This is a genomic window from Actinomadura latina NBRC 106108 (assembly GCF_001552195.1).
Classification (GTDB): Bacteria; Actinomycetota; Actinomycetes; order Streptosporangiales; family Streptosporangiaceae; genus Spirillospora; species Spirillospora latina.
In genome coordinates this window covers 957,666-1,012,498 of the sequence record NZ_BCQS01000003.1, presented here as the reverse complement: position 1 = coordinate 1,012,498, position 54,833 = coordinate 957,666, and the positions used below count along the sequence as shown (strand labels likewise).

At 70.9% G+C, this 54,833-nt stretch carries 60 protein-coding genes (2 of these 60 cut by a window edge); 28 read left to right on the top strand and 32 right to left on the bottom strand.

The features are described 5' to 3' along the window. From AL2_RS05615 to AL2_RS05595, 5 genes are all read right to left on the bottom strand, one after another. A protein-coding gene (locus AL2_RS05615; RefSeq protein ID WP_067629860.1) for a type II secretion system F family protein crosses the window boundary here: on the bottom strand, positions 1-517 show its 5' portion. The gene continues 461 nt to the left of window position 1, outside the view; the window shows 517 of its 978 coding nt (coding positions 1-517); the start codon lies at positions 515-517; its stop codon lies off the left edge, out of view. Then, positions 517-1,818 carry a TadA family conjugal transfer-associated ATPase gene (locus AL2_RS05610; protein WP_067629857.1) on the bottom strand — a complete coding sequence of 434 codons (1,302 nt, stop codon included), beginning with the start codon at positions 1,816-1,818 and terminating at the stop codon, positions 517-519. The genes AL2_RS05615 and AL2_RS05610 overlap by 1 nt, the downstream gene beginning before the upstream one ends. Further along, positions 1,819-2,694 carry a hypothetical protein gene (locus AL2_RS05605; RefSeq protein ID WP_067629854.1) on the bottom strand — a complete coding sequence of 292 codons (876 nt, stop codon included), beginning with the start codon at positions 2,692-2,694 and terminating at the stop codon, positions 1,819-1,821. Between the two features lie 2 nt (positions 2,695-2,696). Beyond that, the gene (locus tag AL2_RS05600) at positions 2,697-3,575 is read right to left on the bottom strand and encodes a CpaB family protein (RefSeq protein WP_067629851.1); all 879 of its coding nucleotides are present in this window, start codon (positions 3,573-3,575) and stop codon (positions 2,697-2,699) included. Between the two features lie 227 nt (positions 3,576-3,802). Continuing rightward, on the bottom strand, positions 3,803-4,531 hold the full coding sequence (locus tag AL2_RS05595; RefSeq protein WP_067629844.1) for a TetR/AcrR family transcriptional regulator: 729 nt from the start codon (positions 4,529-4,531) through the stop codon (positions 3,803-3,805). A gap of 113 nt (positions 4,532-4,644) precedes the next feature. On the opposite strand from AL2_RS05595, the gene AL2_RS05590 reads away from it, so the two are divergent. The 3 genes from AL2_RS05590 (at position 4,645) to AL2_RS05580 (ending at position 10,700) form a co-directional block, all read left to right on the top strand. Beyond that, entirely contained in the window at positions 4,645-5,118 is a 474-nt protein-coding gene (locus AL2_RS05590) for an SRPBCC family protein (RefSeq protein ID WP_067629837.1), read from the top strand. A gap of 34 nt (positions 5,119-5,152) precedes the next feature. Continuing rightward, positions 5,153-6,094, top strand: coding sequence for an NAD-dependent epimerase/dehydratase family protein (locus AL2_RS05585; RefSeq protein ID WP_067629834.1), 942 nt, complete (start codon positions 5,153-5,155; stop codon positions 6,092-6,094). 85 nt (positions 6,095-6,179) lie between these two features. After that, on the top strand, positions 6,180-10,700 hold the full coding sequence (locus AL2_RS05580; protein ID WP_245666343.1) for a type VII secretion EssC family protein: 4,521 nt from the start codon (positions 6,180-6,182) through the stop codon (positions 10,698-10,700). Here AL2_RS05580 and AL2_RS05575 read toward each other — a convergent pair. Together AL2_RS05575 and AL2_RS05570 are read right to left on the bottom strand one after the other, a co-directional pair. Next, the gene (locus AL2_RS05575; protein ID WP_067629830.1) at positions 10,672-10,866 is read right to left on the bottom strand and encodes a DUF397 domain-containing protein; all 195 of its coding nucleotides are present in this window, start codon (positions 10,864-10,866) and stop codon (positions 10,672-10,674) included. The genes AL2_RS05580 and AL2_RS05575 overlap by 29 nt on opposite strands. After that, positions 10,863-11,675, bottom strand: coding sequence for a helix-turn-helix domain-containing protein (locus AL2_RS05570; protein ID WP_067629827.1), 813 nt, complete (start codon positions 11,673-11,675; stop codon positions 10,863-10,865). Before AL2_RS05570 ends, AL2_RS05575 begins: the two co-directional genes overlap by 4 nt. Positions 11,676-11,778: 103 nt before the next feature. On the opposite strand from AL2_RS05570, the gene AL2_RS05565 reads away from it, so the two are divergent. Further along, the gene (locus AL2_RS05565) at positions 11,779-12,204 is read left to right on the top strand and encodes an ATP-binding protein (protein WP_157438011.1); all 426 of its coding nucleotides are present in this window, start codon (positions 11,779-11,781) and stop codon (positions 12,202-12,204) included. Positions 12,205-12,255: 51 nt separating this feature from the next. On the opposite strand, the gene AL2_RS05560 is transcribed toward AL2_RS05565, so the two are convergent. The 7 genes from AL2_RS05560 to AL2_RS05530 all read right to left on the bottom strand — a co-directional run bounded on the left by AL2_RS05560 (position 12,256) and on the right by AL2_RS05530 (position 18,412). Then, positions 12,256-12,771 carry a hypothetical protein gene (locus tag AL2_RS05560; protein WP_067629820.1) on the bottom strand — a complete coding sequence of 172 codons (516 nt, stop codon included), beginning with the start codon at positions 12,769-12,771 and terminating at the stop codon, positions 12,256-12,258. A gap of 556 nt (positions 12,772-13,327) precedes the next feature. Beyond that, positions 13,328-15,493 (bottom strand): hypothetical protein, encoded by a 2,166-nt coding sequence (locus tag AL2_RS05555; protein ID WP_067629817.1) that lies wholly within the window; start codon positions 15,491-15,493, stop codon positions 13,328-13,330. Between the two features lies 1 nt (position 15,494). After that, a complete protein-coding gene (locus AL2_RS05550; protein WP_067629814.1) occupies positions 15,495-15,743 on the bottom strand; it encodes a hypothetical protein in 249 nt (82 codons plus the stop codon). A 103-nt stretch (positions 15,744-15,846) separates the two neighbouring features. Next, positions 15,847-16,116, bottom strand: coding sequence for a WXG100 family type VII secretion target (locus AL2_RS05545; RefSeq protein WP_067629811.1), 270 nt, complete (start codon positions 16,114-16,116; stop codon positions 15,847-15,849). A gap of 234 nt (positions 16,117-16,350) precedes the next feature. Continuing rightward, positions 16,351-16,887, bottom strand: coding sequence for a hypothetical protein (locus tag AL2_RS05540; protein ID WP_067629808.1), 537 nt, complete (start codon positions 16,885-16,887; stop codon positions 16,351-16,353). A gap of 136 nt (positions 16,888-17,023) precedes the next feature. Continuing rightward, positions 17,024-17,353, bottom strand: coding sequence for a hypothetical protein (locus AL2_RS05535; protein WP_067629805.1), 330 nt, complete (start codon positions 17,351-17,353; stop codon positions 17,024-17,026). A 12-nt stretch (positions 17,354-17,365) separates the two neighbouring features. Continuing rightward, on the bottom strand, positions 17,366-18,412 hold the full coding sequence (locus AL2_RS05530) for an SPFH domain-containing protein (protein ID WP_245666341.1): 1,047 nt from the start codon (positions 18,410-18,412) through the stop codon (positions 17,366-17,368). 204 nt (positions 18,413-18,616) lie between these two features. Between AL2_RS05530 and AL2_RS05525 the strand changes: the two genes are divergently transcribed. After that, positions 18,617-20,392 carry an acetyl/propionyl/methylcrotonyl-CoA carboxylase subunit alpha gene (locus tag AL2_RS05525; RefSeq protein ID WP_067629802.1) on the top strand — a complete coding sequence of 592 codons (1,776 nt, stop codon included), beginning with the start codon at positions 18,617-18,619 and terminating at the stop codon, positions 20,390-20,392. A gap of 128 nt (positions 20,393-20,520) precedes the next feature. Next, on the top strand, positions 20,521-21,954 hold the full coding sequence (locus AL2_RS05520; RefSeq protein WP_210748182.1) for a hypothetical protein: 1,434 nt from the start codon (positions 20,521-20,523) through the stop codon (positions 21,952-21,954). Between the two features lie 47 nt (positions 21,955-22,001). Here AL2_RS05520 and AL2_RS05515 read toward each other — a convergent pair whose 3' ends face one another. After that, complete coding sequence (locus tag AL2_RS05515) at positions 22,002-22,628, bottom strand: SPFH domain-containing protein (RefSeq protein WP_067629799.1); 627 nt, start codon at positions 22,626-22,628, stop codon at positions 22,002-22,004. Positions 22,629-22,785: 157 nt separating this feature from the next. Here AL2_RS05515 and AL2_RS05510 point away from each other — a divergent pair, with 157 nt between their 5' ends. Next, the gene (locus tag AL2_RS05510; protein WP_067629796.1) at positions 22,786-23,772 is read left to right on the top strand and encodes a HAMP domain-containing sensor histidine kinase; all 987 of its coding nucleotides are present in this window, start codon (positions 22,786-22,788) and stop codon (positions 23,770-23,772) included. Here AL2_RS05510 and AL2_RS05505 read toward each other — a convergent pair. After that, complete coding sequence (locus tag AL2_RS05505) at positions 23,769-24,428, bottom strand: response regulator (RefSeq protein WP_067629792.1); 660 nt, start codon at positions 24,426-24,428, stop codon at positions 23,769-23,771. The two genes, AL2_RS05510 and AL2_RS05505, sit on opposite strands and share 4 nt — an antisense overlap. A 304-nt stretch (positions 24,429-24,732) precedes the next feature. Here AL2_RS05505 and AL2_RS05500 point away from each other — a divergent pair, with 304 nt between their 5' ends. Both AL2_RS05500 and AL2_RS05495 read left to right on the top strand, forming a co-directional pair. After that, complete coding sequence (locus AL2_RS05500; protein ID WP_067629789.1) at positions 24,733-25,191, top strand: CBS domain-containing protein; 459 nt, start codon at positions 24,733-24,735, stop codon at positions 25,189-25,191. A gap of 31 nt (positions 25,192-25,222) precedes the next feature. Continuing rightward, the gene (locus AL2_RS05495) at positions 25,223-26,506 is read left to right on the top strand and encodes an ArsB/NhaD family transporter (protein WP_067629786.1); all 1,284 of its coding nucleotides are present in this window, start codon (positions 25,223-25,225) and stop codon (positions 26,504-26,506) included. An 89-nt stretch (positions 26,507-26,595) separates the two neighbouring features. Here the strand turns inward: AL2_RS05495 and AL2_RS05490 are convergent, their stop codons facing one another. Further along, positions 26,596-27,981 carry an NAD(P)H-quinone dehydrogenase gene (locus AL2_RS05490; RefSeq protein ID WP_067629783.1) on the bottom strand — a complete coding sequence of 462 codons (1,386 nt, stop codon included), beginning with the start codon at positions 27,979-27,981 and terminating at the stop codon, positions 26,596-26,598. 172 nt (positions 27,982-28,153) lie between these two features. Between AL2_RS05490 and AL2_RS05485 the strand changes: the two genes are divergently transcribed. The 4 genes from AL2_RS05485 (at position 28,154) to AL2_RS05470 (ending at position 31,596) form a co-directional block, all read left to right on the top strand. After that, positions 28,154-28,606 carry a gamma-glutamylcyclotransferase family protein gene (locus tag AL2_RS05485; RefSeq protein ID WP_067630417.1) on the top strand — a complete coding sequence of 151 codons (453 nt, stop codon included), beginning with the start codon at positions 28,154-28,156 and terminating at the stop codon, positions 28,604-28,606. 36 nt (positions 28,607-28,642) lie between these two features. Beyond that, complete coding sequence (locus AL2_RS05480) at positions 28,643-29,443, top strand: purine-nucleoside phosphorylase (protein ID WP_067629780.1); 801 nt, start codon at positions 28,643-28,645, stop codon at positions 29,441-29,443. Then, complete coding sequence (locus AL2_RS05475; RefSeq protein WP_067629777.1) at positions 29,440-31,062, top strand: phospho-sugar mutase; 1,623 nt, start codon at positions 29,440-29,442, stop codon at positions 31,060-31,062. Before AL2_RS05480 ends, AL2_RS05475 begins: the two co-directional genes overlap by 4 nt. A gap of 126 nt (positions 31,063-31,188) precedes the next feature. Continuing rightward, the gene (locus AL2_RS05470) at positions 31,189-31,596 is read left to right on the top strand and encodes a DUF3592 domain-containing protein (RefSeq protein ID WP_067629774.1); all 408 of its coding nucleotides are present in this window, start codon (positions 31,189-31,191) and stop codon (positions 31,594-31,596) included. A gap of 9 nt (positions 31,597-31,605) precedes the next feature. Here the strand turns inward: AL2_RS05470 and AL2_RS05465 are convergent, their stop codons facing one another. The 5 genes from AL2_RS05465 to AL2_RS05445 form a co-directional block, all read right to left on the bottom strand. Beyond that, positions 31,606-32,250, bottom strand: a complete 645-nt coding sequence (locus tag AL2_RS05465; protein ID WP_067629771.1) for a PH domain-containing protein — start codon at positions 32,248-32,250, stop codon at positions 31,606-31,608. Positions 32,251-32,257: 7 nt separating this feature from the next. Further along, positions 32,258-33,349 carry an adenosine deaminase gene (locus AL2_RS05460; RefSeq protein ID WP_067629769.1) on the bottom strand — a complete coding sequence of 364 codons (1,092 nt, stop codon included), beginning with the start codon at positions 33,347-33,349 and terminating at the stop codon, positions 32,258-32,260. Between the two features lie 108 nt (positions 33,350-33,457). Next, positions 33,458-33,814 carry a cupin domain-containing protein gene (locus tag AL2_RS05455; RefSeq protein WP_067629766.1) on the bottom strand — a complete coding sequence of 119 codons (357 nt, stop codon included), beginning with the start codon at positions 33,812-33,814 and terminating at the stop codon, positions 33,458-33,460. Between the two features lie 123 nt (positions 33,815-33,937). Further along, the gene (locus tag AL2_RS05450; protein ID WP_067629763.1) at positions 33,938-34,552 is read right to left on the bottom strand and encodes a class F sortase; all 615 of its coding nucleotides are present in this window, start codon (positions 34,550-34,552) and stop codon (positions 33,938-33,940) included. An 80-nt stretch (positions 34,553-34,632) separates the two neighbouring features. Next, the gene (locus AL2_RS05445) at positions 34,633-35,217 is read right to left on the bottom strand and encodes a hypothetical protein (protein ID WP_067629760.1); all 585 of its coding nucleotides are present in this window, start codon (positions 35,215-35,217) and stop codon (positions 34,633-34,635) included. A gap of 846 nt (positions 35,218-36,063) precedes the next feature. On the opposite strand from AL2_RS05445, the gene AL2_RS05440 reads away from it, so the two are divergent. Genes AL2_RS05440 through AL2_RS05420 form a run of 5 tightly spaced genes read left to right on the top strand, consistent with a single transcriptional unit; the run spans position 36,064 to position 39,718 of the window. Continuing rightward, a complete protein-coding gene (locus AL2_RS05440; protein ID WP_067629753.1) occupies positions 36,064-37,704 on the top strand; it encodes a sensor histidine kinase in 1,641 nt (546 codons plus the stop codon). A 30-nt stretch (positions 37,705-37,734) separates the two neighbouring features. Continuing rightward, a complete protein-coding gene (locus tag AL2_RS05435) occupies positions 37,735-38,169 on the top strand; it encodes a roadblock/LC7 domain-containing protein (RefSeq protein ID WP_067629750.1) in 435 nt (144 codons plus the stop codon). Next, positions 38,166-38,531: a DUF742 domain-containing protein gene (locus AL2_RS05430; RefSeq protein WP_067629747.1), complete on the top strand. Its 366-nt coding sequence runs from the start codon at positions 38,166-38,168 to the stop codon at positions 38,529-38,531. Before AL2_RS05435 ends, AL2_RS05430 begins: the two co-directional genes overlap by 4 nt. Then, positions 38,512-39,096, top strand: a complete 585-nt coding sequence (locus AL2_RS05425) for a GTP-binding protein (RefSeq protein ID WP_067629744.1) — start codon at positions 38,512-38,514, stop codon at positions 39,094-39,096. Before AL2_RS05430 ends, AL2_RS05425 begins: the two co-directional genes overlap by 20 nt. A 43-nt stretch (positions 39,097-39,139) precedes the next feature. Continuing rightward, positions 39,140-39,718: a GAF domain-containing protein gene (locus AL2_RS05420; protein WP_245666337.1), complete on the top strand. Its 579-nt coding sequence runs from the start codon at positions 39,140-39,142 to the stop codon at positions 39,716-39,718. Between the two features lie 9 nt (positions 39,719-39,727). Here the strand turns inward: AL2_RS05420 and AL2_RS05415 are convergent, their stop codons facing one another. Next, complete coding sequence (locus AL2_RS05415; RefSeq protein WP_067629741.1) at positions 39,728-41,227, bottom strand: acyl-CoA dehydrogenase family protein; 1,500 nt, start codon at positions 41,225-41,227, stop codon at positions 39,728-39,730. Positions 41,228-42,163: 936 nt separating this feature from the next. Between AL2_RS05415 and AL2_RS05410 the strand changes: the two genes are divergently transcribed. From AL2_RS05410 to AL2_RS05395, 4 genes are all read left to right on the top strand, one after another. Then, on the top strand, positions 42,164-42,967 hold the full coding sequence (locus AL2_RS05410; protein WP_245666335.1) for an ArsR/SmtB family transcription factor: 804 nt from the start codon (positions 42,164-42,166) through the stop codon (positions 42,965-42,967). A gap of 23 nt (positions 42,968-42,990) precedes the next feature. Continuing rightward, entirely contained in the window at positions 42,991-43,503 is a 513-nt protein-coding gene (locus AL2_RS05405; RefSeq protein WP_067629735.1) for a hypothetical protein, read from the top strand. Positions 43,504-43,662: 159 nt separating this feature from the next. Next, positions 43,663-44,070 carry a YciI family protein gene (locus tag AL2_RS05400; RefSeq protein WP_067629732.1) on the top strand — a complete coding sequence of 136 codons (408 nt, stop codon included), beginning with the start codon at positions 43,663-43,665 and terminating at the stop codon, positions 44,068-44,070. Between the two features lie 8 nt (positions 44,071-44,078). After that, positions 44,079-45,224, top strand: a complete 1,146-nt coding sequence (locus AL2_RS05395) for an RNA polymerase sigma factor (protein ID WP_067629729.1) — start codon at positions 44,079-44,081, stop codon at positions 45,222-45,224. Positions 45,225-45,266: 42 nt separating this feature from the next. Here the strand turns inward: AL2_RS05395 and AL2_RS05390 are convergent, their stop codons facing one another. Beyond that, a complete protein-coding gene (locus tag AL2_RS05390) occupies positions 45,267-45,800 on the bottom strand; it encodes a DUF6817 domain-containing protein (RefSeq protein WP_067629726.1) in 534 nt (177 codons plus the stop codon). Positions 45,801-46,013: 213 nt separating this feature from the next. On the opposite strand from AL2_RS05390, the gene AL2_RS05385 reads away from it, so the two are divergent. Next, positions 46,014-46,931, top strand: coding sequence for a LysR family transcriptional regulator (locus AL2_RS05385; protein WP_067629723.1), 918 nt, complete (start codon positions 46,014-46,016; stop codon positions 46,929-46,931). A gap of 100 nt (positions 46,932-47,031) precedes the next feature. Here AL2_RS05385 and AL2_RS05380 read toward each other — a convergent pair whose 3' ends face one another. The 3 genes from AL2_RS05380 to AL2_RS05370 all read right to left on the bottom strand — a co-directional run bounded on the left by AL2_RS05380 (position 47,032) and on the right by AL2_RS05370 (position 49,302). Further along, entirely contained in the window at positions 47,032-47,331 is a 300-nt protein-coding gene (locus AL2_RS05380) for a hypothetical protein (RefSeq protein WP_067629720.1), read from the bottom strand. Between the two features lie 150 nt (positions 47,332-47,481). Continuing rightward, on the bottom strand, positions 47,482-47,760 hold the full coding sequence (locus tag AL2_RS05375; RefSeq protein WP_083946056.1) for a MerR family transcriptional regulator: 279 nt from the start codon (positions 47,758-47,760) through the stop codon (positions 47,482-47,484). An 888-nt stretch (positions 47,761-48,648) separates the two neighbouring features. Then, on the bottom strand, positions 48,649-49,302 hold the full coding sequence (locus tag AL2_RS05370; protein WP_067629714.1) for a maleylpyruvate isomerase N-terminal domain-containing protein: 654 nt from the start codon (positions 49,300-49,302) through the stop codon (positions 48,649-48,651). A gap of 401 nt (positions 49,303-49,703) precedes the next feature. Here AL2_RS05370 and AL2_RS38445 point away from each other — a divergent pair, with 401 nt between their 5' ends. Next, positions 49,704-49,838: a zinc-binding dehydrogenase gene (locus AL2_RS38445; RefSeq protein ID WP_439951355.1), complete on the top strand. Its 135-nt coding sequence runs from the start codon at positions 49,704-49,706 to the stop codon at positions 49,836-49,838. A gap of 7 nt (positions 49,839-49,845) precedes the next feature. Here the strand turns inward: AL2_RS38445 and AL2_RS05365 are convergent, their stop codons facing one another. Next, positions 49,846-50,460 carry a dihydrofolate reductase family protein gene (locus tag AL2_RS05365; protein WP_067629712.1) on the bottom strand — a complete coding sequence of 205 codons (615 nt, stop codon included), beginning with the start codon at positions 50,458-50,460 and terminating at the stop codon, positions 49,846-49,848. A gap of 247 nt (positions 50,461-50,707) precedes the next feature. Between AL2_RS05365 and AL2_RS05360 the strand changes: the two genes are divergently transcribed. Both AL2_RS05360 and AL2_RS37250 read left to right on the top strand, forming a co-directional pair. Then, positions 50,708-51,472: an alpha/beta hydrolase family protein gene (locus AL2_RS05360; RefSeq protein WP_067629710.1), complete on the top strand. Its 765-nt coding sequence runs from the start codon at positions 50,708-50,710 to the stop codon at positions 51,470-51,472. Positions 51,473-51,627: 155 nt separating this feature from the next. Further along, positions 51,628-51,795 (top strand): hypothetical protein, encoded by a 168-nt coding sequence (locus AL2_RS37250; RefSeq protein WP_157438010.1) that lies wholly within the window; start codon positions 51,628-51,630, stop codon positions 51,793-51,795. Here the strand turns inward: AL2_RS37250 and AL2_RS36105 are convergent. From AL2_RS36105 to AL2_RS05350, 3 genes are read right to left on the bottom strand one after another with little or no spacing between them, the layout of a single operon-like run. Further along, a complete protein-coding gene (locus tag AL2_RS36105; protein ID WP_083945945.1) occupies positions 51,792-52,022 on the bottom strand; it encodes a DUF397 domain-containing protein in 231 nt (76 codons plus the stop codon). The two genes, AL2_RS37250 and AL2_RS36105, sit on opposite strands and share 4 nt — an antisense overlap. A gap of 2 nt (positions 52,023-52,024) precedes the next feature. Beyond that, positions 52,025-52,237, bottom strand: a complete 213-nt coding sequence (locus AL2_RS05355) for a DUF397 domain-containing protein (protein ID WP_067629707.1) — start codon at positions 52,235-52,237, stop codon at positions 52,025-52,027. Continuing rightward, complete coding sequence (locus AL2_RS05350) at positions 52,234-53,052, bottom strand: helix-turn-helix domain-containing protein (RefSeq protein WP_067629704.1); 819 nt, start codon at positions 53,050-53,052, stop codon at positions 52,234-52,236. The genes AL2_RS05355 and AL2_RS05350 overlap by 4 nt, the downstream gene beginning before the upstream one ends. 150 nt (positions 53,053-53,202) lie before the next feature. On the opposite strand from AL2_RS05350, the gene AL2_RS05345 reads away from it, so the two are divergent. Further along, the gene (locus tag AL2_RS05345; protein WP_157438009.1) at positions 53,203-53,430 is read left to right on the top strand and encodes a hypothetical protein; all 228 of its coding nucleotides are present in this window, start codon (positions 53,203-53,205) and stop codon (positions 53,428-53,430) included. Between the two features lie 106 nt (positions 53,431-53,536). Then, positions 53,537-53,839: a hypothetical protein gene (locus AL2_RS05340; RefSeq protein ID WP_067629699.1), complete on the top strand. Its 303-nt coding sequence runs from the start codon at positions 53,537-53,539 to the stop codon at positions 53,837-53,839. A 64-nt stretch (positions 53,840-53,903) separates the two neighbouring features. On the opposite strand, the gene AL2_RS05335 is transcribed toward AL2_RS05340, so the two are convergent. Continuing rightward, on the bottom strand, positions 53,904-54,833 hold the 3' portion of the coding sequence (locus tag AL2_RS05335) for a thymidine phosphorylase (protein ID WP_067629696.1). It continues 345 nt past the right edge of the window; only the last 930 of its 1,275 coding nucleotides appear in the window; its start codon lies off the right edge, out of view — the gene reads right to left on this strand; the stop codon is at positions 53,904-53,906.

Genomic DNA, 54,833 nt, shown 5'->3' with positions numbered 1-54,833 from the left:
CGATCACCAGGTCGGCGGACGGGTCGTCGATGTCGTCGGCGAACCGGCGCAGCGCCTCCGGCATCGGGACGCGGGTGTGCAGCCGGTCGACGAGGTCGCGGAGCGGCTGCCGCAGGGCGGGCGCGGCGGCGCGCTGCGAGGCCGGGATCGCCTGTTCGAGGCCGACGGCGCCGGCGATCGTGTCGCGGAGCGACTCCGTCCAGGCGGCGAGGCCCTCCAGCCGCGCCATGCCGCGGCGCTCCTCGGCGGCGCCGCCCGCCAGCCCGTTCCAGGCGAGGACGAGCGCGCCGGTGCCGGCGGCGGCGATCGGCCACTGCGTCACGATCAGGACGAGGAAGCCGACGATGACGGCGACGGCGGTGCGGGTGGTGAGGGTGCGGACGAGGTCCTCGCGGCTGCGCCCGCGCGCGGGCTTCGTGCGGGCGGGCAGCCCGCGCAGCGCGGCGATCAGCAGCAGCAAGCCGCCGCCGGCCACGGCGCCCGCGACGATGGCGAGGAGGAGGTCCGGCGAGTACATCACCAACCGCCCCCGGCCGACGGGTCGTAGCCGTGCTCGGCGAGTTCGGCGGCGCAGGAGATCGGCGCGGCCGGGACGGCGAACCCGCCCGGGCCGAGCGCGAACACCTCCGACGACAGGACCCGCCCGTCCACGCCGGTGACCTCCCGGACGCTGGACACGAAGCGGCGCAGCCGCCCCCCGGACGCGTACTCGTTGCGCTTCTCGATGAAGACCACGAAGTCGATCGCGCCCGCGATCAGCATGTGGGTCGCCTCGACCGGCAGCCGCTCCTCCGACTGGATCGCGTACGTGGCGACGCGGTTGAAGACCTCCACCGACGAGTTCGCGTGGATCGTGGACAGCGACCCGTCGTTGCCCTGCGTCATCGCGTTCAGCATCGTGACGATCTCGTCGCCGAGGACCTCCCCGACGATCACCCGGGACGGGTTCATGCGCAGCGACCGGCGGACCAGCTCCGCCATCGAGATCGCGCCCTGCCCCTCGGAGTTCGGGAGGCGCTGCTCGAACGCGACGCAGTTCGGGTGCAGCTCGGGGAAGGCGTCCAGGCCGAGTTCGAGGGCGCGTTCGACGGTGATCAGCCGCTCGTTCGGCGGGATCTCGTTGGCGACCGCGCGCAGCAGCGTCGTCTTCCCCGCGTTCGTCGCGCCCGCGAGCATGATGTTCTTCCGGGCGAGGACGGCGGCGCGGAAGAACTGCCCGATCTCCTGGGAGAACGTCCCGTTGCCGACGAGGTCGGCGAGGAACACCTTGCCGAGCCGGGCGCGCCGGATCGACAGCGCGGGACGGACGGTCACGTCCATCACGGCCGAGAGGCGCGAGCCGTCCGGGAGGCGCAGGTCGAGCTGCGGGTTCGCGGTGTCGAACGGGCGCGACGACAGCCCGCTGTAGGCGGCGAGGATCTGGATCAGCTCGACCAGTTCCTCGTCGCTCTCGGCGACCGGCTCGGCCATCACCTCGCGCCCGTCGGCGTAGCCGATGAACACGCGGTCGCAGCCGTTGATGTCGATGTTCTCGATCTCGGGGTCTTCGAGCAGCGGCTGGAGCCGGCCGACGCCGAACAGCGCCGCGTGCACGCCGGCGGCGAGCGCCTCCTCCTCTTCGGCGTTCGGCGGGCGGCGCCCGGAGGTGATCTCGCCGCGCGCGAACTCCTCCAGCACCTGGCCGATCAGCGCGCGGGCGAACTGCCGCTCGTCCTCCCCGGACATCGACGGCAGCCCGTTCGCCGCGTCCAGCCGGCGCTGCTGCGCCAGCCGGTCGCCGACCTCCTGGCGGAGGCGTTTGACGAGCCCGTGGTCCATCTAGTGCCTCCCCTCCCGCTGCGCCCCGACCGGAACCTGCGCGGGCGCCTCGGCGGGCGGGGCGGGGGCGAGGCGTCCGGTGAGGTCGGCCGCAACCTCGCGGGCCGACCGGATGAGCAGCGACCGGTCCAGCCGCCCGCCCCATTGGCCGGACAGCAGGTCGGCGCCCTTCGGGTCGAGCGCCAGGCCGCCGAGGACGGTCACGCCGGGCGGCGGCGGGCCCTGCGCCGGGTCGGGCGCCTGGCCGCGGTTCCGCGCTCCCGCGATGATGCGGTCGACCTCGGCGATCGAGCCGCGGAAGTCGCGCGGGTCGGCGAGCACGAGCACCCCGATCGGCGGGCCGCCGCGCAGCTCCTCGGTCAGTGCGCTGACGCGTTCGCGCAGGTGGGCGACCTGTTCGAGGGTGGCGCGGGTGAGCAGGACGACCATGTCGGCCTCCCGCAGCAGTTCGGTCAGCGGGGTGCCCGCGCCGAGCCGCCCGCAGTCGGCGAGCACGTCCACCGGGGCGAGGCCGGCGAACGCGCGGCCGAGCGGCCCCCACAGCCACGTCATCGCCTGCGCCTGCTCGGCGTTGGTGAGCCCGACGAGCACGTCCAGGCCGCCGACGAGCCGCTGGCAGTGCTCGGCGACCTGGTCGGGGCGCAGGCCGCGGCGGGCCGTCGCGGCGAGGCTGAGCAGCCCGCGGGACGGGTTGAGCATGCCGCCGTCCCCGTCGCCGCCGTCCGGCGGGGCGGCCGGCAGCCGGTACACGAGGTCGCCGCCGGCCTGGTCGCACTCCGCGACCAGCACGGGACGCGGCCACACGGCGCCGAGCGCGACCGCCGCGGTCGTGACGCCCGGCGCCCCTTTGTCGGCCGCGAGCGCGATGAGTGCCACCGTCAGTTACCGCCCGTGCCTTGGCCCTGCGTGCCGCCCGGATTCGGTGTGCCGCCAGGATTCGGTGTGCCGCCCGGTACGGGTTCGACGCCGCCGCCGGACGGCTGCTCGGCGCCCTGCCTGGGCTGCGCGGCCACCTTCGTCCCGGGCGGTATGAGCGCGAGCGCGACCGCTCCGGCGGAGGCGGCCTGCGTCACCTGCGCAGCGTCCGCCGGGAGGACGGCGACGTCCACGCTGGTCTGGTCGGAGCGCAGCCGGGTCGGGCCGCCGTCGTCCGCGGCGCCGATGCCGACCACGACGGCGTCCTGGGCGAGGACGGTCCCGGCGCGCGGGCCGCCGTTCTGCCCGCCGCCGACCGCGTAGAGGGCGACGTGGCTGCCCTCGATCACCTTGCCGGACGGCATCTGGCCGGCCTTGAGCGCGAGCCCGACGATCACCCGGCCGTTCTGCGGCGCGGTCTCCGGGCTGATCATGCCGTTGGTCAGCAGCGCGCCCTGCACCAGCGGGACGGCCGCGATGTGCCGGGTCACCTTCTCCCGTTCCGCCCAGCTGAGGTATTGGATCCCGGTGTCACCGATCTGCACCTCTTCGAGGGCGCTCGCCGGGATCTGCTGCCCGGCCGCGACCGGCTGCGCGACGCGGATCGCCGACACCCGCTCGCCGCTCGCCACCACGAGGTAGGCGCTGGCGAGGGCGCCGCCGAGGATCAGCAGCACCGCGAGCGCCGCCAGCGCCGGCTTGCGCTCGCGCGGCGAACTGGGGAGCCGCTGGCCCCCCGAGGTGCCGAGCCCCGATCGGCCGAGCCCCGCCGTCCCGCCGGACGACCCCGCCGCGCCACCGCCCGAGACGGTCGACTGGTTGGCCTTCATCGCGCTGCCCACGCGCTCCTTCCCGCCCTCTCGCGGACCCCGTCGGACGGTGTCCGCGCACACCGAGCGATCCATGCTTGCGGGGGCGGCAAGGTCCCGTCAATGGATTCGGTGGAGTGAAGCCGTTCCGTATCCGGGCGTACCGCGATGACCTGCGAATTCGTTGATCACATGACTACTTACCACCAGTCACATCCGTCACTGACCACATGCTGGACACCTCCGGAGGGCCCCCGGCGTCACGGCCGCAGGCCGACGAGGCGGCCGAGCAGGGCCATCGAGTGGTCGAAGTAGGCGGCCCGCTCCTCGATCACATTGTTGAATTGCCCGAACAATTCAAAGCTGACCGTTCCGTACAGACCGGACCATGCGGTGAAGGCCCGAGCGATCACGTCGTCGGGAATGTCCATGGTCAGCGCGGCGCGCGCGCGGGCGAAGTCCTCGGCGAGCGAAGGCGGCGGGGGAGGGCACGGGCCCGCGGGTTCGAGCGCGCCCGCGGCATGGGCCTCGGAGATGATCCGCGTGAAGACGACCGTGTCGCGGATGGCGGCGGGGACGGTGTCCTGCGGCGCCTTGTAGCCGGGCACCGGCGAGCCGTGCAGCAGGGCGTACTCGTGCGGATGCTCGAGCGCCCACTCGCGGACCGCCCTGCACACGGCCAGCCACCGTCCGGCGAAGTCGTCGTCTGCGCCGGCCTTCGCGCCGGCCGTTGCGGCGGCCTTCGCGTCGGCCCGCTCGACGGCCTCTCCGACGGCGTTGTAGCCGTCGATGATCAGGGCGGTCAGCAGGTCGTCGCGGCTCGGGAAGTACCGGTAGATCGCCGACGACACCATGCCCATCTCGCGGGCGACCGCGCGCAGCGACAGCCCCGCCGCGCCCGCCGTCGCCAGCTGCCGTCTCGCGATCCCGGTGATCTCCCGGATCAGCTCCGCCCGAACCCGCTCCCGTGCCGTACGACCTGCGCTCATGGTCCGAGATTAGCAGAGCGACGCACAAAATCGAGAGCGCTGCTCTTGACATCGCCGCTCTCTGGAGAGAGCATTGCTCTCATAGTGGAGCACTGAACCACAAGGAGGCGGTCATGCCGAGCCTGGCGACCCTGCACGACGAGTACGCGCTGCGCGGCCGGATCGACGAGTCCGCGCCCGTCACCAACACGTCCAGCGTCCTGATCGACGCCTCACCCGCCCGGGTCTGGGACGTCCTCGCCGACCTGCGCGGTTGGGAGACCTGGGCGCCCGGCTTCCGGCTGCGCGCCCTGGACGCCGTCGAACCGGGCCGCGAGTTCCGCTGGACCCAGAACGGCACGCCGCTGCGCTCCCGGTTCGCCGTGGTCGACCCGGGCCGCGAGCTGAGCTGGACGGGCTCCTTCCTCGCCCGCTACCGGGCCGTGGACCGCCTGGTCCTGGCCGAGGAGGACGGCCGCACCCGCGTCACCGTCCAGGAATCGCTGGACGGCCCGCTCGTCCACCGCGTCTACCCGCCGCACAAGCTCCGCGCCGGCCACGAGACCCGCCTGGCCGCCCTGAAGGACCACCTCGAAACCCGCGCCTGACAGCGCACGGGAACCAGCGAGAAGGAGAGAGACCATGGGGAAGCACGTGATCGTCGGAGCCGGGCAGGTCGGAGCGCATCTGGCCGAGCGGCTCGTCCGCCGGGGGCACGACGTCGTCGTCGTGACGCGGTCCGGGTCGGGGCCCGAAGGGGTCGAGCGGGTCGCCGCCGACGTCGCGGACCAGGCCCGGCTGACCGACGTCGCCAAGGGAGCCGACGCGCTCTACAACTGCGTGAACCCGCGGTACCACCGGTGGGCGCAGGACTGGCCGCCGATGGCGTCGTCCTTCCTCGGGACCGCCGAGGACACCGGGGCGGTGCTGGTGACGCTGAGCAACCTGTACGTGTACGGGCCGGTGGACGGGCCGATGACCGAGGACCTGCCGCTCTCCGCGCCCGGCACCAAGGGCCGGGTGCGGGCGAGGATGTGGGAGGACGCCCTCGCGGCGCACAGGGCCGGGCGCATCCGGATGACCGAGCTCCGCCCGTCCGACTACTACGGGCCGCGCAGCACCGACCAGGCGTACATCGGCGAGACGCGGTTCGTGAAGCCGCTGCTGGCGGGCAAGCGGGTGGCGTACTTCAGCGACCCGTCCGTCCCGCACGCCTGGACGTACCTGCCGGACGTCGCCGAGGCCCTCGCCATCGCGGGGACGGACGAGCGGGCGTGGGGCCGGCCGTGGCACGTCCCGACGGGCCCGGCCGTGTCCACGCTGGAGGTCGCGGAGCGGCTGTGCGCGATCGCCGGCGCGCCGGCGCCGCGGGTCCACCAGGTGCCGCGCGCCGCGTTCAGCGCGCTCGGGCTGGTCTCGCCGATGCTGAAGGAGTTGCGGGAAACCCGCTACCAGTTCGACAAGCCGTACATTCTCGACTCTTCCGCGTTTCAGGCGACGTTCGGGATGGCTCCGACGCCGATGGACGACGCCCTCAAAACGATCGTCGCCGCCTACCGGAAGTCGGAAGGCGTGGGTAATTAAGCTGGCTCCGATCGACCATCGGACGTCGGAGGCTCGGATGCGGATCTCGTTCACGGCGCTGACCGGCGGAGGACCTCGCGATGTTGTGATAAATGTCGATTCCGAGGTCACCGTGGGCGGGGTCGCGCAGTCGCTCGCCGCCACCCTGGACGGCCCCGCGCCGGCCCTGGCGCCCCGGTTCTCCAAGGCGGCCCTCCTCGCGAAAGACGGGGTCAGGGACGGGCACGGCCCGCGCAAGGCCCTGTGGATGGACGGCCGGATGCTCGACCCGCAGGCCCTCGCCGTCAAGGAACTGCGGGACGGCGCCGTCGTGGCGGTCGAGCAGCGCGGCGCCGCCGCCACCGTGCTCGCCGAGCCGACCGGCCTCGTCGAGGTGCGGGTCGCCGGCGGCCCGGCGGCCGGGTCGGTGCACCGGCTCGGCCTCGGCACCAGCACGATCGGGTCCGGGCGGGACGTGGACGTGGTGCTCGACGACCCGTCCGTCCCGGCCCGGTCCCTGCGGCTCACGGTCGGGCGGGAGGCCGTCGAGGTCGAGCCGTCCGCGATGACGATGCAGAGCTCCGCCGCGCTGGACGGGACCCCGCTCGGCGCGAAGACGATCTGGCCGGTGGGCGGGATGCTGTCGGTGGGCGGCAGCGTGCTGACGCTCGCGCCGAGCGCCGCGCCCGACACCCACCTGGAGCCGCTGCCCGAGGGCGGCCTGGCGTTCAACCGGCCGCCCCGGCTGCGCCCGGCGCGGCACGCGCGGACGCTGGACGTCCCGAAGCGCCCCGAGCGGAACCCACGCGAGCGGCTCCGGCTGTTCGGCGCCCTGCTGTTCTCGGCGTTCGGGCTCGTCATGGCGTTCGCGCTCGGCCAGTGGTGGTGGGCGCTGTTCGCGCTGGCGTGGCCGGTGATGACGGTCGGCGAGTGGATCGGCGACCGGCTGCACGGCCGCAAGTCGTACAAGAAGGCGCTGAAGGACTACCACCAGAAATCGGGCGAGTTCGACGGCGAGATGGAGCGGCTGCGGCGCGCGGACGAGGCCGAGCGGCGCGCCCTGCACCCCGACCCCGCCGAGGTGCTGCTCACCGCGACCGGGCCGCGGCGGCGCCTGTGGGAGCGGCGCCGCGACGACGCCGACGTCCTGCACCTGCGCGTCGGCCTCGCCGACCTGCCCGCCCGCATCGAGCTGACCGGCGAGCCCGGCGACGTGCCGATTCCGGCCGCCCGGCAGGTCCCGGTGGCGCTGCCGCTCGGCGAGCTGGGCGTCATCGGGCTGACCGGCCCGCGGCACGCGTCGCGCGGACTGGCGCGGTGGCTGGTCGCGCAGGCCGCCGTCCTGCACAGCCCCCGCGACCTGGCGATCGTCGTCCTGTCCGCGGAGCAGCGGGCCGGCACCGAGTGGAACTGGGTGCGCTGGCTGCCGCACTGCGCGCCGCGCGAAGGCGAGGACTGCGTCGCCCTCGTCGGCACCGACCCGGAATCGGCCGCGCACCGCGTCACCGAACTCGCGATCCGGCTGACGGAACGGCGGCGTGCCGCACAGTCGGAATCGCCGTTCTTCGGGCAGGCCGGGGGGCCTTCCGTCCCGTACAACATCCTGATCGTGCTGGACGGCGCGCGCGCGTTGCGTCGCATACCCGGCATGCCGATGCTCCTGTCACGAGGTGCCGAATACGGCCTCTACGCCATCTGCGTGGACGACGAGGAACGTCTCCTCCCGGAAGAGTGCCAGGCGGTCGCCGCGTGGGAGCCGCAATGGCCTTCGCTCATCCGGCTCCAAGGTCAGGGGCTCGAAGCCGTCGGTCCTGTGGTCGCCGACCAGGTTTCAGCGACGTGGTCCGACCGGGTGGCGCGCGCGCTGGCCCCCGTCCGGGACGTGTCCCGCGAGGACGCCGAAGACTCCATTCCGGCCGACGTGCGGCTTCTCGACGTCCTCGACATGCCCGAGCCCACGGCCGAGCACGTCCTCCAGTCGTGGAGCCGGACGGGCGGGCGCACCACCCGCGTCCCCATAGGGCTCGGCTCAGGACAGCCCTACGAGGTCGACCTCCGGACGGACGGCCCGCACGGTCTCATCGCGGGAACCACCGGTGCGGGCAAATCGGAACTGCTGCAGACGCTCATCGCATCACTCGCCGTGGCGAACCGCCCGGACGAGATGACCTTCGTCCTCATCGACTACAAGGGCGGCGCCGCGTTCAAGGACTGCGCCCGCCTCCCGCACACCGTCGGCATGGTCACCGACCTGGACGGGCACGCCACCGAACGCGCCCTCGAATCCCTCGCCGCCGAACTGCGCCGCCGCGAGGAGATCCTGCTCGAAGCGGGCGCCAAGGACGTCGACGACTACAACGACGTCCGGATCACCGACCCCGGGCTGCCGGCCATGCCGCGCCTCGTCCTCGTGATCGACGAGTTCGCCGCCATGGTGACCGAACTGCCCGACTTCGTCACCGGCCTGGTCGACATCGGGCGCCGCGGCCGGTCCCTCGGCGTGCACCTGATCCTCGCGACGCAGCGTCCCGCTGGTGTCGTCACCGCCGACATCCGCGCCAACACCAACCTGCGGATCGCGCTGCGCGTCACCGACCCGGACGAATCCACCGACGTCCTCGACTCGCCCGACGCCGCGCAGATCTCCAAGTCCACCCCCGGCCGGTGCTACGTCCGCTCCGGCGTGTCGTCGCCGCACGCCGTCCAGTCCGCGCGGATCGGGGGCCGCCGCCCCGGCACCGCCGCCGCCGGCGGCCCGACGATCCTCCCGCTCCCCTGGCAGGGCCTCGGCCACCCGCTGCCCGCGCCCCGCGAGGCCGCCGACGACTCCACCATGGCCACCGACCTGGGCGTCCTCGTCCAGGCGATCGACGAGGCCGCCCGCCGCGCCGGCATCGGCCGGCAGCCGTCCCCGTGGCTGAACCCGCTGCCCGAACAGGTGCGGCTCACCCCCCGCACCGCCGCCGGCGGCTCCGTCGTGGACGTCCCGCCGATCCCGTTCGGCATCACCGACCTGCCCGCCGTCCAGTCCCGCGAGGAACTGGCGCTGGACCTCGCGTCCGGCGGCCACCTCTACCTCGCCGGGTCCGCCCAGTCGGGCCGATCCACCGCGCTGCGCACCATCGCGGGCTCCCTGGCGGTGTCCTGCTCCCCCTACGACGCCCACCTGTACGCGATCGACTGCGGCGCGAACGCGCTGCTCCCGCTGATCTCCCTGCCGCACTGCGGCGCCGTCGTCACCCGCGACCAGCTCGACCGCTGCGAGCGCCTGCTCACCGCGCTGACCGCCGAGGTCGCCCGCCGCCAGCAGCTCCTCGCCGAGGCCGGCTTCGCGTCCCTCGCCGAGCAGCGCACCGCCGTCGCCGCCACCGACCGCCTCCCCTGGATGGTGCTGCTCCTCGACCGCTGGGAGGGCTTCGTCGGCGCGTTCGAGCACTACGACTACGGCCGCCTCGTCGACCAGGTCATCCGCCTCCTGCGCGAGGGCGCCGCCGTCGGCCTCCGCGCCGTCTTCACCGGCGACCGCTCCGGCCTCGGCGGACAGGTCTCCACCGTCTTCGACCGCCGCCTCCTCCTGCGCATGGCCGACCCGAACGACTACGGCTACGGCGGCCTCCAGGACAAGCAGGTCCCCCGCCGCGATGCCCCCCGGCCGCGCCCTGGAACCGACCGTCCCCGGCGCACCCCCGCGCGAATCCCAGGTGGGCCTGCTAGGGGACGACCCGTCCGGCACGTCCCAGGTGGCGGTACTTCAAGAGATAGCCCGCACCTGCGTCTCCCGCTACGGCCGCCTCCCCCGCCGCCAACGCCCCCTCCACGTGGACGAACTGCCGGTCCGCGTCACCTACCGCGAGGCCATGTCGCTCGACCCGGAGTTCACCGCCCCGTCCCCCCTCTGGGCCCTGGTCGGCGTCGGCGGCGACACCCTCGCCCCCGTCGGCGTCGACCTCCTCAACGAGGGCCCCGGCTTCGCCGTCGCGGGCCCGCCCCGCTCAGGCCGCTCCACCACCCTCCGCACGATCGTCCACTCGCTCCTCGACCCGTCCGTGGGCGGCGGCCTCGTCCCGGTGGTCCTGGTCACACCCCGCCGCTCCCCCCTCCGCCTCCTCGCCAGCCGCCCCGGCGTCCTCGGCCTCCTCACCTCCGACGCCGACCCGGACGACCTCGCCGACGCCATCGGCGACGAGCACCGCTACGCCGTCATCGTCGACGACGCCGAACTCCTCGACGAAACGGACCTGGACGACGCCCTCCGCGACGTCCTCCGCACCGCCCGCGACGGCGAGCACGCCGTCGTCATCGGCGGCACCACGGCCGACCTGGGCCGCGGCTACCGCGGCTTCCTGTCCGACACCCGCCGCTCCCGGTCCGGCGTCCTGCTGTCCATCGACTCCCCCGACGACGGCGACCTGTTCGGCCTCCGCCTCCCCCGCAACGCCCCCCTGGGCGGCCCCACGGGCCGCGGCCTCTTCGTGGCCACCGGAGTCACCACCCAAATCCAGGTAGCCCTCCCACCCCCCACCAGCACCGACTAACCCCCATCGAGCCAGCCGGTCTTGGAAGGAGTCTCTCGCCCCCAAACCGGCCGCTGCTCCCCGTCAGGCCCGGTCGCGGGTCCCCTCCTTGATCGCGTGCAACAGGCTTCCAAGCTGGGTCCGGTTCACGACCAGCCGTGCGCCGTCCGGATCCTTGGAGTCCCTGACCCCGACTCCCCCGGGCAACGCGGCCAACTCGACACACGCCTCATCGGTCGCGCTTCCGCTGCGGGAACTCTTGCGCCAGTAGATCGTCATGAGAAACCTTCCATGATCTCAAAGATCAGGGTCCTGGACGCGTCCTCACTCAGCGCCTTCGCCCCGATCATCTCGAAATCTACGGCGAGCTCCCGCACTTCCACAGGATCTTGGACCAATCGCCCACCATGGAAGGCACCGATGTATGCGACGTCGGCCTCGAGGCTCATGACCTGGAACGGCCCGTTGAGGCCGATGTGCGCTCCCACCCTCCTGGGGACGACACGGATGATCACATCCGGCCGCTCACCGAGATCAAGCAGTTGCTGGAGTTGCGCCCTCATCACGTCGATTCCGCCCACTGGACGATCTATGGCGTCCTCATCCAGCAGAACGAGTAGAACGGGCGGATTCGGACGCTCGAAGATCACGTCCTGCCGAGCGACCCGCGCCGCCAACGCTCGGTCGACGTCTTTGACACCGGCCACGGTAAGGAACGCTCGCGCATAGTCCTCTGTCTGCAATGGGACGGGTATCACCTGCCCCTGGTAGATCCGGATGATTTCGGCTTTGGATTCGTACTCGGTGTACTGCCGGAACCAATCCGGATCATGGGACGTATTGGCGAAGAAGATCAGCAGCTCGAACATGCGCGGGGTGTTGTACCGCACGTCGAGCTTTCTGGCCTGGTCATCGCCGAGCTTGAGCCTGCCCGCCTCGATGTTGGAAACAGTCGAGCGAGCGGCACTGATGATCTCTCCGCACTGGGCCAGGGAGAGGCCGTGCTTCTCGCGCTCAAAGCGCAGGGCATAGGCCAGAAAATGCCACAGCGAGATCTTGGGGTCGAGGGGGTCTCTGACGCGAGCCACACAACCTCCCGTGTTTCCGATTTTCGGAGATACACAAGAAGATAGCCGCAGCTGCCCATCCTTGGAGGAGAAACATAGAAACAGCAGCGCGAAAGGCCCGGCCATGATCACAACGCCCGACTGCCTGGTGATGCCCATTCTGGCATCGAAGGCGGCTCCCGGCCTGGCGCGAACGCTCACGCGCTCGCGACTCGACAAATGGGGCTATGCACATATTTCGGACGATGCATTCCTGATCGCCTCGGAATTGATCGCCAACGCCGTGGCGGCCACGCCCGGCAAGGAGATCCGCTACCAGTGCAGCCACGACATCGCCGGCGTCCTCATCGCCGTATGGGACACCAGCCCGGCAGTCCCGTGCATCCGCCCCATGGCCGACATGACGCTCGACACACTGGACGTCTCGGAGGAGCACTGGGACGACAACGGCGGCCGGGGCCTCCCGATCGTCGCCGCCCTCGCCGCCTCATGCGGCTACACCCCCGACCCGGCCGGCGGCAAATGGGTCTGGGCCCGCCTCAAGCCCTGACTCCCGCACCGTGGCCCAGGAGGACGCCGGCGGGTGACCCCTACCGGCTGATCATCCGCGCCGCCCGCGCTCGTCGACCGTCCCGAATGACGGATCCATCCACCGGGCCACCTTCTCCGGCGGAGGCTTCCCCTTCGCCGACCGCCACACGCAGAGGAACACCACCACGTACGCGAGGGAGAGCGTCACCGCATAGTGGGCGCCGTATCCGAGGTCGTACTTGTCACCCGGGTCGAAGGAGAACGCGAAGGTCGAGACAACGGTGACGCAGCCGACCAGCCACGCCGCCAAAGAGAGTGAGCGTGTTGCCGCCGCGCTCGCCGCCACCCCCAGCAGCAGGGTGACCATCATCAGCAAGGGCAGTGCCCTACCCGGCCCGTCCACCTCCGGTACTGCGGCCAACTCCCAAAGCACGTAGCTCGTGCCGCTTGCGTCGACCCACGGCGCCATCGTCCACCCGGTCAACGCCATGGTGACGGCCGTCCCCCACACCGCACACCGGATCCGTCGCTCGAACTCGGCAACCCCGAGAGCGGGCCCCCTACTCATGACGGCCTCGGCGTGCACTTGTGAATCTCCCCGAACCGCTTCTCGGCAATTCGCATGAAGTCAAACATGTCCTGCACCGCATCCCGCCCTCGCACCACCCGAACGAAACCGAGACTGATCCACGGCTTCTTCTTCCCGCACCGGAACAACGCGATCACATAGTTGGGAAGCCCATCGAGGCCACCCGACGCCTGGTATCCGGCCAGCCCGCGCCCCAACTCGGGCGGGAGTTGATGAGGTGACCGGTGAGTCCAGTTCTCCCGCTGCGTCCGCAGAATCTTCTCCCCGCCGTCATATGACCACTCGAGACCCAGCGAAGCAGGACCCTTCGGAGGCCGCGCCAGACAGAGCCCATCATTTGTCCGCGGTTTACCCCAGTCACTCTTCAGCGGGCCGGTAACCCCCGTCGCCCGACGAAAGGCGGACTCTGGCACCAGGTCACAAAGGTAAGGGGCACCGTCCGCAACGGGCCGCACGTCAGGAGGTTGATTCGGCTTCCGCGAACCGCCATGACATCCCGCAACGAACACCATCGTGATCGCCAGAACAAGCCCCAGGGCGCTCCGCACCGAAGTCATCGCTGAGGGCTCGGAATCACGCTCTTACCATCCGAGCCCTTGTAATGCCCGGCGGTCTTCTCTCGCCCGTTCCGTATCCTATCCTGAACATCACCGGCAATATCCCCCAGGTGCAATCTACTCTCGGCCCAAAACAGAAACCTCTCCAACTCGGATTCGCTCATCGATTCGATAGGCCGAACCCTGGGGTGAGGACCCTTCGTGGCAAACGGCTGTCCAGCCAGATCCGGACCGTCGAGACGTCCGTTGGCCACCATCGAGGAGAGGATCATTTGATCGAACAATTGCTCGACGGCCTCTGTCTCCGTGGTCGAGGCCAGGATCGTCTGATCGGCCTTGTCCGCCAGTCTCTTCGCCGCGACATCGGTCAGTTTTCCGGTGAGCTGGAGCATGGCCGCCTCGGCAGCCTTCCCCCCGCCTGGGATACGCTCGGCGATCATTGCCGGGGCGAGCGGGACGAGGCCGACGGAGAAACCCACGTACTTGCGCATGCGGTTGAGGTCTTCGGCGAGGCGTCCTTCTTCGGCACCAACCGTCTGGTGACGGGCTTCCAGGAGGTGACCGAACATCCGGCTCTCGTCAGTGATGGCACCGGAGAGATCACCGTTCTTGGCCACCGCCCGGTCAACGGCGAGCTTCGCGTGGGCGATCTGCCCCATGAGGAGGTGTTCGTAGGCACTCGCGTCCCGTGTCAGGTCCAGGAGGAGGTAGTCGAGATCCTGGCCGGTCAGTCCCGTAGATCCGGATCTCTTGGTGTAGTCGGAGAGCCGCACGATGTCGTGCAGTCTCTCCAGGTGGGCGACAAGGACCGTCGCCATGGCGGGGCGCAGGCCGGAGAGTTCGTCGAAGTGCTTCGGGCGAGCGATCGCGTCGCCCAGTTCACCGTGTCCTAGAGCGTCGAACGGTCCTTGCTCCGGGATCTGAAGGACCCCGTTCTTGACCACGAAGTTCTTGCGGGCATCGGCTGTGAGGATCTTCGCCGCCTCGAAGGCGAGGTCCGTGGACTCTTTGTCCTGGCCCGTGGCGGCGGTCTGGATGGTTTGGCCCAGGGCGGCGCCGTGGTCGGTGAGGCCCCAGGTGGGGCGGCGGTCGTGGAGGAGGTACTGGAGTGTCGTGCCCTTGAAGTTGGGGTCGGTGCCCTCCTGGAACGGGCCCATGTAGACGTGGGTCAGTAGGGCTTGGGACGCCTCCTTGCCGGCGAGGGCGGCGGCGGTGAGCAGAGGTGCCAGGAAGTCTGTTTTGCGGTCGTCCGGGACGACCTTGGTCGTGGTGGGGTTCAGGGCGTTGCCCAGGCCGGCCTTGCCGGTGAGGGTGGGGCGCGGCTCCTGGCCGAGGGTCTTCCGGAGCCGGCTGTCGTAGGCGATCATGTCGCTGCCGACGACCTCGATGAAGTGGGCGGAGAAGCGGGTGTCGCCGGCGGCACTGAGGAGAGCCGTCAGGGACTGGTAGCCGGACGTGCCGTTCGGCGGGGCGCTGAGGGGCGGGAAGTTCTTGCGTCCGGCCGCGGTGAGGGCACGAAGGTAGTCGTCGCCCAGGTAGGCCCTCGTGTCGGGACGGGTGGCCAGAGCCAGGCTGCGGCCCAGGAGGGCCAGGGTCGCGCGGGTCTCGGCGGCGTGGGCGTCCACGCCTTCGCGGTGCTGCCGGACGTCGGCGGCAAGCGGGAGCGTCAGGTCCATCGGGAGCTTGAGGAGCGCCTCGGGGCCGAGAGCCTCCAGGAGGCCCTTGGCGAACATCGGGGTGATGTCCTCCGGGCGCAGGCGGCGCAGAGCGGCTTTGGCTTCAAGGTCACCGGAGGCCGCGCGGCGGAACAGGCCGGCGCTGCGGCGGCCGGCTGCGTAGCCGACCTGGTCGGTGTAGCGGTCGGGGAGTTTCAGGTAGTCGCCGTCCTGGCGGCAGACGACGAAGGCGAGCTTCTGCCGGTCGAGGTCGTGCGCGAGCTGGTTGCGGCGGCGCAGGTCGGACGCGGCCTCGTTGGCCCAGGCGGCGATGCGTTTGATCTCCATCGCGGGCGCCGTGCTGACCTGGGCGGTGTTGAGGGCCTGCCACAGCTTGTCGGCGAGTTCGGCGAGCTTCGGGGCGGCCTGCGTCATCTGCCGGGTCATGTGCTCGAACTCGGCGAGCTTCACGCCGCAGGTGTTCGGGTCGAGCCAGGTGTCGCCCATGTCAGCTCGTCCCGAACGGGTTGCGGTTCAGCTCGTCCCTGAGGAGCTGGAGGGCCTTGCGCAGTTCGGCGTGCAAGGCGGCGTCGCTCTCGTCGAGCTTGCGCGCGAAGTCGCGGGACGCGCCGCCGCCGACCCAGGCGTGGTCGTCCATGGCCTGGCGGGAGGCGGTGAGCAGGTGCCAGTGCTCGTCGGACAGCAGCTGGATATGGCCGAGGAGGAATTGCAGTTGCAGCGGTGACGGCTTGCTCACGGGATCCCTCTGGCGTGGAGCCGGCTGCGGGGGACGCCGGGGATGGAAGCTGATGCGGGTCCCGGCCTCGGGGGGATGGGCCGGGACCCGCGGCTCGGGGAGGTCAGCGGGTGGCGGCCTCGATGTTCTGCTGGGACTTGCGGATGTCCTGGCTGCCCTGCTCCAGGGCGAGGGCCATCTTGTCGAAGGCCGTCTTGGCCTCGGCCCAGGCGCTCCGGAAGCGGTCGGCGCCGGGACCCCACCAGGCGGCGCTGCTGCTGACGGTGCGGCCGTTGAGGTCCTTGATCAGGGCATCGAGGTTGCGGGAGTGCTTGCTGAAGATGCGGGACAGTTCCTCGAGTTCGCCCAGGTTGGCGCCGCGCTTGTCACCCATCGCTCCGGCCCTTTCGTCGCTGATCGCCGAACGTTTTGCCGTGGTACGGGAAAGAATGGCGTCAGCTTACGCCCCATCTCTCACGACAATCCAGGTTTGCCTCGTCCGTCGTCCGCTGAAACGGCCATAATCCCGCCATCTCGGGATGTCCGGATGTGGCCACGGCGGGGTTGTGACGAGCTTACTTACTGCCCGTCAAGGGAATTTCAGAACGTTTTCAGGCGGAAAGCACGGTCAGCGGTCGGTGCTGACGGGGTCGTTGACCGGGTGCGCGTCCGGGTCCAGGACGCGCTCGGCGACCAGGGTGATCTGCTCGCCGCGCGTCCGGAACACGAACCGGCGCCGGACCGACTGGACGACCTTGCCGCCGCCGTACCGGACCTCGGTGTGCTCCACCGCCTCCAGCGTGATCCGGTCGCCGGACCGGACGGCGCGCGCCGGGTCGAGGCGGGTGCGGGCGCCGGTGTAGGCGGGGCCGCCCTCGACGGGCGCGCGGCTGCTGGCCTCCAGTTCCCGGAGGGCGCGCTCCTGCGAGCGCGCCAGCGTCGGGGAGATCCGCACGCCGAGGACCTCCGTCGGCGTGTCGCAGCGGTCCCGGTCGCGCTTCGGGACGAGGGCCTGGGAGCGGCGTTCCAGGAAGGTGCTCGCGACGGCGGTGAGCTGCCGGGTGACGTAGTCCTCGACGGCGGGACTCTCCCGCCGGACGCTGGACGACGGCGCCGCCAGGCAGGCCGCCAGCACGACCGCCAGGGCGAGCCAGGGGCGCACCATCGGCGTCTCCCGCTGATCATGTGCGAGCAGATTCGAGCCGAGGGTACACCGGCCGGCGCGGTGCGGAGGGCGTGCTTTCACCCGAAGGCCCGCGCCCCCGCGGAAGGGGGCGGGGGCTTTTCCGGGAAATGGCAGGTCAGTCCGCTTCGCTCTGCAGTGCGGCGACGCGGGAACGGGCCTGCGCCATCGCCTCGTGATAGCGCTCCTCCCATTCCGGATCGCCGTCCGGGATGGACGCGACGGTCTGCCGTCCGACCTCGGCGAGCAGGTCTCCGGCGTCGTTCCGGGAGACCTGCCGGACGACGACCGTGGTGACGCCGCCGGACGACTCGGTGTGCGCCTCCCACCGGGCGCCGCGTTCCAGCGCGGCCCGGCCGGCGGCCGAGCGGTCGGCGAACGCGTACATCAGCAGGACGACCACCGCGGCGGCCGCCGCCAGCGCCACCAGAACGATCAGGAACCGCACGATCGGCCTCCGTCAGTTGCCCCGCAGGAGCGGCCCGTTCGGGTTGCCGGGCGCGTAGACGGTGATGCCCTGCGGGAGCGCCTTCAGTTCCTCGATCCTCGCGCAGGTCGGGCACTTGTTGTAGCCGTTCTGCCGGGCCTTGTTCGCCGCGGCCTCCGCCTTCGCCGTGGCGACCTTCGCCTGTGCCTCGCTGACCTGCGCGAAGGCGGCCTGGGCGCGGTCCACGGCGTCCTGCACCTTGGACGGCAGGGTGACCCGGACGAGGTTGAAGTGGATGTTGGTCACGAACCTGCCGCCGAGCGTCTGCTCCAGGTCCGCGGCCAGGCTCGTGTTGATCGCGTTCTGCACCTTGGCGATGTTGGCGTTGTTGCTCTGCGCCTTCTGCCCCACGGCCTGGACGTTCTTCGGCTGCGCGGACGAGTTCTGCACGAGGGCGCAGGACGAGACCAGCTCGGCGCAGCGGAAGCTGTTGATCTGGCTGCGCAGGTCGTTGTCGATCACCGGCCGGACGATCTGGTCGAGGAACGCGGACCAGCCCTTGTCGCCGTCGTAGACGTTGTACATCTCGCCGCCGGCGCTGCGGAACTTGCGCGTGCCGTACTTGTCGTCGAAGTCCCGGAGGGTCTTGTGGTCCTGGTTGAGGGTGAAGTACAGCGTCCCCTCGATGCCCATGTTGACGCCGTCGGCGCTCGGCACGGTGACGACGTCCACGCCGGTCTCGTCGCCCTTCCGCGCGTCCGAGGTGATCGTGTAGAAGCGCTGCTGGGCGGGGTACTTGTGGACCTGCGAGTAGAGCCCGATCCAGACCCGCCCGGAGCCGGGGTCGATGACCTGCCGGATCCTGTTGTTGTCGAAGAACCCGCCGTTGCGGACGACCGCGATCTCGCCGCCGCTGGTCCGCTCGTACCCGCCGAACAGGGCGCTGAGCACCGGCCAGCCGACGACGACCAGCAGGACGGCGGCGATGACGGCGGTGCGCCGGCGGGGCTTGCCGAGCCCCGAGACCCGGTTCCTGCCCGCGGACCGGATCTTGTCGGCGGACGACTCCTTGTTGGCCACGACCACTCCTCCCGACCCGTACCACTCGGCTCGCGGGTCGCTCCATGAGACGGCGGGCGGCGCGGCCGGGCTCCCCCGGTCACCAGACCGTTATCACGCGAGACCTCCCGCTATATGGGACCTGGGCCCCAATAAGGAGGGGCTTACGAAAACCTGGATCGGCGGTTATCTAGACTGCCTGCGAGGTTCAGGGAGGAGACCCACGTGCGCAAGGTCCTGATCGCCAACCGCGGTGAGATCGCGGTACGTATAGCCCGTGCCTGCCGTGATGCGGGGCTGGCGAGTGTGGCGGTGTACGCCGAGCCCGATCTGGAGGCGCTGCACGTTCGGGTCGCCGACGAGGCGTTCGCCCTGGGCGGGCAGACGGCGGCCGAGAGCTACCTGAACATTGAGAAGCTGCTGAGGATCGCCGAGGAGGCGGGCGCGGACGCCGTCCACCCCGGCTACGGGTTCCTGGCCGAGAACGCCGACTTCGCGGCGGCGGTGGAGAACGCCGGGCTGACCTGGATCGGTCCGCCGCCCGCCGCGATCACCGCGCTGGGCGACAAGGTGCAGGCCCGGCACATCGCGCAGAAGGTCGGCGCGCCGCTGGTGGCCGGCACCAAGGACCCCGTGTCGGGCGCGGACGAGGTGGTCGCGTTCGCCGAGGAGCACGGCCTGCCCATCGCGATCAAGGCGGCGTTCGGCGGCGGCGGGCGCGGCCTGAAGGTCGCCCGGAAGCTGGACGAGGTCGCCGAGCTGTACGACTCCGCCGTCCGCGAGGCCGTGGGCGCGTTCGGCCGCGGCGAGTGCTTCGTCGAGCGGTACCTCGACAAGCCCCGGCATGTGGAGACCCAGTGCCTGGCCGACAAGCACGGCAACGTGGTCGTCGTCTCCACCCGCGACTGCTCGCTGCAGCGCCGGCACCAGAAGCTCGTCGAGGAGGCCCCGGCCCCGTACCTGTCGGACGAGCAGCTCGACCTGCTGTACAGCTCGTCCAAGGCCATCCTGAAGGAGGCCGGGTACGTCGGCGCGGGGACGTGCGAGTTCCTCGTCGGCCAGGACGGCACGATCTCGTTCCTTGAGGTCAACACCCGCCTGCAGGTCGAGCACCCGGTCACCGAGGAGGTCGCGGGCGTCGATCTCGTCCGCGAGATGTTCCGCGTCGCCGACGGCGAGGAGCTCGGCTACGGCGACCCTGAGCTGCGCGGCCACTCGATCGAGTTCCGGCTGAACGCCGAGGACGCGGGCCGCGGGTTCCTGCCGGCCGTCGGCACGCTGACCGCGTGGCAGCCGCCGACCGGCCCCGGCGTCCGGCTGGACGCGGGCTACGAGGCGGGGCAGACCGTCCCGCAGGCGTTCGACTCGCTGATCGCCAAGCTGATCGTGACGGGCGCGACGCGGCGGCAGGCCGTCGAGCGGGCCCGCCGCGCCCTCGCCGAGTTCGTGATCGACGGCATGCCGACGGTGCTGCCGTTCCACCGGGCGGTGCTGGACGACCCGGCGTTCGTCCCAGCGGACGACGAAACGCCGTTCAGCGTCCACACCCGGTGGATCGAGACCGAGTTCGACAACCGGATTCCGGCGTTCGAGCACGTCCCGGCCGGGGACGAGGCGGAGGACGGCGAGCGCGAGCGCGTCACCGTCGAGGTCGGCGGCAAGCGCATCGAGGTCGTCCTGCCCGCCGGGTTCGGCGCCGCGCCGACCGGCGGGGGCGCCGCCGGGAAGGCGCAGCCCGCCAAGCGGCGCGGCGGCAGGAAGGGCGGCGGCGCGCAGGCGTCCGGCGACTCCCTCGTCAGCCCGATGCAGGGCACCATCGTCAAGATCGTCGTCGAGGACGGCGCGACCGTGGCGGCCGGTGACACGATCGTGGTCCTGGAGGCCATGAAGATGGAGCAGCCGCTGACCGCGCACAAGGCCGGGACGCTCACCGGCCTGTCCGCCGAGGTGGGGCAGACCGTCTCCGCCGGCGCCGTGATCTGCGAGATCAAGGACAGCTGACCGCGGCCGGCCCCGCCCCGCCGCGGGCGGGGCCGCGCCCCGGCATGGGTGCCGGCCCCCATAGAGGACGACCGAAAATCCGTCTCACGGACGAGGCATCAGGCCGTTCATATGGGCAGATAGTAGATATGAGCACCGAGAAGCGGGCCATCCGGGCGGCACGCCGTGGCGCCGTCTCGGCGATCATCGGCGCCGTGGCCGTGCCGGCGTTCGCCCTCGCCGCCCCCGCCCACGCCGCCGGGCAGCCCTCCCCGACCGGCTCCGGCACACTCCGAACGACCACGCTCCAGGCCGCCGGATTCCAGGCAGGCGCGGCGCAGGCCGGTGTCCAGCCGGGTGGCACGGTGGTGGCGGTGCCCGCAGCGGCGGCGGACACCGTCGGGCAGATCGCCAACGGGCTCATCCACTCGCGGCTCTATGTGACCAGCGAGGCCGGGAACGTGCTGTCGTCCGCCGATCAGAACCAGATCAAGCAGAGCCTCGCCGGTGAGGGGGACGCCGACATCCGGGCCATGGTCATCAGCAACAATGCCACGGGCGACCAGGTCAGGCAGCTGCTCCCGGCCGTCGCGCAGCGGGTCGGGAAGGGCGAGACGTTCGTCGCGATCACCGCCGACGGCAGCCGGATGGCGGCGATCTCGAAGAAGCTCGACGCCGGCGAGATCAACCAGATCGTCACCCGCACCAACGGCCAGCCGCTGAAGCAGCGGCTGATCGACTTCGGCGACCGCGCCGAGAAGAAGGTCGACGAGAACGCCGCGTCCAGCGCGGTCGTCGGATACGTCGTGCTCGGTGTGCTCGCGCTGCTGGTGGCGGGCGCCGTGGGCCTGTTCCTCACCTCGCGCAAGCGGCGCCAGGCCCGCGAGGCCGAGGAGATGGAGGACCTCAAGGAAGGCGTGCAGGAGGACGTGACCCTCCTCGGCGAGGACATCGCCCGCCTGGACCTCAACGTCATGGACACGGACCTCGACCCCGCGATCCGCGCCGACTACGAACGTGCGCTCAACTCCTACGACCAGGCCAAGCAGTCGACCGAGCGCGCCGCGAGGCCGCGGGAGATGCAGTCCGTGACGACCGCGCTGGAGGACGGCCGCTACTACATGACCGCCACCCGCGCCCGGCTGGCCGGGGAACCGGTGCCCGAACGGCGTGCGCCCTGCTTCTTCAACCCGCAGCACGGGCCGTCCGTCGAGGACGTCGTGTGGGCGCCGCCCGGCGGCAGCGCCCGCTCCGTCCCGGCGTGCGCGGCCGACGCGGCGGCCGTCACCCGCGGGACGGACCCGGACATCCGGATGGTCCCGTACCGGGGCGCCCGGCAGCCGTACTGGAACGCGGGCCCGGGGTACGCGCCCTACGCCGGCGGCTACTACTACGGCTACGGCGGGTTCGACCTGCTCGGCGGCCTGATGGTCGGCACCATGCTCGGCTCGATGATGGGTCCCGGCCTCGGCTGGGGCGGCGGCATGGGCGGCGGGTTCGGCGACGGCGGCGGCGACATCGGCGGCGGCTGGGACTTCGGCGGCGGCGACTTCGGCGGGGGCGGCGACTTCGGCGGCTTCTGACCGTCCCGGTCAGCCCGGCCGGTCAGCCGGCTGGTCGGCTCAGCAGGTCAGCCCGGACGGGACGCGCAGGAGCAGGACGGCGTGGAGGCCGGCGCGGAGGCCGGCGCGGAGCGGACCGGGACCGTCGCGTCGGTGATGGAAACGAGGCTCGCGGCCACTCCCCATGGCCGCACCGCCTCGTTGACGCGCCGGACCAGCTCCGGATCGTCCCCGTCCGCCAGCAGGGACGGCAGGTCCGCGAGGTCCCGGTCCGCTATGAGCCCGCGCAGCGCGGCTTCGGTGCCGGCCTGCGCGGCGAAGGACGGCGGGTCCGCGGACTCGGCGTACCTGACGGGGTCGTCGGCTCCCATCAGGGCGTGTGCCTTGACTCGCACGGACACGCCGTCCCTCGTCATCGCCCGGAGCCAGATGTCGTGCGGCCGCGCGCCCATCGGGACGCGCACGCCGGTGTCGGCGAGCGGCAGCAGGTACCGCAGCCCGGGTCCGCGGACCCCGCGCGTCCTGCCGAAGCGGCGGACGACGAGCCGTTCGGACGCCTCGACGCGCCGCAGCCCTGACACCGCGACCACGACGATCACCAGCCCGAGGACGATGAGGAACGCGGTGGAGGGGGCCAGCGGGCTCTCCCGCGCGGCGAGCACGGCGCGTTCGGCGCGTTCGGCGCGGTCGGTCATCTGCCCTCCCCCACTCGTTCTCACGCTCCACCGTCGGCGGCGGGCCGGGGAAGCGCCATCGGGCCCAGTGCCCATAAGGGAGGGGGAGCGTCATGCAGGCGGGCGGTGGGACGTCCCGAATGGACAAGAGGCCGTCTCATGAGGTGACGTGGGGGTCATGAGCAGGACACCCGCCTCGGCACTCTACTGGCGCATCCTCGGCATCAACGGGCTGATCTTCGCGATCGGCACCGTCCTACTGGCCGTGGCGCCCGTCACCATATCCTCGCCGATCCTGCTGCGCGAGCTGCCCGTCCTGGTGATCGGGCTGGTCGTGATGATGGCGGCGAACGCGCTGCTGCTGCGGGCCAGCCTGTCGCCGCTGGAGCGGCTCACCGCGCTGATGGCGCGGCTGGACTCGCTGCGCTCCCGGGACCGGCTGTCCAGCACCGGCAACGGCGACCTGTTCCACCTGGTCGACCAGTTCAACGCGATGCTGGACCGGCTGGAGGCCGACCGCAGCATCAGCACCGCCGTGGTGCTGGACGCGCAGGAGGCCGAGCGGCGCCGCATCGCGCAGGACCTGCACGACGAGATCGGCCAGTCCCTCACGGTGGTGCTGCTGGAGCTGAAGTCGGTGGTGAACCGGGCGCCGGCGAAGGTCGCGGAGGAGCTGCGGGGCGTCCAGGAGCTCGTCCGGTCCAGCCTGGACGAGGTGGGCCACGTCGCCCGGCGGCTGCGTCCCGGCGTCCTCGACGATCTGGGCCTGACCAGCGCGCTCACCGAGCTCGCCGGGGACTTCTCCGGGACGGGCGGCGGGCCGCGGGTGACCCGCCGCGTCCAGGCCGGGCTGGCGGGCCTCGGCCCGGACGCCGAACTGGTGATCTACCGGATCGCGCAGGAGGGCCTCACGAACGTGTGGCGGCACTCCGGCGCGCGCAACGCGGAACTGTCGCTCACGCAGGACGAGGACGGAAGCGTCGTCCTGCGGGTCGTCGACGACGGTTCCGGCCCGCCCACCGAGGACGGCTCCGGGATCCACGGCATGCGGGAGCGCGCGATGCTCATCGGCGCGCTGCTGACGATAGGCCCCGCCGACGGCGGCGGCACCGAGGTCAGGCTGGAGGTGCCGCCGGAGGGTTCGCGTCCGGCGGCGGGAGGCTAGGGCTCGACGAGCCCGACCCTGATCGCGTACTTCGTCAGCTCCAGCCGGTCCCGCATGCCGAGCTTGCCGAGGATGTTCGCGCGGTGCCGGTCGACGGTCTTCACGCTGATCGTGAGCGTCTCCGCGATCTGCTTGGACGAGTAGCCCTCCGCGATCAGCTTGATGACCTCCTCCTCGCGCGGGGTGAGGATGCTGTCGGGGCCGTCGCCGTTCCGGTCCCGGCCGAGGTACTCGCGGATCAGCGCGGTGACCGCCCCCGGGTACAGGAACGGCTCGCCGCGCATCGCGGCGCGGACGGCGTGCAGCAGGTCGCGGTCGGCGACGGACTTCAGCACGTAGCCGGACGCCCCCGACTTCAGCGCCTCGAACAGGTACTGCTCGTTGTCGTACATCGACAGGATCAGCATCCGGACGGTGGGGAAGCGCCGGGAGATCTCCCGCGCGGCCTGCAGGCCCGTCATGCGCGGCATCGCGATGTCGAGGATCGCGAGGTCGACGCCGCCGGCGCCGAGCGCGTCGATCGCCTCCGCCCCGTCGGACGCCTCCGCGACCACGGTCATGTCGGGCTCGGCGTCCAGGATCAGCCGCAGCCCGCGGCGCACCAGCGCGTGATCGTCGGCCAGCAGTATCCGGGTGGCGGACTCGCGAGTGTGCACCCGATCACCTCCGGTCTCGCCTCCATCCTAGGCTCGCGCGCCGCGAAGCACCCTTGTTCACGCGCGGATACATGATCCACAGCGCCCATATGGGGGTTGTCCCCTATATAGGCGCGGGCCGCCGCCGCAAAGACTGGAAACGGTACGCGAAAGGGGCGGACGCATGGCACAGCGAATGAGCGGCGGGCATCGCCACCCGCCGAAAGCGCCGCGGAGGCCGTCTTGCGACGGGACCGCCCCCGGCGCTAGAAGGAGGAACCTATCAACTCGAAGGGTCAGGCTTTCCGGAAGCCGAAAGGACGACATGCAAGCGCGGGACATCGCCATAAAGGTGCCGACCGTGAGACGGGACGACTCGATCGCGCACGCGATACAGGTCATGGCCCTCGGCCGCCTGCCCGGACTGATCGTCGTGGACGAGGAGCAACGCCCCCGCCTCGTCCTGCCCGGGACGCAGGTGCTGCGACTGGCGGTGCCCGTCGCCTACCAGGAGGATCCGGCGCTGACCCGGGCCGTGGACGAAGCCCACGCGGACGTCTTCTGGCACGAGATCCGGGACATGAGAGTGGGCGACTGCCTCGGCACGCACACTCCCCGCCCGGTCATCGTGAAATCGTCCGCGACCCTGCTGGAACTCGCCACCCTGATGGCCCGCCAACGCAGCCCCCTGGTCGCCGTGGTGGACGACGCCGGGCTCCTCACCGGCGCGGTCATCCTCGATCGGCTGCTGTCGGCGCTGGCGCTGACCAGGCCCGACGACTGACCCGTAGGCCCGTCGCGGCCGGGGTGGCGCGATGACGGCGGTGGCGGCGCTCGCCATCTTCGTCGTCGCGTTCTTCTTCATCGCGACGGAGAAGGCCGACAAGGTCAAGGTCGTCCTGATCGCCGCGGGCCTCATGACGGTGCTCGGGCTGGCGCCCGGCGCCGACGTCTTCTTCTCCGAGCACGACGGGATCGACTGGAACGTCATCTTCCTGCTGCTCGGCATGATGATCATTGTCGGGATCATCAAGGGCACGGGACTGTTCGACTTCCTGGCGATCTGGGCGGCCAAACGCTCCAAGGGCAGGCCGTACCGGCTGCTGGTGATGCTCATGGTCATCACCGCGGTCGCCTCCCCGTTCCTGGACAACGTCACCACGATCATGCTGGTGGCGCCGGTGACGGTGGTGGTCTGCAACCGGCTGCGCATCCCGGCGCACCCGTACCTGATCGCCGAGGTGCTGGCGTCCAACATCGGCGGCGCCTCGACGCTCATCGGGGATCCGCCGAACATCATCATCGCCAGCCGGGCGGGGCTGACGTTCAACGACTTCCTCGTCCACATGGCGCCGATCGTGGTGGTCGCCTTCGTCGCCTTCGTGCTGCTGGCGCGGGTGCTGTTCCGCAAGTCGTTCAAGTACGACGAGCGGTACGTCGCCGAGGTCATGTCGCTGGACGAGCGCAAGGCGATCACGGACCCCAAGCTGCTCATCCGGTGCATGGTCGTGCTGGGCCTCGTCATCGTCGGGTTCATGGTGCACTCGGTGGTGCACGTGGAACCGTCGATCGTGGCCCTCGTCGGCGCGGGCGTCATGCTGCTGGTGTCGCGCGTCGAGGTCTCGGAGGTGCTGGCCGAGGTCGAGTGGCCCGTGCTGGTCTTCTTCATCGGCCTGTTCGTGATGGTCGCCGGCCTCGGGCACACCGGCGTCATCGAGACGATCGGCACCTGGGCTGCGGACACGATCGGCGACAACTACTTCGTCGCCGCGACCGCCCTGCTGTTCGGGTCCGCGGTGCTCGGCGCGTTCTTCGACAACATCCCCTACGCGGCGACGATGGCGCCGATCGTGGAGGGGATGGCGGCGGGCGCACCCGACCCGGCGACCGCCGAGGCGCTGTGGTGGTCGTTCGCGCTCGGCGCCGACTTCGGCGGCAACGGCACGGCCGTCGCGGCGAGCGCCAACGTCGTCGCGCTCGGCATCGCCGCACGCACCGGGAACCCGATCAGTTTCTGGCAGTTCACCCGCTACGGGATCATCGTCACCGTGCTGAGCACGCTGATGGCGTGGGTGTACGTGGCATTGCGCTACTTCTAGCGCGCGCTACTTCTAGCGCGGTGCTTCTCGCGCGCGCTACTTCTGGCGCGCGTTGCGGCCGGGCACGTCCGCTAGCAGCTCTGGCGGCTCTAGTAGGCGTGCTCGGCCATCAGCCGCCGGGACGCCTCGGTGATGCTGCCCGACAGCGACGGGTAGACGGCGAACGTCTGGGCCACCTGATCCACGGTCAGGTGCTGCTGGACGGCGATCGACACCGCCAGGATCAGCTCGCTCGCGCGCGGCGCCACGATGACGCCGCCGAGCACGATCCCCGTGGACGGGCGGCAGAACAGCTTCACGAAACCGTCCTCGAAGCCCTGCATCTTGGCGCGCGCGTTCGTGAACAGCGGCAGCATGACCGTCCGGGCGTTCACGTCCGCGGAGTCGACCATGTGCTGCGTCACGCCCACCGACGCGACCTCGGGGTCGGTGAAAATGTTGGACGAGACCCAGCCGAGCTTGAGCGGCTGCACGGCCTCGCCCAGCGCGTGCCACATCGCGATACGCCCCTGCATGCCCGCGACGGACGCCAGCATGAGTATGCCCGTGCAGTCGCCGGACGCGTAGATGTGCGGGACGGACGTCCGCGACACCTTGTCGACCTCCACGAAGCCGCGCGCGTCGCACCGCACGCCGATCTCCTCCAGGCCGATCCCCGTGGTGTTCGGGACCATCCCGACCGTCATCAGGCAGTGGGTGCCCTCGATCTTCGTCCCGTCCTCCAGCGTGACGATCACGCCCTCGCCCGAACGCTCCACGCCCGCGGCCCTGGACCGCGACATGACGTTCATCCCGCGCCGCAGGAACACCTCCTGCAGGACGGCGGCGGCGTCGGCGTCCTCGGTCGGGAGGATCCGGTCGCGCGACGACACCAGCGTCACCTTGGACCCGAGCGACAGGTAGGCCCCGGCCAGCTCGGCGCCCGTCACACCGGACCCGACCACGATCAGGTCTTCGGGCAGCTCCGGCAGGTCGTAGAGCTGGCGCCAGTTCAGGATGCGCTCGCCGTCCGGCTCCGCGCCCGGCAGCACGCGCGGCGTCGCGCCCGTCGCGAGGAGCACGATGTCGGCCTGGATGCGCTGGTCGCCGACCGCGACGACGTGCGGCTCCACCAGCCGCGCCTCGCCTCGGACGATCTTGACGTCCTCGTAGGCGAGCCGTTCGGCGACGTCGAACGACTGGGCCCGCGCGAGGTCCTTCACGCGCTTGTTGACCTCGGCCATGTCGGCCTCCAGGGCGCCGACGATGCCGTCCGGGCCGCCGTTGAAGCGCAGGCCGAGGACCGTCGACTCCGACATGACCGCCATACGGGTCGAGGTGGCGATGAGCGTCTTGGAGGGCACGCAGTCGGTGAGCACGCAGGCGCCGCCGGGACCGTCCCGTTCGATGACGGTCACGTCCGCGCCGAGCTGAGCCGCGACGAGCGCGGCCTCGTAACCGCCCGGGCCTCCTCCGATGATCACGATGCGGGTCACATCTTCCATTGTTTCCTACTCCAGGCAGTGAAAAGTCCCGTTCAGCACCCCGAGAAGTGCGTGGCGCGTCACTGTGGGGGGCAACCCCCACACCCCCGTTTCAAGCGTGGCGCGTCATTGTGGGGGGCAACCCCCACACCCCCGTTTCAAGCGTGGCGTAGCCTTGGCCAACGTGGCACTGTACGCGGCGTACGCCTCCAACATGGATCCCGAGCAGATGGCGAGCCGGGCTCCGCATTCCCCGATGCGCGGCACCGGCTGGCTGGCCGGGTGGCGGCTGACCTTCGGAGGGCAGGACAAGGGCTGGGACGGCGCCCTCGCGACCGTCGTCGAGGACGACTCCGAGCAGGTGTTCGTCGTCACGTACGACGTGCCCGCCTGGGACGAGAAGGAACTCGACGCCTGGGAGGGGGCCGCGCTCGGCGTCTACCGCAAGATCCGTGTCCGGGTGCAGACGCTGGACGGCGACGTCCTGTGCTGGCTGTACGTCCTGGACGACTACGAGGGCGGGCTGCCGTCCGCGCGTTACCTCGGCATCCTCGCGGACGCGGCGGAGAAGGCCGGCGCGCCCGACGACTACGTCAAGGACCTGCGGACACGTCCCTGCAAGTCGCTCGGCGACTGATCGGGACCATCGCGACCCGGCGGTAGTGTCGGCCTTGTGAGCAACGACGCTTTTGCACTGGCACGTGCGGCCGCGGACGCGCTGCGCGACCGCACGTCCATCGACTCCTTCGACGTCGCCCTCGTGATGGGCTCCGGCTGGGTCCCGGCGGCCGACAGGCTCGGCGAGCCCGTCACCGAACTGACGGCCACCGAACTGCCCGGCTTCGCGCCGCCCGCCGTGGAGGGGCACGCCGGCAAGATCCGGGTCGTCGAGGCCGGCGGGCGCCGCGCACTGGTTTTCCTCGGCCGGACGCACCTGTACGAGGGGCGCGGCGTCGACGCCGTGGTGCACTCCGTCCGGACCGCGCTGGCCGCCGGTGTGACGACGATGGTGCTGACGAACGCGGCGGGCGGGCTGCGGCCCGAGCACCAGAGCGTCGGCGACCCGGTGCTGATCTCCGACCACCTGAACCTGTCGGGCGCGAACCCGCTCACCGGCGCGACGTTCCTGGACCTGACCGAGGCGTACTCGAAGCGGCTGCGCGCCCTCGCCAAGGAGGTCGACCCGACCCTCTCCGAAGGCGTGTACGCGGCGTTCCGCGGCCCGACCTATGAGACGCCCGCCGAGATCCGCATGCTGCGCACGCTGGGCGCCGACATGATCGGCATGTCGACCGTGCTGGAGGCGATCGAGGCGCGGCGCGGCGGCGCGGACGTCCTCGGCATCTCCCTCGTCACCAACATCGCGGCCGGGCTGTCGGACGAACCGCTCGACCACGAGGAGGTCCTCGCGGCGGGGCGCGCGTCCGCCGGCCGCATGGGCACCCTCCTCGCCACCGTCCTGGCGAAGCTGTGAGCGACCTCCGCGCACGCGCCGAGGAATGGCTGGCGCAGGACCCGGACCCCGGCACCCGCGCCGAACTCGAGGCGATCCTCTCCGACGACGACGCGCTCGCCGCCCGGTTCGGCTCCCGGCTGGAGTTCGGGACGGCCGGCCTGCGCGGCGAACTCGGCGCGGGCCCGAACCGGATGAACCGGGTGACGGTCATGCGCGCCGCCGCCGGCCTGGCCGCCCGCCTGCCGCGCGGCGGCCGGGTGATCATCGGCTTCGACGCGCGCCACGGCTCACGGCGGTTCGCCGACGACACGGCGGCGGTGCTCAGCGGGGCGGGGCTGCGTCCCGAGGTCTTCGCCGATCCCGTCCCGACCCCCGTCCTGGCCCACTTCACCCGGACGTTCGACGACGTCGTGGCGGGCGTCATGGTGACGGCCAGCCACAACCCGCCGCGCGACAACGGCTACAAGGTGTACTGGTCGGACGGGGCGCAGATCGTCCCGCCGCAGGACACCGAGATCTCCGCCGCGATCGACGCCGTCGGCCGCGTGGACGAACTCCCCTTCGGCTCCGGCTGGCCGGTCCACGAGGACGCCGGCCTCTACTTGGACGCGGTGTCGTCCCTCCGCCTCGGCGGCGACCGCGACATCTCGATCGTCTACACCCCGATGCACGGCGTGGGCAGGGACGTCCTCCTGGCGGCGTTCGATCGGGCGGGCTTCCCGGCCCCGGTCGTCGTCCCCGAGCAGGCCGACCCCGATCCCGACTTCCCGACCGTCGCCTTCCCGAACCCGGAGGAACCCGGCGCGCTGGACCTGGCCCTGGGCCTCGCCGAGGCCCGCGGCGCCGACTTGGTGATCGCGAACGACCCGGACGCGGACCGCTGCGCCGTCGCCGTCCCGTCCCCGTCCGGCTGGCGGACGCTGACCGGGGACGAGGTCGGCGGGCTGCTCGCCGAGCACGTCCTGCGGCACACCGCCGGCGACGACCGGCTGGTCGTCACCACGATCGTGTCGTCGTCCCTGCTGCGCTCGATCGCCGCCGCCCACGGCGTCCGGTTCGCCGAGTCGCTCACCGGCTTCAAGTGGATCATGAAGGCGGGCGGCCCGTCCGACCGCCTGGTCTTCGGCTACGAGGAGGCCCTCGGCTACAGCGTCGGCGACGACCGCGGCGTCCTCGTCGACGACAAGGACGGCATCGGCGCCGCCCTCGCCGTCGCCGCCCTCGCCGCCGGCGCGAAACGCGACGGCCGCACCCTCCTCGACCTCCTGGACGCCCAGGCCCGCAGGTACGGCCTGCACGCCACGTCCCAGCTCTCGGTCAGGGTGGACGACCTGTCCCTGATCACCGCCGCCATGGCGCGGTTGCGCGCCGCTCCCCCGCAGGAACTGGCGGGACGCGCCGTCGAGTCATTCGACGACCTGTCCAGGCCGTCCGGTGGCCTCCCGCCCACCGACGGGCTGCGGTTCCGCCTGGCCGGGGGTTCGCGTGTCGTCATCCGGCCCTCGGGCACGGAACCGAAACTCAAGTGCTACCTAGAGGTGGTCCTCCCCGTCGAAGACGACGTCAGCGTGGTCCGCGCGCGCGCCGCCGCCGAGTTGGACGCGCTACGCGCGGACCTCTCCACGATCCTCCGCTGATCAACGCGCGATCCGGGGGAGGCAGCGGGTTCCGCCTCCCCCAGGACGTTCGGGGAGCCGAACGGGATTCTGCAACGTCCCAGTAGCGTGACGATCCAGGGCCTTCCGAAGAGGTCGAACGGACGTGTGATCGCATTGGCGCTCGTCGCCGTGACCATGACGTCGTTCGCCGTCCTTTTCGCGATCACTGCCACCGTCCTCCTTTCCTGGGACCAGCCGCCCGGCAAGGCGACTGGACGGGTCCTCGGGGCCGCCGGGGGACGCGCGAGCAGCGACTTCGTTGTCATCGAGTACGCCACCGGCGACGGGCAGGTCGTCCGTTTCCGGGGTCTCCGCGATGAGTGGAGGGAGGCGGACGGCGCGAAGGTCGACATCCGCTACGACCCTCGGGATCCGCACTCCTCCGCCGAGGAGGCGCTCGGGATCTGGCCGCTGCTCGGTTCGACGCTTCTCACAGTGGCGACCGCCTCCGCGGCAGCGGTGGCGGCACGAGCCGTCTTCCGGCAGCGGAGGAGACCGGGCCCGGGCAGGTAAGGCGTACGCTCAGCCGGCCGAGGAGACGATCAGGGCGGCGAGCAGGCCGGCCAGCGGGACGGCGAGGGCGGCCACCGCCGGGACGGACCAGGTCACGCTTCCCCTTGCGGGTTCCTCCGTCTCGGCCGCGGCGGCCTGGTCGGGGGCGCCCGACTTCGTCTTCGGGCGGTGGCGGTCGCGCATCTCGTTGAGCTGCTGGGCCGCGAACCCCGTCGGCGTGCGTCCCGTCAAATCGAGGCCCGCGCCTTGGCTTTTGCGGGCCTGCTTCTGCGCGCGCGCCTCCGCCTTGGCCTGCGCGCGTGGTGAGGTTTGGTGCACCCAGGCGCGGGTCTCCAATTCCGTCCCGTCCCGGCCGGTGAAGCGCACCGTCACCGCATTCTTGCCCTCGATCCTGTGGATCGCCGCCCAGGGCGCGCGGATGTCCCGGAGGGGGTTGCGGACGGTGAGCGCCTCGTCGTCTCCGACGATCGCGGGGCGCAGGCCGACCGTGTAGGCGATGCCGCAGCCGAGCAGCAGCACGAACGCGATCGTGGCCGTCGTCAGCGAGTAGTCGGGGTCACCGGTGATGCCGACGAACAGGTCCACGAAGTTCAGCACGGCGAACACGAGCCACGCGTAAGCGGCGACGCGCCCGCCAGTGGAGCGAATGGTCATGGCTCGATCATGCCAGCGGCCTGGCGCCGCTCCATTTGATCTGCGCGAAACCCGGCTTGATCACGCCGTTGATCAGTTCGAGCCGCTCGGTGAACGGCACGAACGCCGACTTCATCGCGTTCACCGTGAACCACTGCAGGTCGTCCCACCCGTAGCCGAACGCGTCGACGAGCTTCGCGAACTCCTGCGACACCGACGTGCCGCTCATGAGCCGGTTGTCGGTGTTCACCGTCACCCGGAAGCTCAGCCGCCGCAGCAGCCCGATCGGGTGCTCGGCGATCGACTTCGCCGCCCCCGTCTGGATGTTGGACGTGGGGCACATCTCCAGCGGGATCCGCTTGTCCCGCACATAGTTCGCGAGCCGCCCGAGGCGGGCGTCGTCGCCGTCCACCTCGATGTCGTCGATGATCCGGACGCCGTGCCCGAGCCGGTCCGCGCCGCACCACTGGATCGCCTGCCAGATCGACGGCAGCCCGAACCCCTCGCCCGCGTGGATGGTGAAGTGCGCGTTCTCCCGCTGCAGGTACTCGAAGGCGTCCAGGTGCCGGGTCGGCGGGTATCCGGCCTCGGCTCCGGCGATGTCGAACCCGACCACGCCGAGGTCCCGGTACCGGACGGCCAACTCCGCGATCTCCATGCTGCGCGCCTGGTGCCGCATCGCCGTGACCAGCGTCCCGACCCGGATGCCGAAGTCCTCGCGGCCGCGCGCGAACCCGTCCAGGACGGCCTCGACGACCTGCTCCAGCGTCAGCCCCATGCTGAGATGCTGCTCTGGCGCGTACCGGACCTCCGCGTAGACGACCCCGTCGTTCGCGAGGTCCTCCGCGCACTCGTAGGCGACGCGCGTGAGCGCCTCGACGGTCTGCATCACGCCGACGGTGTGCGAGAACGTCTCCAGGTACCGCTCCAGCGACCCCGAGTTGGACGCCTCCTCGAACCACGTCCGCAGGTTGTCGGCGTCGGCGGCGGGCAGGTCCGCGTACCCGGCGTCCCGCGCCAGCTCGATGATGGTCGCGGGGCGCACGCCGCCGTCCAGGTGGTCGTGCAGCAGCACCTTCGGCGCCCGCCGGATGTCCTCAAGAGTCGGCCGCTCGTTCATCTTTCGAACCTACCCGGCGCCGCCCGCTCCCACGTCGTCAACTGTCGCCACAACCTCGGCCGGCGGGGGTTCCCCCGCCGGCCGCCGCTCGGTCACCGGGACTTCCGGTCAGCCGGCCTTCGCGTAGTCGCCCATGCCGCCGGCGAAGTCGAACACGACGCAGGGCTCGTCGCCGACGATCCATGCGTCGTGGCCCGGCTCCAGGACGAACACGTCCCCGGGGCCGACCTCGCCTTCGGAGCCGTCCCTCATCCGGACCCGCATGCGGCCCTCGACGACGTAGCAGTTGTGGTGGACTTCGCACAGGTCGGTGCCCGCGATGTCCTTGACGGACTCCGTCCAGCGCCAGCCGGGCTCGAACGTCGCCTTCCCGAAGACGAGGCCGGTGAGGTTGACGATCTCCAGGTGTCCCCCGGGGAAGTCGCGCCGGTCGTCCGGCTTTTCGATGCTCTTGATCTCGGTCATGATGGGTCCCCCTTCTCACCATCACCTCTCACGCTTGCACCGCCCCTGACCTGCGTCAAGAGAAGGGCGAGAGACCAGCGGGCCACCCGGGCGGGATGGGCGACGGACTGGGTCCACGAGCTCCTACTGGACGGACGTGAGGGCCGCGTAGACGATGATGTTGTCGCGGTAGCTGCGGTGTCTCCAGTCGAACGCGCCACCACAGGTGACGAGCCGGAGGCCGGCGTAGTCGAGCGGGCCGTAGACGCGGCTGGTGGGGAACCGGTCCTTGGCGACGCGTTCCACGGATTCGACGGTGAAACCGGCCGTGCGGCCGTCCGCGCGGGTCACCTCGACGCGGTCCCCCGGCCGCAGGCGGCCGAGGTCGTAGAAGACCGCGGCGCCCTTCTTCGAGTCGACGTGGCCGAGGAGCACGGCCGCGCCGCGCTCTCCGGGAGCCGGCCCGCGCTCGTACCAGCCGGCCTCGTCCGGACGGCCGGCGGACGGGACCTGCACCGAGCCGCCGGCGTCGAGGCCCAGCCCGATCAGCGGGGCGCGGACGCCGATCGACGGGACGCCGACCCGGACGGGCACCGAGCGCGGCAGTACCGGTACGCGGTGATCGACCGGCCGTGTGGCCGCCGCCCACGCGGGCGGTTGCGGCGGGCCGCCGGAACCGTGCAATCCGAGCCCCATGAACGTGAGGCCGGCCGCCAGCAGAATTACCGCCGGCGTCCACGGACCGGCCTTTCGCACCATTCTCGTTCACCCATTCGCTATTGCTTGCGGAAAGGCATCGGCGACCGCCTCCGGGCGAGGCGGCCACCGATGCCGGGGCTTCAGGAGCCGGTGTCGTTGCGGCGGCGGACGGCCATGCCGCCGGCGCCGACCGCGCCCAGCACGAGGACTCCGCCGCCGGCCAGCAGTACGAGGTTCGCGCCGTCGGAGCCGCCGCCGAAGCCGGTCTTGGCCCCGCCGCTCGGGATCGGGTGCCCACTGCCCATCGGCGTGGGGTGCGCCGTCCCGCTCGGGGTGGGGTGCGCCGTCCCGCTCGGGGTCGGCTGCGAGGTCTTCGGGGGCGTCTTGGCGTCCAGCACCTTGAGGTACCCGATCGACCGGTGGGTGCCGCACCGGACCTGCACGGTGTAGTCGCCGGGGACCGTGTCCGGCTTGACGGTGGCCAGGCCCGCCCGGCCGTCGACCTCCTCGGCGCCGTTCAGCGGGACGGCCCCGCCCACGAAGGCCAGCGAGCCGGCCTCGCCGTCGACCTGGCACTTCTTGCCCACGACGGTGATCTGCTCACCGGGGCGGGCCTGGCTCGGCTGGACGACCACGTCCCCGCCGTCGGCCATCGCGGGCGCGGCCAGGCCGATCGTCAGGCCGCCGAGAACGAGACCGAGAACGGTCGCCTTTCCGAGTCGCATCTTACCCCATTACGACACGGCGGCCTACTCGACTTTCGGCCTCGGCTCCGTGCCCCCTTATGCCTTCGTACGATGAGGCGGGAAGCCGTTTGGTTCGGGTTCATTCCGCGATTCCCAATGACGGCAAGATCAGGAATTCGGCGGCCGGAAGTTGGTGTGATAGTCGTCACATCCGCAGAGGGTGTCGGCGGTCGCCGGCACCGCGTCCCGTGACCACGCCCGACGACGCCATGGGCATCGACCGGAACCAGCGGTCCCGGACCGCGCAGTGGAGGTGCGCGGCGAGGCCGTCCCCGCGGTTCCGCTCTCGACGTTCACGCGTCCCTCGACGCCTTGCCCCATGCACGCCGCCCATGCACGCCGTCCATGCACGCCGCCGTACTGCACGAGCACCACAGGGGCGGAGGGTGGCCACAAAAGGACGGGCAATGGCAGAGGGCGGCCTCGGCTGGTAACCGCGCGACGTCCCGGCGGGTGACAGACGCGGGCATTCGTAATGTCGGCGTACATCTGGCAGGATTCGGGCGAAATGGGCACAGCGGGATGGGTCTACTGAAAGTAGGCCGACATCCCTAGAATCTCGGCGATCCGCGCTTGCCCGATCGAGCGTTGTGTCAGCCTAGATACGGACTGTACCCGTATCGGTACGCCTTACTCAGTAATGTGACCCCTGCCGTGCCGTCGACCGTGCTGAGGACGCCGATGTCTGTTTTCTCCGAACCCGCCGCCGACGCCGAGCGCCAGGATGTCCGCCGGCATGGCAGGCCGCCGACCCACGGTGCACGCCGGCAGAACAATATTCGGTCCTTTCACCTGTGCATTTCCGTCCTTCCGGCGGCGGTCGCGGTGGTTCTCTGCGGCATCGCCGTGGCGGTGCTGTACAGCGGCGACACCGCGACGCGCGGGACGCATCTGCTGCTGGCCGCGATCGCCGTGGGGGTCGTGCTCACCCTGGGCGCGGCCGTGTTCGCGGCGGACGCGGCGACCCGCCGGGTGGACCGGCAGCAGGCCCGGCAGGCCGTCCGCGCGCAGGAGGACGTCCAGCGGCGGCTCGGCGAGCTGTGGTTCTCGATCGCGCGCGGCCGGCAGGGCCTGCAGGAGCTGGTGGAGCGGGTCAGCGCGGGCGAGACCGCGCCGCGCAGCGAGGACGTCCCGGCCACCGACTCCGGCGACCCGTTCGTCCGGCTCGCGTACGAGTTGCGGCAGGCTCAGGGCGAGGCGTGGAACGCCGTGCTGGACGCCATGAGCCGCGAGAGCGCCGGCGGCGGCGACCAGCGGGTGGACGTCTTCGTCAACCTCGCCCGGCGCATGCAGTCGCTCGCCCACCGCGCCATCCAGGGCCTCGACGAGCTGGAGAACCAGGTCGAGGACCCGGACCTCCTCAAGGGGCTGTTCCGGGTCGACCACCTCAGCACCCGCATGCGCCGCCAGGCCGAGAGCCTCGCGGTGATCGGCGGCGCCGCGTCGCGCCGGCAGTGGAGCCGGCCGGTGACCGTGTACGAGGTGCTGCGCTCGGCCATCGCCGAGGTGGAGCACTACAACCGGGTCAAGGTCGTGCCGCCCGTCGAGGGGACGCTGGACGGCCGCGCGGTCGCGGACGTCATCCACCTGCTCGCCGAGCTCGTCGAGAACGCCACCCGGTTCGCGCCGCCGCACACCCAGGTGCTGATCCGCGTGGACGCCGTCAGCGCCGGCCTGGCCATCGAGGTCGAGGACCGGGGGCTCGGCATCCCGCGCGAGAGCCAGCGGCGGCTGAACGAGGTGCTCACCGACCCCGACCGGGCCGCCACCGGCGAGCTGCTGCAGGAGGGGCGCATCGGGCTTCTCGTCGTCTCGGCGCTGGCCCGCCGGCACGGCGTCCGCGTCCAGCTCCAGGACAATCTCTATGGCGGCACCCAGGCCGTCGTCATCGTGCCGACGGCGATCGTCGGCGCGGAGGCGGAGGAGCCCGCGGCCCGGCCCGAGCCCCGGCCCGAGGAGCGGCCGGCGCAGGCCGAGCGCGTTCCGGTGGCGGCCGCCAGTGCGGTGGCCGCCGCGCCCGCGCCGTCGGCGGCGCTGTCCGGCTTCGGGTCCGGCGGCGACGCGGGCTGGGGCCCGGACGAGCGCGAGGCGACCGCCGCGCACGCGGCGCAGCAGCCACCGGCGGCGGCGCGACCCGCCGCCCAGCCGGGCGCCGTTCAGCCGGCCGCTGCCCAGCCGGCCGCCGCGGGCGGGGAGCGGCCGGTGCTGCCCGCGCGGTCCGGGGAGTGGGAGCCCGGCACCGGGTCCGCCCCGCCCGGACCCGCGGAGAGCGGGGAGCGGCCGTCGCTGCCGCGCCGCCGCGTCCAGGCGAACCTGGCGCCCGAACTCCTCGATCCACCCGCGCCGGAGCAGCAGGACGATGACGAAATCGAACACAATCCCGGTCTCATGGCGGCATTCCAGCGGGGTGTGCGCGGCGCCGAGGAGGACGACGACATTGCGGATGGCACCGATAGCGCGGGCTGATGAAACTTTACGAGGGATAAGGAGCGTCCATTGAGTGCTGTCTCCCCGAACCAGGCTCAGGATCTTGCTTGGCTGCTGCGGGGGCTGGGCGAGGAGGTTCCGGTCATCCGCGGCAGCGTGCTGCTGTCCTCGGACGGCATGCTGAAAGCCGCCCACGGCTTCGACCGCGCCACGGCGGAGCAGTTCGCCGCGCTCGCCTCCGGCCTTTTCTCCATCGCGCGCAGCGCGGGCACGAAGTTCGACAACAGCAACGAGGTCCGGCAGGTGGTGACGGAACTCAAGTCCAGCCAGCTGTTCATTTCGTGGGCCGGCTACAACTCCGTCCTCGCGGTGCTGGCGAAGGGGGAGGCGGACCCGGCCGTCGTCGGGTTCGAGATGGCCCGGTTGATCAAGTCCGTCCGGCCGTTCCTCGGCACCGCGGCGCGAACGGCGCCCACGGCGAGCAATCCGAACCCGTCGCGATGACCCCCGGCGACGACGAGTTCTGGCTCGACGACGACGCGGGGCCGCTGGTACGCCCGTACGCGGTGACGTCCGGCCGCACCCGCCCGGCCGTCGACCTCGACCTGCTGTCCCTGGTGGTGGCGACGGGCCCGGCCCCCGCCTCGCTGGACCCGGAGCACGCCACGGCGCTCGACCTGTGCCGCACGCCGACCTCCGTCGCCGAGGTCTCGGCGCATCTGCGGCTCCCCGTGGTGGTCACCAAGGTGCTCCTCGCCGACCTGGTGCACTGGCGGGCGATGACCACGCGCGCACCGCGTCCCACCGCCGACCTCACCGACCGAGACCTATTGGAGAAGCTGCTCGATGGTCTACAACGAGCCTGATGAGGTGTTCCCCACCCAGGTCAAGATCCTGATCGCGGGCGGCTTCGGCGTGGGCAAGACGACGTTCGTGGGGGCGGCGAGCGAGATCGAGCCGCTGAGCACCGAGGAGCTCATCACCACGGCCAGCGTCGGCATCGACAACCTCGGCGGGGTGGAGCAGAAGACCACGACCACCGTGGCGCTCGACTTCGGCCGGATCACGATCGACCAGCACGGCATCGTCCTGTACCTGTTCGGCACGCCCGGGCAGCAGCGGTTCTGGTTCATGTGGGACGAGCTGTCCGCCGGGGCGCTCGGCGCCGTCGTGCTCGCCGACACGCGCCGCCTGGACGCGTGCTTCGAGGCCGTCGACTTCTTCGAGAACCGGGGGACCCCGTTCCTCATCGCGGTGAACGAGTTCGACGGCGCGTTCCGCTACACGGCCGACGAGGTGCGGGCGGCCCTCGAACTCGACCCGCGCGTGCCGATCGTGCTGTGCGACGCGCGGGACGGCCGGTCCGCCACCTCGGTGCTGCGGGCCCTGATCCGGCACCTCCTCGCCGCCGTCCCCGCCCCGTCCGCCTGACCCAGCCTCCCAGCCCTACCGCCCCGCCGCAGATGGAGATCCCGTGACCAACGAACCGCTGTACGAGCCCTCCGGCCACCTCCTCACCCCCGTCGACCACGACGTCCCGCAGCGCGTCGCGCGCCTGCGGGAACTCGGGCTGGGGCAGGCGCCGGACCCCGAGTTCGACGCCTTCGCCCGCGACCTGGCCGAAACCGCACGGCGCCTCGTCGGCACCGGCGTCCCCCCGTTCGCGATGGTCAACTTCGTCACCGACCACCAGTTCCTCGCCGGCCTGTACGCCCCGGAGGACCCGAAAGCCGCCGGGGGCGGCGTCCAGCTGGGCCGGGAGGTGCCGCTCGACCACGGCTACTGCCCGCACGTCGTCGTCCGGCGCAAGGCGCTCGTCCTGGACGACGTGTGCGACTATCCGCGCTTCGCCGGCAACCCGGTCGTCGACAAGCTCGGCATCCGGACCTACGTCGGCGCCCCGCTCATCGACCGCACGGGCACGGCCCTCGGCACGATCTGCATCATCGACCAAGAGCCGCGCCCATGGGGTCATCCGGGGCTGAACCTCATCAAGGAGCGCGCGGCGGAACTGCTCCAGCTGATCCGGCGGCGCGAGGAACGGCTGGGCTGACCAACCCGGTCACACTTCGGCGGGCACCGGCACGGACGGGGAGAACCGCACCCCGGCCGGGGGCGGGACGGCGCCGTCCTCGATGCCGAGCACGCCGGAGGACAGCAGCCCGAACTCCGTGGCGACACCGGCGATATCGGCCTTGAGGAACTCGACCGCCGCCCGCGCCCGGCCGGCGTCGGCGCCGGGCCGGCCGGCCCACCGCATGACCTGGCCGATCGCGAACGCGTAGGCGATGGCGCGGCCCGCCAGGACCAGGTGCTCCTGCCGGAGGTCCCGGTCGAGGAAGCCGAGGTCCAGCCCGTGCGAGGTGATCGCGGACGCGGTGAGCGGCCACTCGGCCAGGAACTTGCTGAGCGGCAGGCCGTCCGTCCTGGCGAGGCAGTACTCGGCGAGCTGCTGGCTGAGCAGGTCGTTGGTGCCGTCGAAGATGGTGTAGACGCGGGCGTCCAGGAACGCCTGGGCGGAGATGTTCGTCGGTGACCCGCAGCGGTACCCCTCGCCGCCGGCGAGCTGCTGGTAGTGCTGCGCCGCGCTGAGCATCCGCTCGGTGGCGACCGTCTTGATCGCCTGGACGGCGGGGAACGCGCCGATCATGTCGGACTTCATGTCCAGCTCGGTCTGCAGGTAGTCGTTCAGCGCAGCGCAGATCGTGTACGAGGTGTCGATCGCCGCGAGCCGGTACCGGACGAAGCGGATCGCCGACTGCGGCGCGGGACCGATCCGCCGCCGGTCGGCGTATGCGTGCGCCTCGCGGCTGAGGCGGCGCAGGAATCCGGCGCCCATCGCCGCCATCATCGCCCGCGACGCCATGAGCATCTCGACCATGGGCTTCAGGTTGCGTCCGTCCGCGTGGATCCGCCGGTGCGGCGGGACGACGGCGTCGATCTCGTTCAGCCCGTAGTCGATCACCTTCAGGCCGAGCGGCTCGTACGGCTGCAGGGTCCGGAATCCCTCACTGCGCTTCACGATGAAGTAGCCGTACTCGCGGCCCTCGTCGTCGTTCTTCGCGCTGACCAGCCACCAGTGCGCGCTGGAGCTGAACGCCTGCCAGTGCTTGCGGCCGCGGATCCGGTAGCCGTCCTCGACATCCTCGAACGTGGTCGTCATGCCGGACATCGCCGACCCGCAGCCGGGCTCGGTCGACGCGAAACCGGCGACCATGGGGTCACCGCTCGCGTACTGCGGCAGGACCTCCCGCTTCGCCTCGTCGCTCGCCCATAGCCCGATGGGCCGCAGGGCGACGCCCGTGATGACCGTGACGTACATGCCGAGCGGAAGGTTCCATTCGGAGATGGCCTCCACGACCTTGCACATCTCGACGTGGCTGTCGCGGCCGCCGTACTCCTTCGGCAGCGTCGGGAGCAGCACGCCGGCCCGGGTCAGCAGCGTCCAGTCGTCCGCCGGCAGGTTCTGCTGCGGGTAGCTCGCGGTGTCGAATCGGGGGGCGATGGCCCGGATGCCGGCGATGAAATCGGTCGTGGACAGATCAACTAGGGCATTCGTCATGGTGTCCGCTCTCACGTGTCGGCAGGTCAGTGCAGGGGGAAGTCGTGAGATTCCGGTGATCAAAAAAAACAGCTCGATCGGCCGTTCGGCCGACCGCGCGAACCTCCTCGCCAATCGCTCGCGTGAAACTCTCACGCCATACTGAAACGAATGATCACCAGACGCAAGGCATCTCTGCCTGACCGTAATCAGCCACAGGGCGATCAGGACTGCGAGTCATGTTCCAGCAGGGCCCCCAGTGCCATGGTGATCAGCTTGGGATGGATGAGTTTAATGTGCAACCAGTTGCCGGTGTGACGGCAGGGGCATGATTTCACCGTGCTAAGCGGGCGCTCTCCCCGGTCGCCCGGCGTCCCAGCGCCCACTGTCACAGTGGCCGGAGATGCGCCTGTGACACGGCGATCGCGCAGCTCAGAGGGTCGACTCACTGGACCGGGCGGTGTCGGCGGCGACGCGGGCCGCGTGCTTGACCGTGATGTCACCGCGCGCGCAAAGTTCGTGTCCGGAGATCCTCGATCACGAATGATTCGATCTAGGAGCGGGCCCGCAACCAAGCCGCATGTACGCCTCTCCCATCCGATACAAATCCCTAGCCGAGGCGTTATTGCGGACATCTCCCCGGGATTGATGCACACCGGGTAACGGGTTTCGGCGGCCCGGTAATGGACTCTGTCAACTCTCCGGGAACCCCGATCGCGGACGGCCCCAGCCCCGGCGACGTCCAGTCCCACACGTGGACGATCACAAAGCAAGATTCCCCACCCCCGACGGAATCGTCCATTCCCACGACCCTCAGCGCCGTTAACACCGCAGATGTCACCTGAGTCCATGCGTGCGGCACCGCGTGGTGCGCTGCACCCCCGATCGCTCCCCAGCACCCCCCGGTCCGGAGGTCGGCGTTGACGTTAGGCAGGTATATGCCTGCATAATGGAGAGGTGAGTCCCGAAGCGAACACGATGGATCTCGCCTTCAAGGCGCTCGCCGATCCCACGCGGCGCCTGCTGCTCGACCGGCTGCGCGAGCACAACGGCCAGACGCTGCGCGAGCTGTGCGAACGCCTGGACATGGCGCGGCAGTCGGCGACGCAGCATCTCGACATCCTCGTCCGGGCGAACCTCGTGACCGTCGTCCGGCGGGGGCGGGAACGGCTCCACTACCTCAACCCGGCGCCGATCCACGAGATCGAGGAGCGCTGGATCTCCGTGTTCGACAAGCCCCGCCTGCAAGCGCTCAGTGCCATCAGGAACCACGCAGAGGAGTACGCCATGACCGACACATCCGTGCCGAACTACGTCTATGTCACCTACATCCGCGCCAACGCGGAGCAGGTGTGGCAAGCCCTGACCGACGCCGACCTCACCGCGCGCTACTGGGGGCACGCCAACGTCTCGGACTGGCAGCCGGGCTCATCCTGGGAGCACCGGCGCGTGGACGGGTCGGACGCCGTCGACGTGGTCGGCGAGGTCGTCGAGGCCGAGCCCCCGGCGCGCCTGGTCATCACCTTCGAGGACTCCGCGGACGTCCAGCCGCCGCGGGAGCCGTCCGTCGTGACGTTCCTCGTCGAGCCGCACCAGGACATCGTCCGCCTCACCGTGACCCACGAGAACCTCCCCAACCGGGAGATGCTCGACGGCATCTCGAGCGGGTGGCCGGCCGTCCTGGCGAACCTCAAGTCGCTGCTGGAGACCGGGGACGTCCTGCCGCAGGCGCCCTGGGAGATGTCCGAGGCGCACGCCTGACACACTGACGAGAGGAAGCAGACATGCTGGACACCGCACCGCTCCGGGACGCCTATCGCGCGCTGCTGGACGCCGCCGCCACCGTGCCCGGCTCCGGCGCCGCCCCGCCCGGCGAGTGGAACGCCGACCAGATCCTGGCGCACATCGTCCTGATCAACGCCGCCACGATCACGGCCGTCTCCTCCGCCGCCACGGGAACGATCACGACGTACGACAACCGCCTGGCTCAGGACGCCTGGACCATCGACCGCGTCATCACGCTCGCCGGCGGCAACGCGGGGCTCCGGGACCGCATCCGCCTCCAAGCGGACGCTCTGTGCGCACTCGGCGGACCGATGCTCAGCGAAACCGAACTCGACACGCCCGTGCCGACCCTGCTCCTGTCCAACGGGAAGGTCATGGTGGACCAGCCCATGCCGCTGCGGGACCTCATCACCGGCCTCGCGAAAGCGGAACTACCCGGTCACACCAGCCAGCTCCTGGCCCTGCGGCCGGACCACGCCGCGGTGGCCTCGCAGGACCTCGCGGAGCAGTAGGGCCTCGCGGAGCAGTAGGGCCTCGCGGAGCAGTAGGGCCTCGCGGAGCAAGGGTCTCCAAAAAAGTTCGGCCGGCGATGTCGAGAATCCGTTCCCGGCTCCGTCCCCGGTCGTGAAGGCGGCCCACAATGGGTCGCACAGCACCGAGGAGGACTAGCGATGGCCAAGTACCTGCTGCTCAAGCACTACCGCGGCGCTCCGGCAGCGGTCAACGACGTGCCGATGGACCAGTGGACGCCGGACGAGATCTCGGCCCACGTCCAGTACATGAACGACTTCGCCGCCCGGCTGGAGGAGACCGGCGAGTTCGTCGACGGTCAGGCGCTCGCGCCCGAGGGGACGTTCGTCCGCTACGACGGCGAGGGCCGCCCGCCCGTCACCGACGGCCCGTTCGCCGAGACGAAGGACCTCATCGCCGGCTGGATGGTGATCGACGTCGACAACTACGAGCGTGCCGTCGAGCTGGCGGGCGAGCTGTCGGCCGCCCCCGGGGCGGGCGGCAAGCCGATCCACGAATGGCTGGAGCTGCGTCCGTTCCTGACCGAGCCGCCCACCATCACCGAGTGACGTCCCAGATGGACGAGGCCCTGCTCCGGAGCCTCACGCCGAGCGTGCTCGCGATCCTCGTCCGCCGCGGAGCCGACTTCGCGGCGGCCGAGGACGCCGTGCAGGACGCGCTGGTCGAGGCGGTCCGCGGCTGGCCGTCCGACCCGCCGCGAGACCCGAAGGGCTGGCTGGTCGCCAGGGCCTGGCGCCGGTTCCTGGACGCGACCCGGTCGGACACCGCGCGCCGCCGCCGTGAGGCCCTCGTCGACGAGGAGCCGGCCCCCGGTTCCGCGCCCGCGGTGGACGACACGCTCCGGCTGTACTTCCTGTGCGCGCACCCGTCGCTGACGCCGTCGTCCGCGGTCGCGCTCACGCTGCGCGCCGTCGGCGGGCTGACCACCCGCCAGATCGCCCAGGCCTACCTGGTGCCCGAGGCGACCATGGCGCAGCGCATCAGCCGGGCGAAACGCACCGTCTCGGGCGTGCGGTTGGACCGGCCCGGCGACGTCGCCACCGTGCTCCGCGTCCTCTACCTGGTCTTCAACGAGGGCTACTCCGGCGACGTCGACCTGGCCGCCGAGGCCATCCGGCTCACCCGGCAGCTCGCGGCGGTGATCGACCACCCGGAAGTCCCGGGGCTGCTGGCCCTCATGCTGCTCCACCACGCCCGGCGCGCCGCCCGCACCGCGCCCGACGGCAGCCTGGTGCCGCTCGCCGACCAGGACCGCGGCCGCTGGGACACGCGGCTGATCGCCGAGGGCGTGGAGATCCTGCAGGCGGCGCTCGCCCGCGACCGGCTGGGCGAGTTCCAGGCTCAGGCCGCCATCGCGGCGCTCCACGCCGACGCGCCCACCGCCGGGGAGACCGACTGGGTGCAGATCGTCGAGTGGTACGACGAGCTCGCACGCCTGACCGACAGCCCAGTCGTCCGGCTGAACCGCGCGGTCGCCGTCGGCGAGGCCGACGGCCCGCGCGCCGGCCTGGCGGCACTCGCTCCCCTGGACGCCGCACTGCCCCGCCACGCCGCGGTGGCCGCCTACCTCCACGAACGCGACGGCGACCTCGCGACCGCGGCGCACCTGTACGCCGAGGCCGCCCAGAAGGCGCCCAACCTCGCCGAACGCGCCCACCTGACCCGCCAGGCCGCCCGCCTCAACGCCCTCCTACGCCGCTGATCGGCCGGCCGGGCGGAGGTCCAGCGGCGCGGTGACCACGCGCTACCGGCCGAAGTTCTGGACGGCACGGTTGGCGGACGGGCTGAGCAGCGGCTGCCACGCGGTGAACAATTCGGCCAACGATTCACCGTGCGCGGCACGCAGTTCGGGGGACGCTGCCAGCACATCCATTTCGTTGGCGACGGTGAGTTCGGCGAAGTCGCGGCGATCCGGCAGCGGCGGGCATTGCACGGTCCCGGTGAAGCGATCGGTGAAAGGGCCATCAGGCGAGGTCAGATGCGGATATGACCGTGCCCGGTCGCAGCTCGCATACAGGTAGACCAGCCGTTCGGCGCCGGCTCCGATGACTTGGATCAACTCGTCCCGGTGCCCGTGGTGGCCGAGGGCCGCGCCGAAACCGTCGGTCCCGTAGAAGGCGTGGCAGAGACCTGCGAGACGGAGTTCGGGCCGCGCTCCCCATTCACCGAGCATCACGTGCACGCGCCGCAGATGGGCGAACAGCGTGCCGCCCGGATGTTCGACGCGGTCCGCCCCCTTGGCGAGCAGGAGTTCGGCCGCCGGGTCGTCGGTTTCCATACCGGCCCCTTCCTCCAAGGTCGGCACCCGTCCGCTCGCCCTTTCGCCGTCCGGCCGTATGTCCCGGGTCATCAGCGCACGGCGCAGGGTTCGCGGACGGGTTGCCGCCGCTTGCGGAGACCTTCCGGTTCCGTAGAACTCAGCCTGGAGGCGGCGCAGACTCCAGTCAATTCTTGGATTTCCTTGGATATCCCCAAGGGATACCTTGGAGCGGTGACATTAGACGACCTCCGGGTCTTCCTCGCCGTGTGCGAGAGCCGCAACCTCAGCGCCGTCGCGCGTGAGCTGTCCTGCAGCCAGCCGGCGGTCAGCCAGCACGTCAAACGGCTCGAACGCGAAATCGGGCTCACGCTGATCGAACGCCGGCCCCGCGGAGTCTCGCCGACGGACGCGGGCCAGATCCTGCACCAGGCGGCACTGGCCGGCATCGCCTCCCTCGACGCCGCCCTCCGCCGGCTCCGGGAGCTCCGCGACGGCAACGGCGGCACCCTGAAGATCACCACGGGCGGCGTGACGGTGCGGCACTTCATGCCGGACGCCATCACCGCCTTCCGCGACCGGCATCCGGAAGCGACCCTGAACTTCCGATCCGCCCATTCCACCCGACGTTGCCTGGACCTTCTGCGCAGCGGGCAGGCGGACCTGGCCTGGATCACCCTCGACGGACCGGTTCCCGACATCCAGCAACGTCCGGTCATCGACCTGCCCTGGGTCCTGGTGGTCAACGCCGCCGACCCGCTGGCCGGCAGGCACACACTCGACCCTTGCGACCTGCGCACCCTTCGCTACATCGCGCATCCGGCCAACTCAGCGTCACACCGGCGCCTTGAGGAGAACTTCGTCCGCCTCGGATGCACGCCCTCGGAAACGGTAGGTGTGGCCGACTGGGACACGGCGGTCCTCCTCGCCGAACTCGGCATCGGCCACGCCGTCCTGCCGTCCCTTCCGAGGCTTGCGCTCGCACCGTCCAGCGCGGTGCGGACCGTCCCGATCCCTGCGCTCTCCCCCATCACGGTCGGCTGGGCCGCCCGCCAATGGGACGCTCTGAGCCCCCTCGCCACCGAATTCGCCGACCTGGTCGCCGCCGACCAGACCCGCCACTACACCGGATCGTCCGTCACCCACGAATAGAGGAATCGCGCGGGCTGCAACCCCCGCTCCTCAGAAGTGCTCACCAGCGCCGTCTCCCCCTGGGCCGTCGCCTCCCGGAACAGGGGGCGGTGCAGGTATGTCAGCCGCCCAGCTTCGCGACCAGCGAGCGCAGGTGAGGTGTTGCGGAGTTCTCCTGGCCGCGCTTCGTCCACACCGCGATGTGTTCGCTGACCAGCTCGGCGAGGCTCGCGCGCTCGTCGTCGCTGAGTTCGACCGTGGTCGTGGTGTTGGTCTGGCAGTCGTAAGCGGTGAAGAGGATGTCTCCGACCGCCTGTACGGCCGCGGGGGGCTTGCGGTTGCGCTGGGCATACCAATCGGCGCTGTTATTGACGACGCCCCAGCCGTGCAGGGCTTCGTACTTGGTGAGTTCGAGCCTCATGGGGCCGGTACCTCTCGCTGCAAGAGTGTGGCGACACCCTACGCACGCACCCTATACAGGCACCCTACGCAGGTGGCCGCACCGACCGGCCAGACGACACGCCGCGGCGCGGCAGCACGGCGGCCATGGCCGGCGGCGGGCCGGACCCGCTCAGGGAGCCTGACCAAGGTCCTGGTCGAGGCGCTGCTGCAGCTGGGCGTTGATGCGCTGGGCTTCGGCGAGTTGGTCTTCGAGAATGATGATGCGGCAGGCCGCGTCCAGGGCGGTGCCCTGGTCGACCAGGTCGCGGGCACGGTGCGCCAGCCGCAGCTGGTAGCGGGAGTAGCGGCGGTGGCCGCCGGCCGAGCGTTGCGGGACGAACAGTTTCGCGGCGTCCAGGCCGCGCAGGAACCCGGGGGTGACGCCGAGAATCTCGGCGGCCCGGCCCATGCTGTAGGCCGGGTAGTCCTCATCGTCCAGCTTGTCGTCGAGCCGGCTGTCGATCTCGGTGCCGGGGGCGCCTCGCACCGGACCAGGCGGGACGGGGCGCGGGTCACGGTGTGCTGGGTGGGTACCGGTCTGAACCGGCTGGGGTGCTCTCACAAAACCTTCCGTACTGTCGTCTGGTGCACCTGCGTGGAGTGCTCTTGGGCCGGTGCCGGATGCGTTCGGGGTGAACGACGAGGCCCCGGCGCCGAAGAGCGGCGCCGGGGCCATGAGGTACAACACCATCTATCCGGCGCTGCGGCCGGTTGTCTTCCGCGCCGGCCTGTTCCGGCAAGGGCGCGGGGATCGCGGATACGTGACCGTCAACCACCGTCCAATCTGTGGGGCTGCGGTACCCGTGCGGCGTGACTGGAGCTGCCTGCGACGGGCGATCCCGATGGTGCCGAGACCCTCCTTCCGTGTTCTCTACCTGCGTTACCTGTTCGTTGTTGCCACTTGCCGTCGTACTGCCGGCGGCCCGTTGGCCGCCGTCCGCGAGGCCGGCTGCCGAGGTCCCTTCCACTGCGTTGACCCCGGCACGCCCGGCCCGCGTCATCCATCTGTGCGGGCAGTTCGTCCTCTCCCGCGTCTGCTGGACTTGTTCCTCTTCGATGACAGGAACACTACCCCATCCCGCCCCGGATATCTACCTTGAACACCATAGATTTTCAGTGATCGCCTGATGCGGTTGTACGCTTGGCCGGAGCCGTCTGTGCCGTGGTGTGGCGCCGGTTGCGGCTGGCGCCAGGTTGAGGCTGGTCAGCGCGGCCTCGGATTCGTGGTGGCTCGCCACATCGAGAGCGAGAGCGCCCGAGCGGTGTGGTGTTCGCTCGCCGGTTGACGTCCCGCAGTTCAGCCGAGGACGAGCGGAAGCTTGGCGGCCAGTTCTCCCAGCGCGGCCTTGTCGGCGCCCGTCGGGGCACGGCGTCCGGTTCCGATCAGCAGCGCGTCCGTGTCGGGGAGGGAGGCTGGGAACGGCGCTCCTGCGATCTTTTCGAGCGATGCTCGCGCGGCCGCGAGGGTCTCGGCGGGCGGTCCGGCGGCCGAGGACAGGTGCGCGATCAGGTCGAGGTGGTGCAGCGTCCATTCCATGACGTACGCGGACAGATAGTCGCCGACGGTCAGCACTTCGTCCTGCGTGCTGACGCGGAGGCCGGGGTCGGCGAGTTCGGCGGCCCGGCCGGCGGCGGAGCCGACGTCGTCGAAATGGAACCTGAGCAGGCTCGGGTCGCCGTAGGCGGCGGCCAGCCGCGGGATCAGGGCGTCGAGCGGGTCGTCGCCGGTCGGGGGCTCGACGAGCTTCCAGTAGGTGACCGAGTCCACGGTGGGTCCGCCCCCGGCGGGAGTGACCAGCGTGATGAGCACGTCCTGGGCGTCGATGACCAGGTGGCACACCAGGTCGCGGACGAGCCAGCCGGTGCAGCCGGACGGCCGCTCCCAGTCGTCGCCGGAGAGTTCCCCGACCGCCGCGCGCAACGCCGTCCACGAGCGTGAGAACAGATCCACTTCGGCAAAGCTAGTGCCGCGCCGGAACAGCGGGCAAACATGGTGCGCTCCTCGCGGCTCGACCGCACTCGCGCCGCGAGCCGGGATTGACTTCCTCCCCACGCCTAAAGGCGGGGGATTCCAACCGTCGCCGGTTGGGTTTCCTGCTTCGTCGCCGTCTGCCCGCTCGGCTTGCGGGTTCCAGGAGGCGAGGATGACCAGCGGGACGCCCGCGGTGCGCGAACTGTATCCGGACGGCGTCGACGCGGCCCTCGATCTCGTCGGCACGCCGACTCTGCCCGACACCCTGCGTGCGGTGCGCGTGCACGGCACGGCCTGCTTCGGCGGGAGCTCCAGGAGATCCTTGAGGCGGTCGCGGCCCTCGGTATGTACTCGTTGGGGGAGAAGTCCCGTACCGTCCACTGGTTGGAGAGGCCGGACGGCTGAGCTTCCCCGTGGACCGCGTCTATGACGGCCTGGAGCAGGTGCCGCAGGCCCACGACGACATGGAGCACAACCGCGCCGCAGGCAAACTCGTCGTCCGCGTCCAGCACTGAGGCGTCGTCAGCGGACGTCGTAGGTCAGGTGCGTCGCGGTCGATGTCGCGGTCACGGTCCGCTGCACCAGCGTGCGCGGCGTCCCGCCCGTGAACAGCGGCGTCCCGGCGCCCAGGACGACGGGTGCGAGGTGCAGCGACAGCACGTCGACCAGCCCGGCCTCGAACGCCGAGCGGATCAGGGCGCCACCGCCCATGAGGACGACGTCGAGGTCCTTGCCGGTATCCGAGGAGGCGGCCTCGGCACGCGCGCGGGCGGCGGTGATGGCGTCCGGCAGGCCGGTGGTGACGAACGTCCAGTCGAGGCCGGTGAGCCGGACCGAGGCCGGTCGCGTGCTCGTCACGACGAAGAACGCGGGCTTGCCGACCTCTCCGGCGCCGTAGCCGACGTCGTCGTCCCAGCCGCCCGGCCCGTCGACCACGTCGAAGAGCCGGCGGCCGAGGACGACGGCACCCGAGCGGGCGGTCGCCTCGCGCAGGATCCGGCGATCGTCGGCGTCGTCGGAGAACGCCCAGGTGTGCAGGCCCTCGCCGCCGGTGCCCAGACCGCTGTCCGGGCCGGGGTCGGGCCCGGTGACGAAGCCGTCCAGGGACACCGAGATGTCAGCGATGATTCGAGTCATACCAGGCAGACTCCCCCTGCCGCCCGAACTCATCTCTCAGGCGAGGAAGCCCGCGCCGCGGAAAAAAAGAAGTTGGGCGGGCCGCGGGCGGGTGTTAACGTGCCGGAGGCCGTGACATCACGCGAGGAGGTGAGACCCATGAACGCTGTATCGATGTGGGTGCTCCCCTCGTCGTCACGGTAGGGCGATTGACGTAGGGGTCGCCGGGGGCGCCGCAACAACAAGGCACTCCCGAAAGGCGAAACCTATGCACTCTGTGCGTTTCACTGCGGAGACATCGTCCAGCGGTGTCCTCGAACGCGAATTCGCCGTGGGCGAGATCCCCGGCATGCTCTGGACGCCCGCTTCCGGCGGCGACCGCGCCCCCCTCGTCCTGCTGGGGCACGGCGGCGGCCGCGACAGCAAGGCCCCGCCGACGGCCGGGCGCGCACACCTCCTCGTCACCCGCTGCGGTTTCAACGTCGCGGCCATCGACGCGCCCGGCCACGGCGACCGGCCGCGCACGGCGACCGACGAGCGAGAGATCGCCGCGATGCAGCGGGCGATGGCCTCGGGCGAGCCCGTCGGCCCGATCGTCGTCCCCTACAACCTGCATCTGGCGGAGCGCGCCCTGCCGGAATGGCAGGCGACCCTGGACGCCCTCCAGCAGCTGCCCGAGATCGGCGACGAAGGCCCGGTCGGCTACTACGGCATCAACATGGGCACCGCGATCGGCATGCCGCTGACGGCGGCCGACTCCAGAATCACCGCCGCGGCGTTCGGCCTCTTCTGGCACAACGAGTACCTGGCCGAGGTGGCGAGCCGCATCACCGTTCCGGTCGAGTTCGCGCTCCAGTGGGACGACGAGCACATCCCGCGCCAATCCGGCCTCGCGTTGTTCGACGCCTTCGCCTCGAAGGAGAAGACGCTGCACGCGAACGCGGGCGCGCACAAAGCCATGCCCAGGTTCGAGGCCGACAGCGCCGCGCGTTTCTTCGCCCGGCACTTGAGCGGCGCCATGGCACCGGCCTGACATGACCGGTATCGGCGTCCGTCCCTCGGCCGGACGCCGATACCGCTCCCCCTGCACGGGGACACCAGATGACGCGGGCGACCATGCCGCGAGTTCCAGCTACTCGCGAGCCGCTGGAGATGTCCAAAATGCCCGCGAGGCGGCATGATGGTCGTATGAGTGGTGATCAGCGGGACGAGGACACGGCTGACCGATGGCATACGCTGCCGCCGCACATCCCGCTGAAGGACACGGTGGCCGGCCAGGAGGTTCCGCCGAAGCCCCAGGTCATCGCGGACCCGAGCAGCACAGAGGTCGACGAGGCCACCCGCTACCCGGCCTAGGCGGCCACCGAGAAGCGCGAGCCTCGCGATCGCGAGGACACCTCACTGGCCTTCACCCGACGAGCAGACGCCCACCACGCAGCCGCGCCGAACGCCAGCTGAGGACCCTCCGGGTCCCTGGAATCCCGCACCGCAACCGCAGGAGCAAGCGCCGCGACCTCCACGCATTCCCCACCATGCTGGTCGCTGTGGCTACTCGTGCGCCAGCGGACGTCCGACGCGGTCATCGCTATCCCTGCAGGTCAAACTTGCGCACCTTCACGTGCTGCGCGAACGCCCGCCATTCGGCCACACCGAAGGTGAGTATGGGACCGTCTGGGTCCTTCGAGTCACGCACCCCGACCGCAGAGGCGATCTCCGCGACCTCTACGCACTCGCCGCCCTCAGGACCGCTTTGGCTGCTCTTTCGCCACCGGACATTCGACGTCTTTGAGGTGCTCATAGCTGCTCCATCGCGTATTGGATCATGGCCAAGGACTCCTCGGCAGAGAGCGTGTGCCCCTGGATCAAGTCCCACCTTACGACTTGAAGCGCGACTCTGTCGGGCTGGCGCAGGAATATCCCCTCTCCAGAAGACTCCGTATAGGCGACATCTGGCGCACCGTCCAGACCAAGGACGATAGAGCTTCCTGTCAGCCCAGAATAAAAGCCTGCACTGTACGGAACGATCTGCAGTTGTGTCCTTTTTCGCCGTCCAACATCCAGTAGGTAGCCGAGTTGCTCGCGCATGACCTCCTTGCCGCCCACGTTTCGGCGGATGACACCCTCGTCCAAGATGAGGAAGGTGTGGGGAGGGTCGTCACGATCGAAGATCGACTTTCGCTCCATACGCTCAGCGACGACTCTCGAGGTGGCCGAGCCCATCAGCGAACTGATCACCGTGGTCGCGTACGCCTCGGTTTGGAAGAGGCCGCTGATCAGGTTGGCGCTGAAGACGCGGAGGTGGCTGGCCTTCTTTTCATAGCCGAGGTATTCCGGGAAGCCCGGCGGCAGGACGGCGAGGTGGCGGGTTTCGTTGATGCGTTCCAGAAGGCGCTCGAACAAGCCGTCCGTCTTGAAGAAGGTGTCGAGGGCGGCGGTGAACTCGTCGGACGGCAGGTTCTTGCAGAGTTCGACCTGGCCGACGTATGAGTCGGCGAAGCCCAGTTTTTCGGCGAGTTCCCTCTTGGTGAGGCCGGCCTGCTTCCGGCGCCATTCGAGTTCTTTCGCGTACGTGACGATGGCGGGGGCCTCGTAGGGCTCTGACTTCGCGGGCATCTCGACCTCCGGGGGCTGCACCCTGGGGGCGGGTGCGATCGATCTTGCCTGTGGTGCATTGCAGGTAGTGCGCGATCGATTCCTTAGCGTAGCCGACCGTGTGAAGATGGTCACACCAATCGGTCAAGGCGAGCGATCAGAGGGTTCGGGATGGACGTGCGAGAGCGGGATGAGCGGGAGTTGGAGCGGCTGCGGGGCGACTTCGGCGGGTGGCGGATCTGGCGCGCCGTGAAGCAGGACGGCCGGCTGGGCGAGTGGGTCGCCAGCTTGCACGACCCCCGGGTGGGCGTCGAGCCGACGCTGATGTTCCCCACCGCGCCCCTGCTGCGGAAGGCGCTGCTGCGGCAGGCCGAGCAGGCGCAGGTCCGGAACCGCTGATGCGCGTGGCGGTGGCGGGTGCGCCACCGCCTCACGAACGCGGCGCGGCCGGTGGACGTCCCCCCGGGCCCACCGGCCGCGCCGTCCCACGAGAGGAGATGGAGTCATGGCTGCGGGGAAGCACAGCACGACCGGCGTCCTTACCACGATGCGCAACGACCGGCGCTCACACCTGGAGACCTTGCAGGGCGCCGTCGCAGCACGGCGGAAGCTCGCGTGCGATGTGGTTGAGCGGCGGGGTGTCGCGTGGGTGAGCGTGGTCGGACGGTCGGGGAGGACGGTCGAGGTCGGGTGCGACTACCTCCGGTCCGGGTGGTGGTTCACCTGGGCGGACGGACGGCTGATCGCACCGGTGCGAGACGTCCGCGACGTCGTCGACCGGCTCGCCCGTGAACTGGAGGACGTGTGAGCACCGTCGAGATCGGCTCGTTCCTCAGCAGGAGCCGGCCTCCGGCGCGGCTTGCGCTGGTCCGTCAGGCGATGCGGTCGATGATCAGGGGGTGCAGGGACGGGGTTCCGCCGTCCTCGATCTCGTAGGCGCCGTCCAGGGACTCCAGGGCTCGGGCTAGGCGGGTCTCGTCGTCGGTGTGGAGGGTCAGGAGGGGCTGGCCCTTCTCGACCGTGTCCCCGGGCTTGGCGTGGCAGATCACGCCCGCGCCGAACGAGACCGGGTCCTCCTTGCGGGCGCGGCCGGCGCCGAGGCGCCAGGCTGCCACGCCGACTCCGTAGGCGTCCAGGCTGGTCAGGACGCCCGAGGACGGGGCCGTGACCACCTGCGTCTCGCGGGCGGTCGGCAGCGGCGCGTCGGGGTCTCCGCCCTGGGCGGTGATCATGCGGCGCCAGACGTCCATGGCAGAGCCGTCCTTCAGCGCGTCCGCCGGGTCCTTGCCCGTAATGCCCGCGGCGGCGAGCATCTCGCGGGCCAGGGTCAGGGTCAGTGCGACCACGTCGGAGGGGCCGCCGCCCGCCAGCACCTCGACCGACTCCGCGACCTCGACGGCGTTGCCGACCGCGTTTCCCAGCGGACGGTCCATGGCGGTCAGCAGCGCGACCGTGCGCAGCCCGTGGTCGGTGCCGATCGCGACCATCGTCTCGGCCAGTTCGCGGGCGTTCTCCACGGTCTTCATGAACGCGCCCGAGCCGACCTTGACGTCCAGCACCAGCGCCCCCGTGCCTTCCGCGATCTTCTTCGACATGATCGAGGAGGCGATCAGCGGGATCGACTCCACCGTCCCCGTCACGTCGCGGAGCGCGTAGAGCTTGCGGTCCGCCGGGGCCAGGCCGCTGCCCGCCGCGCAGATCACCGCGCCCGCCGAACGCAGGACGTCCAGCATCTCCGCGTTCGACAGCGACGCCTTCCAGCCCGGGATCGACTCCAGCTTGTCGAGGGTGCCGCCCGTGTG

Bases quoted from the DNA above. Each gene is read 5' to 3' on its own strand.
- AL2_RS05610 (WP_067629857.1), bottom strand. From the start codon at position 1,818: ATGGACCACGGGCTCGTCAAACGCCTCCGCCAGGAGGTCGGCGACCGG.
- AL2_RS05595 (WP_067629844.1), bottom strand. From the start codon at position 4,531: ATGAGCGCAGGTCGTACGGCACGGGAGCGGGTTCGGGCGGAGCTGATC.
- AL2_RS05590 (WP_067629837.1), top strand. From the start codon at position 4,645: ATGCCGAGCCTGGCGACCCTGCACGACGAGTACGCGCTGCGCGGCCGG.
- AL2_RS05585 (WP_067629834.1), top strand. From the start codon at position 5,153: ATGGGGAAGCACGTGATCGTCGGAGCCGGGCAGGTCGGAGCGCATCTG.
- AL2_RS05575 (WP_067629830.1), bottom strand. From the start codon at position 10,866: ATGACGATCTACTGGCGCAAGAGTTCCCGCAGCGGAAGCGCGACCGAT.
- AL2_RS05565 (WP_157438011.1), top strand. From the start codon at position 11,779: ATGATCACAACGCCCGACTGCCTGGTGATGCCCATTCTGGCATCGAAG.
- AL2_RS05555 (WP_067629817.1), bottom strand. From the start codon at position 15,493: ATGGGCGACACCTGGCTCGACCCGAACACCTGCGGCGTGAAGCTCGCC.
- AL2_RS05545 (WP_067629811.1), bottom strand. From the start codon at position 16,116: ATGGGTGACAAGCGCGGCGCCAACCTGGGCGAACTCGAGGAACTGTCC.
- AL2_RS05540 (WP_067629808.1), bottom strand. From the start codon at position 16,887: ATGGTGCGCCCCTGGCTCGCCCTGGCGGTCGTGCTGGCGGCCTGCCTG.
- AL2_RS05520 (WP_210748182.1), top strand. From the start codon at position 20,521: ATGAGCACCGAGAAGCGGGCCATCCGGGCGGCACGCCGTGGCGCCGTC.
- AL2_RS05515 (WP_067629799.1), bottom strand. From the start codon at position 22,628: ATGACCGACCGCGCCGAACGCGCCGAACGCGCCGTGCTCGCCGCGCGG.
- AL2_RS05510 (WP_067629796.1), top strand. From the start codon at position 22,786: ATGAGCAGGACACCCGCCTCGGCACTCTACTGGCGCATCCTCGGCATC.
- AL2_RS05500 (WP_067629789.1), top strand. From the start codon at position 24,733: ATGCAAGCGCGGGACATCGCCATAAAGGTGCCGACCGTGAGACGGGAC.
- AL2_RS05495 (WP_067629786.1), top strand. From the start codon at position 25,223: ATGACGGCGGTGGCGGCGCTCGCCATCTTCGTCGTCGCGTTCTTCTTC.
- AL2_RS05465 (WP_067629771.1), bottom strand. From the start codon at position 32,250: ATGACCATTCGCTCCACTGGCGGGCGCGTCGCCGCTTACGCGTGGCTC.
- AL2_RS05460 (WP_067629769.1), bottom strand. From the start codon at position 33,349: ATGAACGAGCGGCCGACTCTTGAGGACATCCGGCGGGCGCCGAAGGTG.
- AL2_RS05455 (WP_067629766.1), bottom strand. From the start codon at position 33,814: ATGACCGAGATCAAGAGCATCGAAAAGCCGGACGACCGGCGCGACTTC.
- AL2_RS05450 (WP_067629763.1), bottom strand. From the start codon at position 34,552: ATGGTGCGAAAGGCCGGTCCGTGGACGCCGGCGGTAATTCTGCTGGCG.
- AL2_RS05445 (WP_067629760.1), bottom strand. From the start codon at position 35,217: ATGCGACTCGGAAAGGCGACCGTTCTCGGTCTCGTTCTCGGCGGCCTG.
- AL2_RS05430 (WP_067629747.1), top strand. From the start codon at position 38,166: ATGACCCCCGGCGACGACGAGTTCTGGCTCGACGACGACGCGGGGCCG.
- AL2_RS05425 (WP_067629744.1), top strand. From the start codon at position 38,512: ATGGTCTACAACGAGCCTGATGAGGTGTTCCCCACCCAGGTCAAGATC.
- AL2_RS05415 (WP_067629741.1), bottom strand. From the start codon at position 41,227: ATGACGAATGCCCTAGTTGATCTGTCCACGACCGATTTCATCGCCGGC.
- AL2_RS05405 (WP_067629735.1), top strand. From the start codon at position 42,991: ATGCTGGACACCGCACCGCTCCGGGACGCCTATCGCGCGCTGCTGGAC.
- AL2_RS05400 (WP_067629732.1), top strand. From the start codon at position 43,663: ATGGCCAAGTACCTGCTGCTCAAGCACTACCGCGGCGCTCCGGCAGCG.
- AL2_RS05395 (WP_067629729.1), top strand. From the start codon at position 44,079: ATGGACGAGGCCCTGCTCCGGAGCCTCACGCCGAGCGTGCTCGCGATC.
- AL2_RS05390 (WP_067629726.1), bottom strand. From the start codon at position 45,800: ATGGAAACCGACGACCCGGCGGCCGAACTCCTGCTCGCCAAGGGGGCG.
- AL2_RS05380 (WP_067629720.1), bottom strand. From the start codon at position 47,331: ATGAGGCTCGAACTCACCAAGTACGAAGCCCTGCACGGCTGGGGCGTC.
- AL2_RS05375 (WP_083946056.1), bottom strand. From the start codon at position 47,760: ATGGGCCGGGCCGCCGAGATTCTCGGCGTCACCCCCGGGTTCCTGCGC.
- AL2_RS05365 (WP_067629712.1), bottom strand. From the start codon at position 50,460: ATGACTCGAATCATCGCTGACATCTCGGTGTCCCTGGACGGCTTCGTC.
- AL2_RS05360 (WP_067629710.1), top strand. From the start codon at position 50,708: ATGCACTCTGTGCGTTTCACTGCGGAGACATCGTCCAGCGGTGTCCTC.
- AL2_RS37250 (WP_157438010.1), top strand. From the start codon at position 51,628: ATGAGTGGTGATCAGCGGGACGAGGACACGGCTGACCGATGGCATACG.
- AL2_RS36105 (WP_083945945.1), bottom strand. From the start codon at position 52,022: ATGACCGCGTCGGACGTCCGCTGGCGCACGAGTAGCCACAGCGACCAG.
- AL2_RS05355 (WP_067629707.1), bottom strand. From the start codon at position 52,237: ATGAGCACCTCAAAGACGTCGAATGTCCGGTGGCGAAAGAGCAGCCAA.
- AL2_RS05350 (WP_067629704.1), bottom strand. From the start codon at position 53,052: ATGCCCGCGAAGTCAGAGCCCTACGAGGCCCCCGCCATCGTCACGTAC.
- AL2_RS05345 (WP_157438009.1), top strand. From the start codon at position 53,203: ATGGACGTGCGAGAGCGGGATGAGCGGGAGTTGGAGCGGCTGCGGGGC.
- AL2_RS05340 (WP_067629699.1), top strand. From the start codon at position 53,537: ATGGCTGCGGGGAAGCACAGCACGACCGGCGTCCTTACCACGATGCGC.